The sequence below is a fragment of the Mycobacterium sp. 1165196.3 genome, from assembly GCF_001673415.1.
Lineage (GTDB): Bacteria > Actinomycetota > Actinomycetes > Mycobacteriales > Mycobacteriaceae > Mycobacterium > Mycobacterium europaeum_A.
This window is the reverse complement of sequence record NZ_LZLU01000251.1, coordinates 1-50453: the sequence shown is the minus strand read 5'-3', so window position 1 is coordinate 50453 and position 50453 is coordinate 1. Positions and strand designations below refer to the sequence as shown.

Here is a 50453-nt window from a genome sequence, read left to right as displayed (position 1 = left end):
GGATTGCGCCAACCAGGTCCCTATACAAAGGCTTTCGGTGAACATCGCGCCCTTGGGCGTGCCGGTGCTGCCCGACGTGTAGAAGACCCAGGCCAACGGGTCTTCGCCCGCCGCGGCGACGTGCAGGGGCGCGGGTGGCAGGACCGCGCCGTGGGTGGCGACGGCATCGATCGTCTCGATGGTCAGCGCACTGCCCGCCTCGGACAGCCGCGCGACCGCGGCCTCGAAGGCGGCGCGCTGGTCATCGTCGCGCAGCTCGTAGTCGAACACGATCAAGCGATCGGGCGCGGTGCCCGCCAAGGCCGCCTCGACGGCGGTCGCGAGGTTGTCGAGGCCCACGGCCAGAACGCGCGGCCGGGTCTCGGCGAGGATCGGCGCGTGCTGGGCGGCGGGTGCGCTGGTCTGCAAGGGCACCACCACGGCGCCGAGGTGGATGCAGGCGCATTCGATGGCCGTGTAGTCGATGCTGGCGAACCCCAGCACGCAGACGAAGTCCCCGGCGCGAACCGGGAACCGTCGGTGGTGATGCCAATCGGCGGCCGTGGCCTGCACCCGCGCCCACAGATCGGCATAGGTGATCGTCTCGAAGCGCGGCAGGAAGTTCAGCGCCGAACGGCCCGTTTGCGGATCGGTGACGACCTCGCGGGCGCGCTGCGCGAGCGCCGGCCGCCCGGCGTAGCCCTGCAGGACGGTGGCCATCACCTCGGCGATCCGCAGCCCCGGAGCGCGTGCGGCCGCGGCGATTTCGTCGTCGGGCTTGGTATTGCGGAACTGTTCGTCGTCGGCGTACAACCGCTCACGCCTGCGCGCCAGGCGTTCCCACTGGTCCTGCTGCGCACCCGGATCTTTGACGTCACTGCGACCGACGAACGCCATCTATCACCACTTTCTGAGGTCAATCCGGATAGCTGACACCGGTGAGCCGTTCGGAGAGCCCCCACAGCTCGCGCAGGTCGGCCTCGCTGCGCGCCAGCCGGGGGACATTCGCGAAAGTGACACCGCCCCGGACCGTTTCGTAGAAGCCACGCGGCCCGTAGTATGTGGCGCCCTGCGCATCCGGGGACACCGCGGCGTACAGCGTCGGCTTGATGCCCTCGTCGATGTCGAGCCACATGAACGGCAGCAGCCGCCACGTCAGCTGCGTCAACCGGGCCTGCAAGGTCGGTGTGGTGCGACCGTACGACGCGCCGCTGAGCAGGTTCGTCTTGGTCAGACCCGGGTGCGCGGCGTTGGACATCAATCCCCACCCCCCGCATCGACTGCGCCGATCCAATTCGACGGCGAACATCAATTGCGCCAGCTTGGCGACCCCGTACGAACGCATGGGTTTATAGCCGCGTTGCGCGTTGACGTCGCCGAAGTCGAGATTGCCCTGGGTCGCGGCGAGGCTGCTGATCGTCACCACCCGCGCGGACTCCGCCGCCCGCAGCAAGCCAAGCAACCGTCCGGTCAGCGCGAAATGCCCCAAATGATTTGTGCCGAACTGCAATTCGAATCCGTCACGGGTCTGCTGCCGGCGCGGCGGCGTCATGACGCCGGCATTGTTGATCAGGATGTCGATCGGGCGGCCTTCCGCGGTCAGCTCTTCGGCCAGCCCGGCCACGCTCGGTAGCGACGACAGGTCGAGTTGCCTGATGGTGAGCTTGGCCTGCGGCACCTCCCGGCGGATGTCGGCGACCGCCCGCTCGCCCTTGGCCCCGTCGCGGACGGCCAGCACCACCTCGGCACCCGCGGCGGACAGCCGCTTCGCCAGGCCGAACCCCAGACCGCTGTTGGCCCCCGTCACGACGGCGAATCTGCCCCGCAGGTCGGGAACGTCCAGCGCGAGATCGGGTTTCACCATGTCACGGGCAACTCGTAGAGACCGTAGGCCAGCGCGTCGTGTTTGAACGGGAGCTCATCCAGTGGCACGGCGAGCCGCAGGGTCGGGACGCGGCGCAGCAGGGTGGGCAGGACGATCTGCAACTCCATGCGCGCCAGCTGCTGACCCACGCACTGGTGGCGTCCGTAGCCGAACCCGACGTGCGGCCCGTCCTCGCGCAGCAGGTCCAGCCGGTCGGGATTGGGGAACTGGCGCTCATCCCAGTTCGCGGGGGCGACGTCGAGGATGATGCCGTCACCGGCGCGGATGGTTTCGCCGCCGATCTCGATGTCCTCGACGGCGATTCGGCGCTGCCCGGTCTGGATGATGCTCAGGTAGCGCATCAGCTCTTCGACCGCGGTGGCGATGACCTTGGGATCGTCGGTGTCGTGCAACAGCGCTCGTTGATCCGGGTGTTCGAGCAACGCCGCGATGCTGAGGCTGATCATGTTCGCCGTGGTCTCGTGGCCCGCGATCAGCACGCCGGTGGCCAACTGCGCGGCCTCGCGCACGCTGATCTCGTCGGCGTTGACCCGCTCGGCCAGGTCGGATACCAGATCCTCTGACGGGTCTTGCATTTTCGCCCGCACCAAATTGGCCAGATACTTGGCCAACGAGGCAGCACCCTGGGCGGTGTCCTCCTCGGTCGCGTAGCGGCCCATGCCCCGCTGGGCCTGAGCCTGGAAGAATTCCGCGTCCTCATAGGGCACGCCCAGCAGTTCGCTGATGACCAGCGAGGGGACCGGCAGCGACAGGGTGCTGACGATGTCACCGGGCTTCGGGCCGGCGAGCAGGGCATCGATGTGGTCGTCGGTGATCTTCTGGACCGCCGGCCGCAGCGCCTCAACCCGCTTGAACGTGAACGGTTTAGACAGCATCCGGCGGAACCGGGTGTGTTCTTCGGCGTCGGAGGTGAACACCGAGCGGGGGCGCTTGTGCACCGTGGCCAGCATGCCTTCGTTCCAGTGCGGATAGCCGGGCAACCGGTCGTCGACGCTGGTGCGCGAATCGGTGAACAGCGCGCGTATCGCGTCGTAGCCGTGGATGAGCCAGGGGGTGCTGCCATCCCAGATCCGCACCCTGCTCAGCTGCTTGTCGGCGTTGAGCGCCAACACCTTCGGGGGTGGGGCGAACGGGCAGCCGGGGGCCCGCGTCATCGGGAACTCCGGGAGATCGGTGGCGGTGGATCCTGCGGTCATCGTGCTCCTCTGTTGTCGGCCTGCGCGGTGGTGTGTCCCGGCTGGCCGCCGGCCGCACCCACATGGACGGGCGCGCGCCAGAGGCCGACGATCGCGTCGATCAGCCCTTCGCCGGCCACCGGCCACGCCGACCGCGACCGCGGTCCGTGTTCGGCCAGTGCGCCCTCGTGTTCGGCGCAGGTGTGCATGAGTAGGTTGCGCACCATCACCATCCGTTCGGCACGCACTCGCTTGGGTAGCTCCGGCAGGCAGCGGTTGATGCCGTCGAGCGTGCGGACCAGCAGCGGTGACGCCAGGGCGTCCTTGGTGACCACATGCCGGTATGTCGGGTCGGCCATCGCCTGCGCGGCGAACCGGGCGTACCAGGTCGGGGTGCCCAGCGCGGACAGATGATCGGTCAACGGGCGAACCAGCGCGCCGACCCAGTCCCGCAGCTCGCTCGATTCGCCGATGGCGCCCAGCATCTGGGCGCGCAGTTCCTCGATCGGCTCGCGGTGCTTGCTCTCGATCGCGCGGAGCAGGTCGACCCTGGTGCCGAAGTGGTAGCACGCCGCGGCGTTGTTGCCCTGCCCGGCCGCCTCGCTGATCTGCCGATTGGACACGGCGTACATCCCGCGTTCGGCGAACAGCACTTCGGCGGCCGACAAGATCGCCTCGCGAGTGCTTGTCGACCTATCGGAGCGGGCGACCCGCTCGGCGGTCATCGCCTCAGTGAACACGCCGCGCCGGATTAAATCAAGCAATTTATTTATCCGGCGGCGATCGGTCGCGGGCCGTCGCCGAAACCCCGGTTCGTCAGCGGTATTTCATCGACGCGTCGCCCCAGTCCGGCACCCGCGGCATACAGTCGTCGCATGAATCCGCTGCAGCGGTGGGCCCGCAACCCGACGGTCTACCGCGTGCTGATCCTGAACGGTCACCGGCTCGTGGAGTGGCTCGAAGCCGCGCTGCGTTTCCTGACCAACGGACGCCTCGGCGTTTTGGATGTGGCCGGCCTGCCCAACGTGCGGATCACCGTCTCTGGTCGCAAAACCGGCCTCGCCCGCAGCGCCACCGTGCAATACGTCCCCCTCGATGGGGCCCTGTTGCTGATCGGAGCAAACTGGGGGCGCGCATGCCACCCATCCTGGTCCGCGAATCTCAAAGCGGCGCAACGTGTCACCATGCGCCGGCGTGGGCACCGTTGCGTGGCGGCGGTGCGCCTGCTCGATGGCGCGGAACGCGATGAAGCGTGGGACAAGGCGCTGGCGTCCTGGCCGAATTATCGCCTCGCCCAGGAACGCGCCGGCCGGCGCCGATTCCGGTTGTTTCTACTCACGCCCGCCGGATGAATCGCGATCGGCCGTCCTGCTTTTGGCCGACAGGGGGCCCTCAGCCCGCGTGGTTCTTGGTCAGGCGCGCGATCTCGGTGCCCCAGACGGATTGAGCACCAGCGTCGCCCACCCGGTAGATCTGGACCATCGACGAGATCCCCACCGCCAGCGCGACTATCGCGACGAGTGTCCGGGTGGCGGCGCGGCCCTTGTCGGATCGGCGTTCAATCACCCGCACGACGACGAGCACGACCGCGGTCGCCAGCAACGCGCCGGCGAAATAGGCCATCAGGCTGCCCCGCTCGGCGTGCTCGCGCAAGATCGGGCTGGGGTTCGCCCTCAGGTCGTAGAGCCATCCGCCGGCGTTGATGGTGATGGGCGTCAACACCATGGTGACCACGGCAAGGATCAACGTCAGCCACAGCAGCTGTCCGCGCCGGGCCGCCGGCCATAACCCGCACACGATCACCAGCAGGGCGGTCAGCGGCACCAGCACCAGGACGAAGTGCAGCCATAGGGCGTGAGCCGGCATGCCGTTGATGACGTTCATGGCGTCCCTCGCGGTTTGAAGCGGCGCCTAGCCGCCGAGCCCCTTCTTGATGGCCGCGTCCTGCTTCTGGCCGACGTCGTTGACGAAGTCCGGGGGTGCCAGCGTGTCGGTCGGCCCGTCGAACTCCAGCGTCGCGAGCGCCTTGCCCTCGGTGAAGAGCAGGATCACCACGCCCTTGCTGCGGTCGGGGGTGTTGCCCATCAGCATCGTTCCACCGCTGCCGATGTTGGACGGCTGCGTGGTGGGATCTTTGATCGCCCCGCCCTGTTGACCCTTGGCGGTGTTCAGCGCGTTGGTGGCGGCGTCGGGGTCGTCGAACACGTTGATGGTGACCTTGATGGCGTGGCTGCCGTCGTCGTCTTTGAAGGTGGTCGCCACGCCCGGCTGGCCGTTGGGATTGTCGGTCGGGGGAGCGGCGGTGAAGGGGACCGGGGCGTTGATGTCACTGGCCTGGATCAGCAGCTTGGTGTACTCGTTGGGCTGCGCCGGTGACGCCGGCGCCGAGCTGCTGGGTGCGGAGGTTGCCGAGGTGGCCGATCCCGACTTCGACGGCGACGGCTGCGGTTTGTTGTTGCCGCAGCCGGCGACCGACACCGCAAGTGCCGTCGTCGCTGCGACACCCGCGAGCACCGTTCGTGACATCCTCATCGCATCGAGCTCCTTCCAGGTTTTCCTGGCGACACCGTCGGGTGATCCTTCGAATCGCACAGTACATTGCTGCGCGGCGGCGGATGCCGCGCAGCGTCCTGGGGAGCCGAGCGCTACTCGAGCTGATCGCGCAGGCAGCTCAGCGTGTTGGCCAGGATGCGGGACACCTGCATCTGGGACACGCCGATGCGCTCGGCGATCTGGCTCTGCGTCATGGATTCGAAGAACCGCATGCGCAACACCTCGCGTTCGCGCTCGGGGAGGGTGGCAACCAACACCCGCAGCGCTTCCCGGTTGGTGATGTGCTCGATCTGCGGATCGATGTCGCCGACCGAGTCGGCCACCGAGCGAGGAGTTCCCGAACTGTCGGCGCCGAGCGGCGCGTCGAGGGAGTCGAGCCGGTAGGCGTCGCCGGCGACGAGGCATTCCACGATCTCCTCGCGCGGAACCTCGAGCACCTGCGAAAGCTCACCCGCGGTGGGCGCACGGCCGAGTTGTTGCGACAAATCGGCGGTCGTCCTGCTGATCTGCACGTGCAACTCGCGCAGCCGCCGCGGGACGCGCATTCCCCAGCTGTAGTCGCGGAAGTAACGCCTGACCTCGCCCATCATCGTGGGGACCGCGAAGCCGATGAAGCTCGGACCCTTCGCGGGGTCGAACCGGTTGACGGCGTTCATCAGGCCCAGCCGAGCAACCTGAATGAGATCGTCGAGGCCCTCGCCCCGGCGGGCGAAGTGGCTGGCCACGTGGTCGGCCAGCGGCAGGCACCGGGACACGATGCGTTCGCGCTGATGGGCGTATTCGTACGATTCGGCCGGCAACTCCTGCAGTACCAGGAACATTTCGACGACATCGTCGTAGGAATCATCGGATTTGGTGGTCCGCGTGGTCGGGGCCGGACGGGTTGCAGAAATTACGTTGGTCATCGGCTGGCGCACCCCATGTTCACTCGAAGAATCGGGTAAACGGTTGCGCGAAAACAAGTTTGCATCGCTGACTCCTAGAGTCGTCCGCGGTGAAGGTTTGCAGCTATGCGCACTTCTCGCCCCCACAGCATCTCGATCCGCAGGACGGTCGGTGGGCCAACGCGCGACACGAAGCGAAAGGTGACTGGGGCTGATTCGCCGGAGCCATACCAAGCTCAGTAGCCATGCGGCTGACTGGACCGCTTTTAGCTAAACGGCGACACGTCCACAACGGACTTCATTGGAGACTATACGCCCCCTTGCACCATCCGGCGATCGCTCGGGGCGACGGATTCAGATAATTTCTGAACAGTTTCCACGGTGTAGCAGCGGGGGGTCGGCAACCCGCGGTTGCAGGGCTTCGACGCCCTCCCGAGCGCTGGCGCACGTCCCCCAGCTGCGGTGTTATCGAGGTGCTGCGGCCCGCGGGGAAGCGCCCGGCAAACTGATTCGGGCCGATTCGGGGCCACTTCTACCTGAGGTGATTGCTTTACCTGCCACCCCGGTGGACGGTACGCGGCTTTGCCCGGCGGGGCAGCGGGGCCGCACCCGGCGCCGCCGGGGGTGCGTTTGTGCAGCGCGATGGCGGCGACGAGGTGCCAAACCTGCCCGTGTTGGCGGGTTGCCGGCGGCGTGCAGCACCGCGTGCGAGGTAAACGTGGGTTTGCGTTCTCATTTCTGAGTCGGCTGGGTACTGTTCGCCTAATGTTCGTGACCACCGTCGAGCGCGTGCCCATCAACCGGCCGCGAGAGCAATTCGCGGGCAACGCTTTACGGTGCGCACCGGTTGGCGCACACCGGAGCTTGCGATGAGCCGAATCGGTCCCGAGGGCCCGCTGTCGGGGCACGGTGTGGTGGTTTCGGGCGGTAGTCGAGGTATCGGCCGCGCGGTCGCCGAGCTGCTGGGCAGCCTCGGTGCCGGCGTCGTCGTCAACGGGCGCGACGAACAGGCCGTGCACGAAACGGTCGCGGCGATCACGGCGGCCGGCGGGCGGGCCCACGCGGTGGTGGGAGCCGCGGACGACGAGCGCGTCGCCCGTCGGCTCGTCGACGCATGCGTGAGCACGTTCGGGCGGTTGGACACGCTGATCAATTGCGCCGGGATCGCCGAACCGCCCGGTTCGTCGATCCTGACCGTCTCCCCGGTCGAGTTCGACCGTCTGATCAGCGGTCACCTCGGCACGGTGTTCCACACCTGCCGGGTGGCCGCTCCGGTGCTCGCCGCCCAGGGGCACGGCGCCATCGTCAACACCAGCTCGGTGGCGTTCCTGGGTGACTACGGCGGCACCGGATATCCGGCGGGCAAGGGCGCCGTCAACGGCCTGACGATGGCGATCGCCGCCGAACTGAAGCCCTACCGCGTGCGGGCCAACGTGGTGTGCCCCGGGGCCAGGACCCGGCTGTCTACCGGCGCCGACTACGAGAAGCACATCGAAGACCTGCACCGCCGGGGGCTGCTCGACGAGATGACCATGCGGGCCTCGCTCGACAGCGCTCCGCCCGAATTCGTCGCACCGGTCTACGCGTATCTGGCCGGTGACCTCTCGCGCGACGTGACGGGTCAAATCCTTGTTGCCGCAGGCGGTTTCGTGGGCAGTTTCGATCGCCAAACGCCGCGGCTGCTGGGCTACCGCGACCACCACCAAGCCGGGCCGTGGTCGGTGCAGGACGTGCACGAGATGGTCGGCGGCACGCGCGCCGAAGAACCGGCCGGAAAGTCGGCGACCTAGCCACGCCTGAGGCGTCCGCGCGCCCGGCTTACGAGAGGCGCTTGGCGGCGAAATCGGCCGCCTGGTCGACCATGCCTGCCTCGACGTACTGCCGGTGCGCGGCGGGGTTGCCCGCGTCGGAACACACCGGATCGCCGGGCACGCACAACTCGAGGGTCTTCGCCGCGTACAGCGGCCCGATGGTCACCGGCGGCTCGTTGATGATGCTCATGAACTGGCTCGACGGCTTGCCGAACAGCGCCACCGCGGCCACGTGGTTGGCCACCTCGGCCGGCATCGGCTGCAGCGCCTGCACCAGGTGCACGCCGTCGGGTACGGCGCTTTCGGTGACGAAGCCCATCACCGCCGCGCCCTGCGAGTAGCCGCCCAGCACCATCTTGGTGCGCGGGCAATTCGCGGCCATCTGCTCGACGTGGTTGCCGGCGTCGCTGATGCCGTCGGCGGCGGTGGGAAAGTCGGTGGTGGCCGGATAGTTGACCGGATAAACCCCCACCGACTTCCCGCCGACGTGCGAACGCAGGGTGTCGACGAAGCTCTGGCCGATGCGGCCGATACCTGGGGGCTCAGTGGTGCCCCTGGCGAACACCACCTCGACGTCGGGGCATGGTTCTGCGGACGCCGGCTCGACCGGGCCGATCAGCAGAGCCGAAAACGGCGACAGCACAGCACAAGTCAACACGGCGAAAGGATGCGCCTTCACATCGCGATCCTGCCACAGGACGCCGCCGCGCGCGCGTCGTGCGGATCGTCCCCGCCCCGGATGTGACGAAGACCTCCACGTCGACTGGTCACGTCGACGAGCTGCGCTACCTGTGGGCGCGACCCTGCCGCTTCGCGCGGAACGCGGACTGGGCGGCGTGCAGCGCGCCGCGGAATGTGTACGCGGCAGCCACCACGCACAGCAGGATCAACACGACGAACATCGGCAGCCAGTTGTCCCTGCTGTGACTGACGTTCCACCAGATGATCGTGAAGAGCACGGCACAGAGCAGCAGGACCCCGTCCCGCCAGTTGCCGTGGTAGGACAGCGCGGCCCGGCGCAGCACGCGGCTGCGGTCCGCCGCATCGATCAGGTCGTCGACGCGACCCTCGATGCTGCGCCGCAATTCGGCGCGCCTGTCGACGTCTTCGGGCGGGAGTCGGTCGAGCAGGTCCATGTCCTGCTTGATCGCTTCGCGGTAATCAGGACCCCGGAATTGCCCGGCCGCCACCGCGAGCAGCGCGCCACCAAAGATGGGCGCGCTGTTCAGCGCGACCTGTGCCAAACCCACCACGTCGAGGCCTCCTTCGATCGTTGGACAGCGTCGGCCCATTGAGGATTAGCGCATCGCCCGCGCGCAGACTTCAAGACATAACGGCGAATGTGTATGGTCAAAATCGCCGCTCCCACCGCCCGGGATCAGGACGCTTTCGAGGACCGGCGGCGCGTTGGGGCCGGCTCGGGCGCGCCGAGGGCATCCATCGCGCGGACCAGCTGCGGGTAGGCGATCGCCGGCCCGATCCAGCGGCTGAGGTAGCGGCGCAGATCGTCGCCGGTGCGCGGTGGCCGTCCCGGGTCCGCCAGGAAGGAATGCAGAACCCGCAGCGAGAATTCGTTCAGCTCGTCCAGGCCCGCTTCGTCGAAACCGTAACGCTCCCAGTCGATGTCGTAGCGGTGCAACATCGAACGGCCGAACGCCAACGCGGTATCGGAGACGATCGACACCTTCTGGCCGCCGCGGTGGCGCTGGTTGAGCACGAATTCGACCTGGTTGTCCGAGGCGAGCTCTTCGACCGCGAAAGCCATGCCTTCGGTGATGGCCACCACCGGATCGGTGACACCTTCGAGATGGGCTGCCATGCGATCGAGGAAGCCGTCGGCCGACCGCATCGCCGACGCTACCAGCAAGGCCTGCGTGCCGGGAAAGTACCGATAGACGGTCTGGCGGGTGACCCCCAGCGCGCGTGCCACGTCGGCGATCCGCATCGCCGAGCCGCGTTCGTCGATGATCTTGTCTGCTGCGTCCAGGATGCGCTCGATCGCCTCCGCGTCCGACGCGGGGGTGTTTCCCGCCCAACCGTGACTGCGCATGATTAACGGACGGCAAACCCGTAGCCGATGAACCCCACCGCTGGATCATATCGTCTGCCGGGGCGTCATCGGTGCTGGCTAACCGCGCGGTCGGGCGCCGATTACGCGGCAAGACAAAACGGGCATTATGTATGATCACTGCGGATCTCCGAGGCAGCGGCCCGACGGTCTCCCCACGCGCCCGGCGCAACAGAAAGGCCGACCGATGCAGTACGACACCGTGATCGCCAACGGACGCTGGTTCGACGGGACGGGCGGGCCGTCGGCCTACCGGGACATCGGCGTGCGGGACGGGCGGGTCGTCACCATCGCCAAGGGCCCGCTGGACACCACCGGCGCCCGGGTCATCGACGCCACCGGTCAGTGGGTGATCCCCGGCATCATCGACATTCACACCCACTACGACATCGAAACCCTCTGTGAGCCGGCGCTTTCCGAATCGCTGCGACACGGCGTGACGACCGTGATGTTGGGGTCCTGCTCGCTGTCCACGGTGTACCTGGACAATGTCGACGCGGGCGACATCTTCGGCCGCGTGGAGGCGATTCCGCGGCGCTATGTCATCGAGCAGCTCAACGCGACCCGGTCGTGGAACAGCCCCAAGGAATATGTGGCCGCGCTCGAGCGGCTGAACCTGGGCCCCAACATCGCGGCGTTCATCGGGCACTCCGACATGCGCGCCGCCACGATGGGCCTGGACCGGGCGACCCGCAAGGACGTCCGCCCGTCGGCGGCCGAACTCGCGCGGATGGAGGCGATGCTGGAAGAGGCGCTCGACGAAGGCTTCGTCGGGTTGTCCTCGCAGCAACTGCTGTTCGACAAACTCGACGGCGAGGTCTGCCGGTCGCGCACCCTGCCGTCGACCTACGCCAAGCCCCGCGAGCTGCGGCGCCTGAACGCCATCCTGCGGCGGCGCAACAAGATCCTGCAGTCGGGCCCCGATATCAAGAACCCGCTATCGATCGTTTCCCAATTGGCCACCTCCCTCGGGGTGGGGCGCCGCCGGTTGAAGACCAGCCTGCTCTCGGCCGCCGACGTCAAGTCCCTGCCGCCCGTCATCTACCTGATGGACTGGCTGGCGCGGATGGTCAACGCGCTCGGCGCCGATTTCCGCTGGCAGCATCTGCCGGTCCCGTTCGAGGTCTACGCCGACGGGATTTCGCTGGTGATCTTCGAGGAGTTCGGCTCCGGCGCCGCGGCCCTGCACCTACAGGACGAGATCGCCCGCAACGAGCTGATGCGCGACGAGGACTACCGGCGGCAGTTCCGCAAGGACTACGACCAGAAGTACGGCCCCCGGGTGTGGCACCGCGACTTCTTCGATGCCGACATCGTGGCCTGCCCCGACGAATCGGTCGTCGGTAAATCGTTCGGGCAGGTGGGCCTGGACCGCGGCGGCCTGCACCCGGTCGACGCGTTCCTCGACCTGGTGCTCGAGCACGGCGAAAAGCTGCGCTGGCGCACCACGATCTCCAACCACCGGCCCGAACTGCTCAAGAAGCTGGCGCAAAGCCCGGGCGTGCAGATGGGGTTCTCGGACGCCGGCGCGCACCTGCGCAACATGGCCTTCTACAACTCCGGGCTGCGCCTGCTGCGCCACGTGCGCGACGCCGAGAAGCGGGGCACGCCGTTCATGTCGATCGAGCACGCCGTGCACCGGCTCACCGGCGAGCTCGGCGCCTGGTACGAGCTCGACGCCGGCACCCTGCGGGAAGGCGACCGCGCCGATATCGTCGTGATCGACCCCGAGAGGCTCGACGACTCCCTCGACGCCTATGCCGAACATCCCGTCGAGTCCTACGGCGGGCTGTCGCGGATGGTGAACCGCAACGACGCCACCGTCACGGCGGTTTTGGTGTCCGGCAACCTCGCGTTCGGCGCCGGCAAGGCGTCGCCGGAGCTGGGCGAGAAACGATTCGGTGAGTTTCTCCGGGCGGGCGCGTCGGCGCGAAAGCCTGCCTACGCCGGCTAGCCGCGCCGATTGCGCGGGGGTTTGTGCTGGGGCGCCGCAGTTTTCAGGCCACCGACGCACCCAGGATGAGGTTGACCGCCTCGTCGAGCTGCCCGGAGATCTCGGCGAAGCTGACGAACCGGGCGGTCATCAGCGCACCCGAAAAGGTCATCTGCAGCGTGGATCTCACGGCGCGGGGCCACCCCGGACCGAGCGCGGCCGCGATCCGCTTGGCCACTTCCTCGCCGATCTGTTCGCGAAGGGGGGTGACCGCCGGATCATCGGCCATCAGGGCCGCGCCGCAGGCGGCGGTCAGTTCCGGCTCGTCGGCGACGACGACCGCCATGTCCCGCAGGGTTGCGCTCACCCGGGTTTTGGTCGTCTCGTTGACGTCGGTGTGCAGCGGCAGGTCCCGCAGGAAGCGCAGATACACCGCCGCCACCAGCGCACTTTTCGACGGGAAGTAGGTGTAGGCGCTGGCCGGCGACACCCCGGCGCGCGTCGCCACCGCGCGCATCGTCAGATTCGCGTACGAGGATTCCCGCAGCTCCGCCAGCCCGGCGTCGAGCACCTTGCGGATGGTCTGCCCGGGCCGGCGGTCGGATCGGCGGGCCGCGCCGACCGTTTTCCCGGCGACCGCCGGGGACGACGCATCTCTAGACACCCGTCCAGTGTAGAAACGGGTCCTGCCACCAACAACTTCCATCGCGGGCGGTCGGCGCGAGCGCGGGATCCCGATAACGGACAAGTGTCCAGAAGAAGCCGGGTTCTAGAGTGGCGGCTATGGGCGAAGCGGACCGGCGTCGCTGGGACGATCGGTACGCGGCCAAGGGGCCGCCACCGTTGAGTTCGGTTGCGCCTCCGGGCGTTTTCGCGGGCCACGCGGATGTGTTTCCCGTCGCGGGGCGGGCCCTCGACCTGGCCTGCGGGCAGGGGACCGGCTCGGTCTGGCTGGCGGCACGCGGCCTGCAGGTGCTGGGGCTCGACGTCTCGCCGGTGGCCATCGCCCACGCGCGGGCACTGGCCCAGCGGGCCGGCGTGGGTGACCGCTGCCGCTTCGACGTCGTCGATTTCGACGCCGGCCTGCCGGCGGGGGCGCCGGTCGATGTGATCCTGTGCTGCAAGTTCCGCGACCCCCGCCTCGACCGGGCGATCGTCGATCGGCTCGCGCCGGGCGGCCTGCTGGCGATCGCCGCATTGAGTGAGGTCGGGGCGAGCCCGGGTCCCTTTCGCGCCGTGGCCGGCGAACTGCCCGCCGCGTTCGCCGGCCTGGAGCTGATCGGCGCCGGCGAAGGCGACGGTCAGGCGTGGCTGCTGGCCCGGCGCTGACCGCCGCGACCGCGGGCTAGCCGGTAGCGCCCTGCGCGCGGCTGGCGCGGCGGCGATCCGGCCGTCGTCGAGGCGCAGCGGTGCGGTGCGACATCGCCGATTCCGTGGGGGTGGGATTGGTCCTCGGCGACCTGCTGGTCCGGCGGCGCCGCTGCCCGCCGGAGTTGGCCCGATGCTGCACCGGCGCGTGCGAGGGCGCCCGGGCCGGCGCGGGGGCCTGGTAGGGCGCGACCTCGCCCACCAGCGCCTGCACCGCCTCGGACGCGGCGGTTACCTGCACCGGGGCGACCTGGATGCCGGCCTTGCGCATCAGCAACTGGGTGTCACGGCGCTGCTCGGGCAACACCACGGTGACCACGTCTCCGGCGCTGCCCGCCCGCGCCGTTCGCCCGGACCGGTGCAGATAGGACTTGTGCTCGGCGGGCGGGTCGATGTGCACGACGAGCTCGACCTCGTCGACGTGCACGCCGCGCGCGGCGATGTCGGTCGCCACCAGCACCCGGGCGCCGCCCGAGGCGAACATCGCCAGGTTGCGCTCGCGTGCCGGCTGAGACAGGTTGCCGTGCAGGTCGACTGACGGAACTCCCGATTCGGTGAGCTGCCTGGCGAGCTTGCGGGCCTGATGCTTGGTGCGCATGAACAGAATCCGCCGACCGGTGCCGGAGGCGAGCCGGTGCACCACCTCTTTCTTGGCCTCGGCGTTGGCGACGTGGAAGACGTGATGGGTCATTTCGGGCACCGGCGAGTTGGGCTCGTCGACCGAGTGCAGCACCTCGTTGCGCAGGAATCGCTGTACGAGCTTGTCGACGCCGTTGTCCAGGGTGGCCGAAAACAGCAGTCGCTGGCCGTCTTTCGACGTCGCGGCCAGGATCCGGGTGACGCCGGGCAGGAAGCCGAGATCGGCCATGTGGTCGGCCTCGTCGATGACGGTGATCTGCACGGATTCCAGGCTGATCAGCCGCTGCTTCATCAGGTCCTCGAGCCGGCCCGGGCAGGCCACCACGATGTCGACGCCGGACTTCAGCGCGGCCACCTGGCGGCTTTGCGAGACGCCGCCGAAGATCGTGGTGATCCGCAGGCCGGCGGCATTCGCCAGTGGCTCGAGCGTCGCTGTGATCTGCGTCGCCAGCTCCCGGGTGGGGGCCAGCACCAGGCCCGAGGGCCGCGAGGGGCGCCGGCTGCCCGACGCGAGGCGGCTGACGAGCGGGATGGAGAAGGCCAGGGTCTTGCCGCTGCCCGTCTTGCCGCGACCGAGCACGTCGCGACCGGCCAGGGTGTCGGGCAGGGTCTCGATTTGAATCGGGAAGGGATGGGTGAGGCCGCGCTTGGCGAGCGCATCGACCAGGTGGGTGCGCACGCCGAGATCGGCGAAAGTCTTACTGGTGGTCACTTTTCGGTGCCTTTCGGGCATCGGTGGTGCCGCGCCGGAGGCGAGAACGCCGCGCGGCATCGGCACGAGGTGGCGAGATTGCCGGATGGCAAAATCGATCGCCGCGAGACAAGCTAGTGCGCGATGCACGGATCATCTAGGTGACAAGCGCGATCTTTTCGCTGGCACCGGAGGGATGAGGAAGCGTTCCACGACGGTGTTGGCATGCAGTGTCATGAAGCCAACGTTGCTGCCAGCGTAGCGTATGCGACGCCGAACGGCTAAATGGCGTAGCTCACTCTTCGAGCCGCGCACGAACGGCCGCCAGCCGCGCCGCCAGCTCGTCTTCGTCGATGACGCCGCGCGCCACCAGCGAGTGCGCCAATGCCACCAACCGATTCTCCGGATAGGGCAGGCCCGCGTAGACGGTTGCCGACAGCGCGTCCTCGTCGCTGCGCCGCTCGGCGAAACTGAGTACCTGTGCCCCGCAATTACTTTGATCGAGGGCATCGCAGATGCCGTCCAGGCTCGTCTGCCACGGGGGCACCGGGTTGCCGACGCCGTGTTTGGCCGCCATGCGGCTCCAAATCTGGTTGCGTTCAACGATTTTCGTCAGCGGCGCGATGCTGGAGTGTTCGATGCTCATCGATGTGCCCCGGGTCAGTCGCCGACGGGGTGTACGGCCGGGCGCGTCTGGGTGACGGCGTTGGTGGTCACCCCCGGCTTGGGCAACGCGACGCCGATCAGGCAATCGCGCGTGATTATTTCGACGAGTTGGTCCTCGGTCCAGCCCTGCGTTCCGTCCGGCCGGACGGGCATCACCATGAACCGATGCTTCTGGTTGGAGTCTTCCACCCGGATCTCGACGTCCGCCGGGAGTATCAGGCCGAATTCCGCGAGCACCTGCCGCGGCCAGCGCACGATGCGGCGCCGATAGTTAGGGGTGCGGTACCACTCCGGCGAGTTGCCCAGAATCGGGCGCGGGTAGCACGAGCACAGCGTGCAGACGATCACGTGATGCCGCGTCGGGGTGTCTTCCAGCACGTGCAGGGCGGTGAAGTCACTCGGCGTTCCGAACCCGGTCGGTTCCAGCCAGTCGACCCCGACCTCCTTGCTGGCCGCCAGCGCATCGGTGCGCACCAACTCCTTGAAGTCGGGATCCAGCCACGCCCGGGCCACCAGGCGGGCGGCCGGCGTGGGGCCGATTTGTTCCGCGTACTCCGTCATCAGGCGGTGTTCCTCGGCGGTGAAAATGCCCTTCTCGATGCACAATTCGCGAAGCGCGATCTCGAGGACTTCGAAATCGGTGATCTCGTCCACCATCGGCGCGGCCGTACGGTCGTGGTCGTGGTCGTGGTCGGTCATGATGACGTTCCTTCAGAGGTCGCGGCCGCCTGCAGCCATCGCTCGGGAAGCTCAGTCTGCAGCGAGTCATGGAAGGGACCGGTGTAGCCGGGCCACAGTTCGGACATAGTGAACCGGACGATGTAGAACCACTCGGGTTGTTGGTCCGGCGCGTCCCACGTCTCGTCCTCAGCGGCGGGGCTTTCGTACGAGACGACCGCGATCTCGCCCGTCGCCCCACGCACGTACTCCTGCGTGCGGGTGTAGAGCAACACCGGCAGATCGCGGACCACGACCTTGTCGCCGACGTTGAACTTCGGTGCGCCGGCCTGTCCGGCGTACACCTGCGGGTCGCCTTTGCCGACGGCGTGGCGGTGGTGCCGGTTGCGTGAGACGGCGGCGGGATCGCCTTCGGACTTGGGCTTGGCCTGCAAGGGATTTCCGCGCAGGCCGTCGGCATAGCGGGCCCTGACCTCGGCCATGCGTTCGGCCAATTCGCTGAGGCCGATGTGGTGCTTTTCGACGAGGACGCGTGCGACGGCAAGCAGCCACCGCCCGTAGTAGGGCAGTCCGAGGTAGATGGTGCGGCCCAGGTCGACGTTGCCCATCCGGCGTCGTTCCTCGGACAACCAGATCCCGCGCCAGCCGAGCACCTCGCACAGCACATAGGTGTTGTGCTCCCAGATCTCGTACTGCTTGTTCTCGAACTCGATGGGAGCGTCCGGCTCGCCGCCGACGTCGTGGGGGGTCTTGACATAGGCGTTGAAGCGTTCGTGGTCAATGAGATCCGGCGTGGGAGCGTCGGGGAGCTCGGGGTAGGACGATTGCAGCCGGGCTATCAGGTCGAGCTGTGCGGCTCGGTCCGACGCAGTCGTCATCCCAGCTCCATTCGACTAGTCCAGCGCCTTCGTACACTTCACTCTTCCGGCGGACATTGCGCAACCGCAAAGCGAATGTCGCCGTCTCCGGTAACGTCACCGCAATGGAGCGGCGCGTCCTGGAAGCGGTCATTTATGAGCGTGAACCGCCGATTGCGCGGATCATTCTGAACCGGGTGGACAAGGCCAACACCAAGGACGCGGTGCTGGTCGGCGAGGTCGACAGTTGCCTGCACGAGGCCGACCGCGACAAGGACATCAAGGTCGTCATCCTCAAGGCCAACGGCAAGGGATTCTGCGGCGGCCACGTGGCGCGCTGGGGCCCGGACGAAAACCCGTATCCGGATTTCGGGGACACGTTCGAGGACCTCTACAAGGGCACCGCCGATCTGTTTTTGTGGCCCACGCTGTACCTGTGGGAGTTTCCCAAGCCGACCATCTCGCAAATCCACGGCTACTGCATGGGCGGTGGCATCTATCTCGGACTGCTGACCGACTTCTGCGTCGCCTCCGAGGACGCGTATTTCCAGATGCCGCTCGCCCAGAGCCTCGGCGAACCCGGCGGGCACACCATGATCGAGCCGTGGCTGCTGATGAACTGGCATCGCACCATGGACTGGCTGCTGCTGTCGCCGACCCTGACCGCGCAACAGGCGCTCGAGTGGGGCCTGCTCAACCGGGTAGTGCCGCGCGACGACCTCGAGGACACGGTTGAGGAGATGGCGCGCAAGATCGCCCAAATCCCGTTGACCACACTGATGGCGGTCAAGAACAACGTGAAGCGCGCGTGGGAACTGATGGGCATGCGGGTCCATCTTCAGGTCAGCCACATCCTGACCAACTTGGTCGGCGCCGCGTCCGACGTGCAGGCGCGGCGCGCCGAGCTGATGCAGTCCGGCATGAAGCCACGCGAATTCGTCGACAAACCCGAATCGCCCGCCTAGCGGCTCATCTCACCGGCGATCTTGCGTCCGGCGGCATGGCGCGCGGCGACGTACCCGAACACCATCGAGCTGGCGATGCTCGCGCCGGCGCCGGGATAGGTCCGGCCCATCACCGTCGCGGTCGTGTTGCCGGTGGCGTACAAACCCTCGATCACCCGGTCCTGTTGGTCGAGAACCTGCGCGTGTTCGTTGGTGATGACGCCGCCGCACGTGCCGACGTCGGCCGGCAGCACCCTGGTTGCGTAGTAGGGGGCGGTGTCGAGCGGGCCGATGGCGGCGTTCGGCCGATAGCCGGGGTCGCCGAGGCAGTCGTTGTAGGCGGACTGGCCGCGGCCGAAGTCGGGATCCAGCCCCTTGGCCGAGAATTGGTTGAATCGCCGAATCGTGCGCGCCAGTTCGTCGGCGGGAAGATCGATCTGGCGGGCGAGGTCGGGGATGCTCGCCGCCCGGGTGACGGCACCGGATTCGATCAGCTCGGCCGGCAGCGGCTGGTTTCGCTTCAGGGTTTTCAGGGGGCTTGCGCTCGTGACGTATCTGCGTACGTATCCCTCGTCGAAGATCATCCAGCACGGCACCGCCTTATTGGCGTACATCGCCTTGCCGACCTCGACGTAGGAGTTGGACTCGTTGCAGAACCGCCGCCCGGTCGAGTCGACGTAGATGGCACCGGGACGCTGGCGTCCCGAACCGAGCGAGGCGGCGACGGCGCCGCCGTTGGCGATGAAAACCGAAGGCAGCCACCAGGCCTCGTCCAGCAGGTCGGTCTTCGCGCCCAGTCGCATCGCCGCCTCGAGGACCTCGCCGGTGTCACCGGCGTTGGCGATCGACCACTTCCCCTCGTTGGGCTGGTTGCCGCTGTAGCGGCGGCGCATCTCCTCGTTGTGACCGAAACCGCCGGCGGCCAACAGGACTCCCTTGCGGGCCTCGACGGTCAGCGGCCGTCCGTCGCGGACGACGCGCACGCCGACCACCCGGCCGTCGTCGACGACCAGATCCGTCATCGCGGCTTGTGTCCACAGCGGGGGATCACCGTCGCTGAGATCGATCAGCGCCTTGAGCATCTGGGCGATCAGCGAGGCGCCGTTGGTGAGGAGCTGACGCCGCCGGGCCCGGGCGATCGCGGTGCGCAGGAATACCCGCGCCGCGACGGCGAAGGCGCGCGGTGCGCGGTTGAAATACTGGACCGACCGTAACTCGTTGGTCAGCACCACATATCCGTAGTTCTTGGCCAGCGGCGGCTGCACCTTGTCGCTCCAGTCGCCGAGCCGCGCGGCGTCGAACGGGATGCCCTCGACGGCGCGACCGGAGGCGTTGCCGCCCTTGTGGTTCGGGTAGTAGTCGCTCCAGCCCGCGCAGCGGATCAGCGCCACGCCCTTGCGGGTGAGGAAGTTGATCATTTCGAAGCCCGCGGTGAGGAACATTTCGCGTCGTTCGGGTGAGGAGGGCGCGCCGATGTCGCCGACCACGTCGGCCAGGTAGGCCAGGCCCTCCTCATGGGAGTCGGCGATGCCGTCGGCGCGCATCAACGGGTTGTTCGGCAGCCACACGATGCCGCCCGACAGCCCCGTCGAACCGCCGACCAGCGGCTGCTTTTCGATGATCAGCGGTTCGAGGCCGCAGTCCAGTGCGGCCAGCCCGGCGACCATGCCGCCCCCGCCGCTGCCCGCGATGACCAGGTCCACCGAGTGGTCCCACCGGCCGGTCATCGCGCCGCCGCGCCGAAGCCGAGGTCGACGATCGGTACGTCGATGGTGGTGTTGGTCTTTCCGATGGCGGGCAGCAGCGTGGTGTAGGGCAGCCCGGCCAGGAAGCCGTCGATGACGCGTTCGAAGTTCGAGATCAGCCCCTCGATCTGATCCGACAACCGCATGAAGTCAAACCCCCTGGAATGCAGGCCCTTCTGTTGTCGGGGCAGGTTGGAGAAATCCTGGGCCGGGATGGGCGGCCACCGCGGGTCGTCGGGTGCCATGGGTTCGGGAGGCGTGGGCTTGCCGGCCGAGGCGTCCGCGGGATACCGGGTCAGCGACCAGATCTCGAACAGCGTCTCCTCGGGACCCAGCGGGCGGATGCGGTACGAGGAGGCGCTGCTGTAGGTGGGCAGGATGAAGTGGTGCGGGAAGGCGAATCCGATCGCGTCGGTGATCCCGCGCCGAACCAGCTCGTTGAGGTCGGGCATGGTGCTGCCGCGGGCGCGATGCCAGTTGACGACGGCGTCGTTGAGCGCGTCGCGCCACCCCGCCATCGCCGCGGCCGGGTCGGCCGGCAACTCGATGTGCTGCAGTCCTTCGGCGATGCGAATGTCGTTCTCGTGCGTCATGCCACCCATGCCGGCGCCGAGCGTGCGCATGAAATACAGGCTGCTCGCGACGACGGGATGCACTGCCGCGCAGGGCTGTCCGGTCTGTGCCGACGGCAGCAGCTGCGGATGGGTCTGCGGGACGTGGTAGCCCTCCATGAACGCCGCGGTCGCGAGTTTCCAATTCACCGGCAGCCGGCACGATTGCCACCACTCCACCCGCAGCGACTCCACCCGCCACGCGTCGTAGATCGAGGCGAACGGTTCCATCCAGTCGCGCAGTGCCGGTGCGTCGTCGTCGAGGTTGATCCACGCGCAGCCACCCCAGAGCTCGCAGCGCACCGCGACGAGTTCCAGGTCGTCGGGACGCAGGTTCTCTTCGGCGAACGCTTCGGGGCGCAGCACGAAGGTGTTGCGCCCGTCGATGCCCCAACACCAGCCGTGGAAGGGGCAGACGAACGTGCGCCGGTTGCCGTTGCCTTCCACCAGCTTCACGCCGCGATGCCGGCAGGCGTTGTGGTAGGCGCGCACGGTGTCCTGGTCGACGCGCACCACGATGATCGAGTCATCGAGGATCTCGTACTCCACGTAGTCGCCGGGCTTCGGGATCTCCTCGAGCCGGCAGGCCATCTGCCACACCCGGGGCCAGAACAGCTGCGCCTCCAGCGCGTAGAACTCCGGATCGAAGTAGCGCTGCTTGGGGATTCGATCGGCGGCCTGGACCGCCCACGGCACCGGTAGCGGCGTCCAATTCACCGCCGACCCGCGGGGGGTGTGCGGGTCGGAAATCTCGTTGCCCATTCCTATAGCCATCTCGTCATCCCTTGTCACATCACAAGATCCGCGACACCCGCCCTTGCCAATAGCGGTCGCGGATGCGTCTCTTGTAGAGCTTGCCGTTGGGGTCGCGCGGCAGGGCGTCGAACTCGACGGTGCGGGGGCACTTGTACCCGGCCAGGCGGGTCCGGCAGTACTCGATGAGTTCTGCCTCCAGCTCCGGCCCGGGAAGGACACCGTCGGCCGGTTGCACGACGGCCTTGACCTCTTCGCCGAATTCGTCATTGGGGATCCCGAACACCGCCGCGTCCACCAGCTTCGGATGCATGACGAGCAAATTCTCGACCTCTTGCGGGTAGATGTTGACCCCGCCGGAGACGATCATGAACGTCGAGCGGTCGGTGAGGTACAGGTACCCGTCGGCGTCGACATAGCCCATGTCGCCGAGCGATCGCCAGCCGCGGTCGTTGGACACCGATGCGGTCTTGGCGGGGTCCTTGAAGTATTCGAAGTCCGGTCCACCCTCGAAATAGAGTTCACCGGATTGGCCGACGGGAAGCTCCCGCCCGTCCTCGCCGACCACGTGCACCGGGGCCATCGGAATGCCCACCGAACCGGGATGGTCGAGCCACTCCCGTGGCCCGATCGTCGTGCCCGCGAAACCCTCTGTGCCGCCGTAGTATTCGTGGATGATCGGGCCGAACCAGTCCATCATCCGGTGCTTCACATCGACCGGGCACGGTGCCGCCGCGTGGATGACGCACCGCAGGCTCGACACGTCGTAGCGCCGCCGGACGGCTTCGGGCAACTTGAGCATGCGCACGAACATGGTCGGGACGAACTGCGCGTGGGTCACCCGGTGGGTCTCGATCAGGCGCAACACCGCCTCGGCGTCGAATTTGGGCATGAGGACGGTCGCGGCGCCCACCCGGTTGGCCGCCATGGTGTAGTTGACGCCGGCCGCGTGATACAGCGGCGCGGGGGACAGGTACACGCTCGAGGAGTCCATTCCGTATTTGTGAATGAGCGCGAGCTCGAGCACCGACTGCGCCCAGGATCCGTTGCCGTCGGCGGGAAGCGGTCGCCGCACCGCCTTGGGCCGCCCGGTGGTCCCGGACGAATACAGCATCTCTGACCCGTCCGACACCGGTGGGGCCTCGCCGGCCGTCGCCAGCGCGTCGTCGTAGGACCGCCAGCCCGGCAGCGCGCCGCCGACCGAAAAGCGGGCGACCACCGCGGCGTGGGCGGCACCGATGTGCGCGGCCAGTTCGGGCATCGCGGCATCGACGAACACCGCCTTGGCGTCCGAATCGTCGATGACATAGCTGACCTCGTCGGGCAGGAAATGGGTGTTCACCGCGGTGTAGTAGAGGCCGGAAAGCTGAGCGCCCCAGGTGATCTCGAGAAACTCCGGCCGGTTGGGCAGCACCAGCGCCATGCCATCGCCGCGTCGCAACCCCGCCTCGTGCAACGCGGCGGCCACCCGCTTGCTGCGGGCATGCAGTTCGCCGAACGAGATCGTACCGCCGTCGCTGATCAGGGCCGGCGACGCTGCGGCGGCGATCGCGTGGTCGGCGATGTTCACCAGGGGCCTAAGTTGTTGCGGCGCCGTCGGTCTGGGCGGCGGCCGCGGCCTGGCGGCGGGCGTGCTCGGAGGGCAGCACCTTGTCCTTGAACACGGTCTGGATCAGCTGTTGCACGTCCTTGCTGATGGAGGCCAGCGCGACGAGGTCGTTGGAGCTCTGCCAGTGCACCCGCATGCCCATCAGTTCCCAGGCGCGTTTGAGGTTGGCCTTGGTGAGCATCAGGGTCGTCAACGGCGCCTGGGCGATGTGGCGGGCGATCGCGTCGACGCGGTCGTCGAGGTCCTCCCGCTTGACCACCTCGTTGACCAGGCCGACCTCCAGCGCCTTCCGGGCGTCGATCACCTCCGCGGTGAACAGGTAGTAGGCGGCGCGGCGCCAGTTCATGAACACCCAAGGCTCGATGGAACATTCACCCGACGGCATGCCGAAGCCCTGCAGCGGCGGGTAGGAGAAGTAGGCGTCCTCGGAGGCGATGACGATGTCGGTGGTCAGGCCCAGGTGCGTGCCGCCGCCCACGCAGTAGCCGTGCACCTGCGCGATGGTGGGCTTGGAGAACTCCCACAGGTTCAACGTCGGCTTGACGAACAGGTCCGACTGCGCCTTCCACGGGTGGCCGGTCACCATGGCGTTCTCGACGAACGACGGGTAGTCGACGGCGTTGTTGCCGATGGCGTGCCCGGAGCAGAAGCCCTTGCCGTTGGCCTTGAGCACCAGCACCTTGATGTCGTAGTCGCGGTCGGCGTCGGCCAGCGCGGCGTCGACCTCTTCGGCCAGCTTCTGGTCCTGCGCGTTGGCCTTCTCCGGCCAGTTCAACGTGACGCGGGCGATCGGGCCGTCCTTTTCGTAGATGATTCTCTCGCGGGTCTCGTTGAGATCCATCGGGCTCTACCTTTCCTCGTTAGGACGTGATGACGCCGATTTCGGCGCCGATGTCGTAGGTGGTCCCGACCTGACCCGTCCAGCGCACGGTGCCGGATGCCCCCGCTTCGATTTCCTGTTCCACCTTCTCGGTGGCGACCACATAGATCGGCGTGCCCTCCTCGACGTGTTCGCCGGCGTCGACCAGCAGGCCGGTGAGTTCGGCCTCGGACACCGCCACCGATACCCGGGGGATGCGAATGATGAAGTCAGCCATGCACCTTCGCCTTCTGGCAGGTGCGCTGCGCCGCTGCGACGATGCGCGCCGGCGACGGATACACCTGTGCCTCGAGCGCGGCGGCGGCCGGGTTGGGCACGAAGCGCGCGGCGACCCGCTCGATGGGTGCGGCGAGTTCGCCGAACAATTCGGTCGACAGGATCGCGGCGATTTCGGCTCCGGGACCGGCGAATTGGACGGCGTCGTGCACGATGACGGCTCGGCGGGTGCGCCGGACGGATTCGACGATGGTCCCGACGTCGAGCGGCACCAGGGTGCGCAGATCGACGACTTCGGCATCGACACCCCGCTCGGCCAGGGTGGCTGCCGCGGCAAGCGCGTCGTGCACGCAGCGTCCGTAGCCGATCAGGCTCACGTCGGTGCCGGGCCGCTTGATGTCGGCCTGGCCCAGCGGGATCGAGAAGCCGGGATCGACGGGCACGAACCCCTTCTTGCTCTGCAGTCGGATTGTTTCGACGAACAGGCAGGGGTCGGGGTCGAAGATCGCCGTCGTCAACAGGCCTTTGCCGTCGCGCGGGGTGGACGGCACGATCACCTTCATCCCGGGGACGTGCATGAACCAGGCCTCCAGGCTCTGCGAATGCGTCGCACCGGTGGCCAGTCCGGCGTATACCTGGGTGCGCACGGTGATGGGCGCCGACGTGCGCCCGGCGGTCATGAACCGCAGTTTGGCGGCGTTGTTGATCAGTTGGTCGGCGGCGATACCGATGAAGTCCATGATCATGATCTCGGCGACCGGCAGCAGCCCGTCGATGGCCGCGCCGATGGCCGCGCCCAGGATGGCGGCCTCCGAGATCGGTGTGTCCAGCACGCGTTCGTGACCGTATTTGGTCGACAACCCCGCGGTGGGACCGGACGCACCGGGATCGGCGATGTCTTCGCCGAGCAGGAACACCCGCTCGTCGGCCTCGAGCGCCTGATCCAGCGCGAGGTTGAGGGCCTCGCGCATCGTCATCTCCTGATCGGCCATGTCCTACACCGGAAACCCGATGGCCGCCGCATAGACGTCACGGTCGAGCTCGTCGATCGATGCCGCGTCCGCGGCCAGGACGGTGCGCAGCGCGGCTTCCACCGCCGCCACCGCCTCGCTGTCGATGCGGTCCAGCTCGTCGTCGCGGCAGGCGCCCGTCGCGGCGAGGTGGCAGCGGAACCGGGGCACCGGATCGGCGGCCATGGCCGCTTCGAGTTGCTCGGCGGGGATGTAGGGCATGCGGTCGCCGAAATAGTGGCCGCGGAAGCGGAACGTCACACATTCGATGAGGGTCGGCCCGCCGCCGCTGCGCGCCCGCTGCAGCGCGTCCTCGAGCGCGGCCTGCACCGCCAGCGGGTCGTTGCCGTCGACGCGCGCCCCCGGCATCCCGTATCCGGCGGCCCGATCGGCCACCCGCTCGAGCTTCATGGTGTCGCCGGTCGGGGTCATCTCGGCGTACTGGTTGTTCTGGCACACGAAGACCATGGGCAGGTCCCACAGCGCGGCCATGTTGGCGGCTTCGTGGAAGGAGCCGGTGTTGGTGGCGCCGTCGCCGAAGCTGACCACCGTGACACGGTCTAGTCCCTTGCGTTTGGCGGCCATCGCCAGTCCCACGGCCACCGGCGGCCCGGCGCCGACGATGCCGGTCGAAAGCATCACGCCCACCTCGGGTTTGGCGATGTGCATGGTGCCGCCCTTACCCCGGCTGGCGCCGACGGTGCGGCCCATCATCTCGCCGTAGATCTCCTCGAGCGGCACTCCCTTGCCGATGAGATCGTGCAACCCACGGTAGGTGGTCACCAGCTGATCGTCGGGCCGCAGCGCGACACCCATCGCGGCGGCGATCGCCTCCTGCCCACGGGAGGGCCAGTACACGCACATGAATTCGCCGGTGCCGATCCCCTTGGACAGCCGGTCGTCGGCCGCCTTCATCAGCACCATGAGTTCGTAGAGGCGTCGCTGGATCTCGGAGTTGTCGGTCATCGCCGAACCCCGTTGCGGTGCACGATGATCGGTGCCACCGCCGTCACGCGCCCGACCATGGCTTGACCTTGAGGAAGCCGCCGCCGTCCACGCGCAGTTGCTGTCCGGTGACATAGCGGGCGGCGTCGGACGCGAGGAACAGCACCGCCTCGCTGATGTCCTCGGGTTCGACGTAGGGGATGGGCATCGCCTGCACGAACGGGAAGATCGGTTCGGCGTCCTCGCGGGTCGGCTCCTTCAGGTCGGGGCGGAAGGCGCGGTACATCGGCGGGCTGTGCAACATGTCGGTGTTGACGTTGGTCGGGTGCACCGCGTTCATCCGGATGGAAAACGGCGCCAGCGCCAGGGCGAAGTCGTTGACATAGTGCGCGGCAGCCAGTTTCGCGAAGGCGTAGCCCGCTCCGCCTGGACCGCCGTCGATGCCGGTGGTGTTCAGGGACGACATGAAGGCCGCGTTGGAACCGATGACGACGATCGACGCGCCCGCCTGCAGGTGTTTGAGGCTGGCGTGCACCAGGTTGAGCACGCCGACCAGGTCCACGTCCACCGCGTCGGCGAACGCCTTCGGGGGCAGCCCCGCGGTCAGGGGGCAGATGCCGGCGTTGGCCACCACGACGTCGAGGTGCCCGAGTTCGGCGACGCCCGCGTCGATGGCCGCCGACAGCGCGACACGGTCGCGGACGTCGGCGACCGCGGTGTACGCGCGCTGCCCCTCCTTTTCCACCAGCCGCGCCGTCTCATCCAGGTCCTCGGGGCGCGCCAGGGGATACTCGTTGGTGTCGATGTCGGCGCAGATGTCCACGGCGATGACGTCCGCACCTTCGGCGGCCAGCATCCGCGCGTGTGAACGGCCCTGCCCGCGCGCGGCCCCGCTGATCACGGCCACCTTGCCCGTCATCCTGCCCATCGCCCGTCCTTCGTCCGTGTCTACACCACGACCCGCGTTGGCGCCCAACGCCGTTCGTCGACATCACTGGAGCTGAAGCGGGAACCTTGCGACCGCTCACCCGCCCGCGCCGCGGGGCGGCGCGCGGTCACCGCGGCGGGCGTCGCAACGAAACCTTCGGTCGGCTGCATCGCATCTCTTCCCCGAAAAACCGCGCTGACCTGCAGATGGGCTATCACTACGACCAAGACTAGCTAGAATATCTAAAATAGCAAGGAATGGCCGCGACGAGGGGGTTGGCGATGTCTGACGTGCACGGCGGGGTCCTGCGCGGGGTGCGGGTCGTCGAGCTGGCGTCCTGGACCTATGTGCCCTCGGCCGGGGCCGCGCTGGCGGACTGGGGTGCCGACGTCATCAAGGTCGAAGGCGTCGCCTCCGGTGACCCCGGACGGGCGCTGGTGGTCGGCGGGTTCACCCGGCAAGCGGCCCGTCCGGATGCCGACTTCATTCTCGAACTGGGCAACCGCGGCAAGCGCAGCATCGCCATCGACGTCAAATCGGAAACGGGTCGCGAGTTGTTCGGCCGGCTATTGGCCAGTGCCGATGTGTTCTTGACCAATTGGTTGCCCGGCGCGCTCGAACGGGCCCGGCTGACCGTCGAGGACGTCCGCTCGTTCAACCCGAACATCATCATCGCGCGCGGCACCGGCCTGGGCGTCCGCGGCCCCGATCGCGACCGCGGCGGCTTCGACGCCGCAACCTATCTGGCGCGCGGCGGGGTCGCCTACACGCTGACACCCTTCGGCAGCGAGACGCCGGCGGTCCAGGGGCCCGGCTTCGGTGACCTGCAGGGCGGGGCGACGCTGGCCGGCGGCGTCTGCGCCGCGCTGTTCCACCGGGAACGTACGGGCGAACCGACGATCGTCGACTCTTCGCTGCTGGCGCAGGCGATGTGGTCGATAGCGCCATCCATCTGCGCGGCCGATTTCTTCGACATCGACGGGATCCCCGGTGCGCCGCCCGGCCTGGCCATCAACCCGTTGGTCAACCGGTACAAGACGAAAGACGGCAGGTGGATCCAGCTGGTGTTCTTGCAGCCGGACAAATTCTGGGCGGGCTTCTGCCGGCGCATCGGGCTGGCGGAACTGGCCGACGATGACCGATTCGTGCCGTCGGCCAACCTGATCGCCAATGCGGCCGCCGCGACCGAGCTGCTGGCGAATACGTTTGCCGGCCATGACCTCGCGCACTGGCAGGCGGTGCTCGCGGACGAACCCGGCGTGTGGGGTGCGCTGGCGACTCCGCGGGAAACCCTCAACGACCCGCAGGTCGAACCCAACGGCTATGTGGTGACGAACGTCGACGACCACGGGGAGAAGTACCGAATCGTCGCGGCCCCAGTGCAATTCAACGAGACGCCACCGTCTCCGGCGCGTGCCCCCGAACACGGCCAGCACACCGAGGAGATTCTGCTGGAGCTCGACATCGGCTGGGACGACATCGCCAAGGCGAAGGAGTCCAAGGCGATTCTGTAGGTGGCCCGGTCGGTCGCTAATTGTGCTGTTTCACAGCCTGTTTCGATACCACGGGTCGCGAATTTCGCGATGAGCAACCGATCCCGAAACGGTCACAGCCGGGTATCAATGTCAGTGGTGGACTGGCACAACGCGACGGATCCGCAAATCATTGCACAGGGCGCCTTTTTGGGGATTTGCGGCCGCGACGACGCGCACGGATTCCTGCCGCTATGCGAGTAGCGGTTTCACCAGGGCGCAGCAGGAGGTATCAACAGCATGACGACGAACTGGGTTCCCGCCCAAACTTCGTGCGGCCCGAACTCCGGCCGCATTCTCGACACCGCGCGGGGCATCCTCATCGGTCTTCGCCGGTGTCCGTCCGACGCCGCACTGGACGAGTTGCACAGCGCGGCAATCCGGCACAAGGTACCGGTATTCGCGATGGCGTGGGCATTGGTCCACCTGGCGGGAGACGGCGAGAAGACCCCGAGCTTCGTCGACGCCCAGTCCGCGGCCCGCCGCGAATGGGGCGCGCTGTTCAAATCCCGCGCGCTTACCTGCTGAGCGCGCACCAAGACGTTGGGGCGGCCGAGCTTTCGAGGGGTAACCCGGCCGCCTCCAACCACAAAAACATCGGCCCGAAAGCGCGTTCGGATGGTGGCGCCCTCGGGCTGCGGCTGCAGTGGCCGACGCGGACGAGGGGGTTGCGGCGCCCACGGATGAACCGTGCCGCGATGCGGTCCGGCCCCGATCCGGGCTACGTGATCACCCTGCTCCGCTGAGCCGGCGTCGAGTGCGAGAATTCTCGTCGTGTCCGCAATCGAGCGTGGGCGGCCGATGGGTCCCGGGCCCAGGCTGCACCGTCCGCGCGGTCCGCTGGCCGACCACATCGAATTCTTCGGGCATTGGCTGCACCGCGGCAGCAGCTACCGGAGCCGGGCGCTGCCACGCGGCGCCGTGACGGTCGTCTTCGACGTCGGCCCCCGGCAGCGGCTGGACTTCTATGCCGCGGACGGCACGACCGAAGAGCGTGTTCCGCCCGCGTTCCTCACCGGACCGCAGAACGTGTCCTATGTGTCGGACATCGCGGCCGACGAGCCCGTCATGGCCATCCATTTCCGGCCCGGTGGCGCTTTTCCGTTTCTGGGCATGTCGCTGGGTGACTTGGCCGGCGCGCCCGTCGGCGTCGACGAGATCTGGGGTGGTGCGGGACGCGAATTGCACGAGCGCCTGATTGAGGCGCCGTCGATCCCGGCCAGGTTCGCCCTGCTCGAGCGATTCATGCTCTCGCGGATGGGCTCGTCGAGACAGCCGAGCCTGGGCGCCGCGTTGGCGGCCATCGAGGCCGATCCCTCGGTGCGGTTGGCCGAACTCCGCCGCCTGACGGGATTGTCGAGCAAGCGGCTCGTCGCGCTGTTTCGCGCCGAGGTGGGTTTGGCGCCAAAGGAGTTCGCCCGCGATCGCCGATTCCAGGCGGCGCTGAGGCGACTGGGCGAGGACGCCGGCGGCGGCGCCCGCATCGCGGCCGACCTGGGCTACTTCGACCAATCCCATCTGGTGCGGGAGTTTCGCGCGTTCAGTGGAATGACGCCGACGTCCTACCGGCGGCGGCGAATCCTGTTGCCGAGCCACGTTCCGTTCGAGCGGCGCAAAAATCCAAGACCGCCCGGTTCGGGGCGCAGATGATGACCACATGGAGGAAACCAGACAAGCCGTAGCGGACACCGGATTTCTGGTCGCTGCGATGCGCGCCGAGGAATCCAAGCGCCCGGACCGGCTCTTCACCGACCCGTTCGCCGACCGCCTGGCCGGCGCGGAAGGTCGCGCGTTGCTCGCCCGGGCCGCGGCGAAGACGGGCGCGTCCTCGCCGCAGATCGCCATCCGCACGCGGTTCTGGGACGAGGCATTGCAGAGGGCGGAGTCGGACGGCATTGCGCAGGTGGTGATCCTCGGGGCGGGCATGGATGCGCGTGCTTACCGGCTGCCGTGGCGCCCCGCCACCACCGTCTACGAAGTCGACCAGCCGCAGGTGATCAGAATCAAGGATCAACGGCTCGCCGGTGAGCGTCCCCGCTGCCGTCGCGTCCCGGTGGGCGTCGACCTGGCTGACGACTGGCCGAAAGCCCTGATCTCTGAAGGGTTTTCCTCGGACGCCCCGGCCGCCTGGCTGGTCGAAGGCCTGCTGCAGTACCTCGACGCCGCCGACGTCGACGTCTTGTTCGCCCGAATAGATGCGTTGTCCGCGCCGGGTTCGCGTGTCTGCTACGACCTGGTCGGCACGGCGCTGCTGGAGGCGGACTTCATGCAGCCCACCCTCGAGTACATGCGGCGCAGCGGCGCGCCGTGGACGTTCGGCACCGACGCGCCGGCCACCCTGATCGAGCGGCACGGCTGGATGGCGGAGGTCACCGACGTCGCCGAGCCCGGCGTGAGGTGGAATCGCTGGGATCATCCGGCCGTCCCGCTGAAAGTGCCCGGCGTACCGCGCGGCTACTTCGTCGAGGCGACGAAGTCCTAGCGCGACAGCGGCGGGCTATTTGGGCGGCGGCAGCTCACGCGGACCGTCGGGCGGGCCCAATTCCGGCGGACCGTCTCGCTTCGTCAGCGCCCGCCGCCGGTCGCGATCCGCGGGCGGGACGGACAGGCGCTCGGCGTCAGGGGCGGCCCGTCCCGGCAGGGACGCGCCCGACCCGCGCCCGGACACCCGGCGCTGCGCCCGCTCGGCGGGGTGGTGTCGCGATGAGGTGACGAATTCCGCCTGGCCCGAGGGTGTTTCGGTGTCGGCGGGGTGATCGGACAGCCGGGTGTCGGAGGCCTCGGAGCTGATCGCCACCTTGCGGGTGCGCTTGAGGGTGAACGTGATCTCTTCGGTTTCCTCGAGGACGCCTTCGAACACCTGGCGCGCGGTGCGTAGCGGCTGGGTGGTGGTGTCGATCACCTTGGCCACGAACGGCGGCACCAGCGGGCGGATCCAGCGGGCGGCGGCCTTGGTGGCGTCCGGAATCGACGGGATCAACGGCGCATGGCGTTCTTGGTGTTGCTCGACCTCGCCGCCCCACGGCTCCGGTGCGGGCAGGTGCTCCGGAAGGTCGGTCTCGGGACCGGCCAAGCCGGCGGCGGGCTCCGGCGCGGGCAGTCGGGTGATGGCCCGGCTGGCCGCCTCGGCTTCGGCGGCGATCGGCAGGTACACGTCGTCGTCGCCCGGCTCGAACTCGCGCTGCGACGGCGCGTGCACCGGAGCATCCAGGGCTTCGGAAACCCGCCGGCGTTGCTGCTCACGGTCGATCTGGGTCTGCGCCTCGACGGCAAGCCGGGCCTGTGTCAATTGGTGCTCGGCCCACAGGATTTCGGCCTCCCGCCGCACCTCGGCCCGTTTGATCGCGATGGCGGTGTCCGCGTCGAGTTCGGCGCGTTCGCGCTCGGCCCGCGAGGTGGTGCGGCGATCGTGCGTGGTCTCACCGCGCCAGCACCCCAGGATCAGCGGCGCCAGGTAGAGCAACACGCAGGCCCCGATCGTCAACAGCCGCAGGCTCATCGCCCCGGCGTCGGCCGCGGTGAGGTCGTTCATCGCCACCCAGCGCGCGCCCAGGCCGCGGTCGGCGTCCGCCACGACACCGTCCCGCGCGTCACGCAGCGCCTGCTCCTGTCGCGAGATCGTGGCGTCCAGCGCCGGCGCCCGGCCGTCGCGCGCGGCGAGGGCGGTGTCCAATTCGTGCTGGGCATCGCCGAGAAGCTCGTTGGCCGTGCGTGTTTCGGGCCCGGCTCCGGGATCGCCGGTGATCCGGGTCTGCGGGCAGCCGGGGGTGGGGTGGTATTCGCAGCGGGCGACGACCAAGGCCTTGTCCTGACGGTCGCGGGCCGCCGCGACGGTGTTGTCGAGTGCCGTGCGGGCGTCCCTGGTCTGCTGCAGGGCCGCCGCTGCCCGCGCCACGGCCGGGGCCGATTCGGCGTGGCGCAACGCCCGTTCGTCGAGCCGGTGGGCGATCGAGCTGGACAGCAGAACGAGCGCCGCGAGTTCACCGACCACGACGCCGACCGCCGCCGCCACCGCGACGCGTCCAATGACACCAGCGCGACTCCGGCCGGGCCCCGGAATGGTGGCGCGGCCGATGGCGCCGACCAGCACACCGAAGACCAAGGTGGCGGGCACCACCGCCGGCAGCGGCCAGGGGGTCGAGCCGGTGACCGCGAGCGTCGCGACCAACCAGGCCAGCATCGCACCGGACAGCGTGACGGCGCCGGCGACCGCGTGAGCGGACCGTTCGTGACGCTCGCCCAGCTCGCGCCGGTGCCCGCCGCCGAGCCAGATGAGCATCCCCGCCGCCCGGGCCAGGCCCGATGGCTGCTCGATCACTTCCTGGGGCATAAGACCGAAAACACCTCCACCATCAAGCCTCGCAGGCCACCGCCCGACACTTCGAATCGAAGCGCCCCGCCTGTGGCGCGCTTCACAGATCCGCGGAACCGACGCGGATCGCCGGCCGCGCATCGCTCGCACCCGCCGGTCCAACGAGGGGGCACCTGACGCGGAATTCCTGCGACGCGAGCAGATCAGCGACCGTTCTGGCAGGTGACATGAGACGGTATAAGCCTATGACGAATCACGATTATGTCACCTACGAGGAGTTCGGCCGCAGGTTCTTCGAGGTCGCCGTCACTCCCGAGCGTGTCGCCGCGGCGTTCGCCGACATCGCCGGCAGCGAGTTCGCCATGGAGCCGATCGCGCAGGGGCCGGGCGGGATCGCCAAGGTCAGTGCCAACGTCAAGATTCAGGAGCCCCGGGTCACGCGCCGGCTGGGCGACACCATCACCTTCGTCATCCACATCCCGCTGTCCATCGATCTGCTGATCGATTTATGGCTCGACAAGCCGCGTTTCGTGGTTTCCGGAGACATTCAGTTGCGGGCGACGGCGCGCGCGGCAGAACCGCTGCTGCTGATCGTCGACGTGGCCAAACCGCGGCCGTCCGACATCACCGTCAATGTCTCGTCGAACTCGATCCGCGGCGAGGTGCTGCGCATCCTGGCGGGCGTGGACGGTGAGATTCGGCGTTTCATCGCCCAGTACGTCGCCGCCGAGATCGACGCGCCCCAGTCGCAGGCGGCGCAAATCATCGACGTGGCCCAGCAGCTGGAGCAGGCCTGGCCCTGACCGGCCGAGCCCACGAATACGCCCGAGGCCGTCGGGGTACCCAGTCAGGGTTGTGCGTCGGTCGCCGGTGGGCGACGGCGCTGCCGATCGCCAGGGGAGGAAGACGTTGGCTCGCGTAGATGTGTCGGTGTCGTCGCAGGTGGAACCGGAAGCGGCGTGGAAGCTGGCGTCCGACCTGGACCGATTCGACGAGTGGATGACGATTTTCGCCGGGTGGCGCGGGCCGGTGCCCGACACCATCGAGAAGGGCACCTGCGTCTCGTCGTGTGTCAAGGTCAAGGGTTTCCGCAACGTGATCCACTGGGAGGTCACCCGCTACGACGAGCCGAAAGCGATTGAGCTGCAGGGCCGCGGCCGCGGCGGTATCCGCCTCACGGTGGCGATGACCGTCACCGACAATCATCCCGGATCGACGTTCCACCTCACCGCCGACCTCGGTGGCGGTCTGCTCAGCGGGCCGGTCGGGGGACTGGTCGCCCGGGTGCTGCGGTCCGACGTGCAGAAATCCGTCAACAACCTGGCTACCCTGCAATAACCGCCCCCGCGGGGTCCGGCGCTAGCGCGCCGGGTGGCTGATCATCCAATGGCGCTCGGCGTCGCGAATTCGCCTGCGGTCCATGGCAAGCCACGACAAACCGGCGCCGAAGGCGAGCATCGCGACGATCGCGGCGGCAACCCCGGCGCCGGCCTGCCCCAGAGCGAAGTTGGCCACACATGCGACGAACGCCAACGCGGCCGCCGCGACCACGAGCAGCCCGGGCGTTTGCCGCGACCCACCCTTGTGCGGGTCAGCGGTCCGACCATGGTCGACAGGGTGGTGCCTCATGGCGTCTCCTCTGCTGTCACTTGGAGTTTCGGCCCGATCTCTTGGAGCTACCCAGCTGGCTATCGGGACAAACGACTTGGCGGAGGTGACGCGCGATACGCCTAGAGCGTCTGGTGGCGGCCGAAGTACTTGTGGTCTTCGCTGTAGCCGCCATAACCGCTACCGATGTCGTGGTAGTCGGCGACGAACTCGATGCCCTTGATCCACTTCACCAGCTTGAAGCCGTGCTGCAATTCGTTGCGCAGCCGCAGCGGCCTACCGTGCATGTAAGGCAGCTGCTGGTCGTTCATGTTGTAGGCCAGCATCGTCATGTGGTGGTCCATCTGGCCGATGTGATGGGCGTTGTAATAGATGCCGCCCGTGGCGCCCAGACCCATCGAATAAAAGACCGCCCACTTCGCTTCCGGGAGCGGTTTGACGATGTCCATGATCGTCTTCATCTGCACGCCACCCCATTTGGCGACGCCCGACCACGCCTGAATGCAGAAGTGCTGGCTGATCTGCTCGTGATAGGGCAGCGCCATCAAGTCCTCGAGGGAGAACTCCATCGGGTGCTCGACCAGTCCGTAGACCTTGAGACGCCAGTCCTTGAAGTCGTCTCGCTCCAGTTCCTTGTACTCGACGGTCTCGGGCAGGCGCCCGTTACGCCAGTGGTGCGGCGAGATGTCCTTCTCGGTGAAGGCACCGGGCTTGGGGTCCAACTGCTCGAGCATCCGCTGGAAGGGACCCACCAGCGCGTAGCCGACCCGCTGCACCACGCGCGGGTGGCGAATGGTGAAGGGAGTGGCCCAAACCCACGCGATCGCGGTCAGCACCATGGCCGCGGCGAAGATGCCGAAGCCGACCCAGCTGTTGTCGTCGCGCGAAGCGAACATGTGGTTGAGGTTTCGCAGTGCCTCGGTGGTCAGAACCATGGTGACGTGCACCAGGATGAAGAACAGGAAATAGACCAGCACCACGAAATGCAGGGACCGCGCGTGCTGAATGCTCAGCCGCTTGCTGAGCCAGTGGACCCGCTGGGACAGCGCGGGCGACATTCCCAGACCGGTGATCAGCGCGGCCGGGGCGGCGATGAACACGGTGGTGAAGTACGACAGCAGCTGCAGGCCGTTGTAGGCGACCCAGCCGTTATCGGTGGGCCAGTCCAGCGACAGGTACTGAATGGCCACCGACGCCGCGTTGGGGAAGACGTCCCAGCTGGTCGGCACGATGTGGCGCCACTGTCCGGTGGCGAACAGCAGCACGTAGAAGACGGCCCCGTTGACCAGCCACAGGACGTCGACGCCCAGATGCCACCAGCGGGCCAGGCCGATGGAGTGCCGGAACCCGGGCAGCCCCAATTGCGGTGGCAACGCGACGGTGTCGGCGTTGGCGGTCCACAGCTCGTCGTCCGGAACGGGCGGACCCACCCGCAGCCACTCGTCCTTGCCCGGGGTGGCGTTGCGGCTGAAGTAGAGCCGGGGATGATCGCAGAGGATCTGGATCCCCGTCCTGATGATGAACATCATCATGAAGAGGTTGAAGAAGTGCGTCCAGCCGATCCAGGCGGGCAGTCCCGGGGGGATGCCGGCGCTGTCCGAGCCGGGGTAGCGGTGGATGAACGACTGCACCGCCGGCATGTTGTGCAAGCCTTTGCCGACCGCGATCCCGGCGATCAGCACGGCAAAGCCGATGGGGATCAACCAGAGCAGGTTGAACCATCGGTCGCGGCCGACGCGCAGTTTGGGGGCGGTGGCCCGCCTGGTGAGATCGAAGCCGCCACCGTAATGCTCCACATCGATGACGTCTTCGGCGGTGTGTATCTCGTTGCGGTAGTCCGGGATGGACGTCAGCGGCGTGCCCACTGCCAGGGTCGATACCGAGCCGCCCTGCGCTGCCCGCCCTCCACCGGTCCCCGCGGAATCAACGGTGTTGGTCACGCGGCCGAAATTACACGAACGCACCTGGATTAATTGGAGTCAATCGGGAACGAAGGCTCTGGTCGCGGTCCGGATCAGGGCGGCGGAACTCCGATGCACGCGTCGAGCGCGCAAAATTCGGCCGGGCCTCGACGGCGTTAGCCGCATCTACCCACGAAACTGCCGATTTTGAGCCGCAGATACGAACCGATGAGTTTTGCTGTGAGTGTGCGCATAATGTGCTGCCAACACGCTAAGCGGGGTCGCGCGGCAGCAGCCGGCGCACCGGGCGGGTCTCGATGGCGTTGACCGTCAACGCCCGGCGGGCGATCCGCCAACCCGCCTGCGTCAACGCGTATTCGTCGTCGTAGCGCAGGTGCCATGCCACGTCCACCAGCTCGTCGTCGCGCTGGTTCCAGTGGTGCGCGACGCACGCGATGCGCCCGCGGGCGGTGCCGGGTCGCCCGGCCGCGTCGTATACCTCACCGACGATCGCGTGCTGGGTGCGCACGACCGCCCCGACGGCCGCGACCGCCGTGCCGATGGCATCCCGGCCGCGATGCGTTTTGTTCGGCCGCAGATCGGCGGGTGGTGCCGGCACCAGCAGCTCGGCGTCGACAGTGAAAAGTTCTGCCACGGCGGCGAATTCGCGGTCGTCGACGTGCGCCGCGTACCGGTGCACCAGATCGCTCAGGGCAGCCCGGTGATCGGCGGAAAGCGTCATGAGCTCAATGACAACCGTTGCGCGCAGGCCGACAACTGATCCTTGGCCTGCTCGATGTCGGTGGTCGGCGGCATGGCCAGCACCAGCCGGTCGGCCCCCTGGTCGGCGAGGGCGGCCGCGCGCTCGGCATCGACCTTGGTGACCGAATGGCCCAGCGACACTTCGAGTGCCGCCGGGTCGCGGCCCGCCGACGACGCCTCGTCGCGCATCAGCGCAAGCAACGACGCGAGTTGCGGACCGGTCACCCCGAGCGGCTGGAAGCCGTCGCCGAGGCGTCCGGCGCGGCGCGCGGCCGCTCGGCTGTGCCCACCGATGTGAATTGGGAGACGTTCGCCCGCAACGGGTTTCGGGTAGCTCATGACGTTCTCGAAGTTGAAGAACTCGCCCGCGAAAGATACCCCCTCGGGCCGCTGCGCCCACAACGCGCGCAGGACGGCCAGCTGCTCGTCGGCCCGCCGGCCCCGGCTGTCGAACTCCACGCCGCAGGCGGCCAGCTCTTCGGAGAGCCAGCCCACCCCGACGCACAGGTGCAGCCGGCCGCCCGACAGGGCGTCGACGGTGGCGGCCCGCTTGGCCAGCACCACCGGGTGGTGATTGGGCAGCACCAACACGCCGGTGGCCAGCCCCAGGCTGCTGGTGTGGCCGGCCAGAAAGGCAAGCAGGTCAAGGGGATCCGGGATGGGGCAGTCTGCCGCCAGGCCGACGCGTCCCGAACTGTCGTAGGGATAGACGCTGTCGTAGCGGGTGAGCAGGACGGTGTGCTCGACAACGACGATCGATTCGAACCCGCAGGCCTCCAGATGGCGCGCGAAGGCCACCATCCAGTCGGGGTCCGCAGTGACACCGTCGGCGACCGGGGCCACCACCGAGACCTTCATGGTTTTCGAAGCTAACGAAGGCATCCCGCCGGTCGATTAGCGGGTCGCGCTTTCGGCCACGGCGGGCGCTATCGCGGCGCGCACGGCTTCGGCGAGCGTGGCGGCCCGGCGGTCGGTGAACACGTCCTCGAGCATCACCGCGCGCCCGTCGGGCCCCGTCAGCGGCACCCTCCAGTTGGGGTATTCGTCGGTGGTGCCGGGCTGATTCTGGGTCCGGCGGTCACCGACGGCGTCCGTCAGCGCCACGCCCAGCAGCCGCGACGGCGTCCTGCCCAGATAGCGGTACAGCGCCACGACGACGCGCTCCGGGTCGTCGTCGCCGTCCTCGAGCAACCCGACCCGGCGCAGCTCGGCCAGCCACGCCGCCAGCTCCGTTCGGTCGGCCTCCTGCTCCTCGTCGACGGGGCGGGTCAGCAGCCCTAACGAATCACGCAGCCGCACATGGTCGCCCGCCAGATAGCCGGCGGTCGGTGGCAGATCGTGCGTGGTGACCGAGGACAGGCAGTACTCGCGCCAGCGCTCCGCCGGCAGCGGGCCACCGGTCCCGTCGCGGTCCAACTCGAACCAGAGGATCGAGGTGCCCAGCAAGCCCCGCAACAAGAGGTAGTCGCGCACCCACGGCTCGACCGTGCCGAGATCCTCACCGACGACGACCGCGCCCGCGCGGTGCGCCTCCAAGGCGACGATGCCGATCATCGCTTCGTGGTCGTACCGCACGTAGGTGCCTTCGGTGGGCGAGGCGCCCCGCGGGATCCACCAGAGCCGGAACAACCCGATGATGTGGTCGATGCGCACCCCGCCGGCGTGCCGCAGCACCGCACGGATCAGCGCGCGAAAGGGCCGATACTCGTGCTCATCCAACCGATCCGGTCGCCACGGCGGCTGCGACCAGTCCTGGCCGAGCTGGTTGAACTCGTCCGGCGGCGCGCCCGCGGTCACGCCCAGCGCCAACACATCCTGCAGCGCCCAGGCGTCGGCACCATTGGGGTGCACCCCGACGGCCAGGTCGTGCATGATGCCCAACGACATGCCGGCCCGGATCGCCTGTGACTGCGCCGCGGCCAGCTGCTCGTCGAGCTGCCACTGCAACCACCGATGGAAATCGATTGTGTCGGAATGCTTTTGGACGAAGGCCGCCACCCCTGACGCGTCCGGGTGCTGCAACGCCTCGGGCCAGGAATGCCAGTCGTCGCCGTGCTTCTCGGCCAGCGCGCACCAGGTGGCGAAGTCGTCCAGCGCGCGGCCCTCCCGGTCGCGGTATGCCGCATAGGACAACTCGCGACCCGCCGACTGCGGTTCTTGGTGCAGTAGCCGCAGCGCCGCCCGCTTGGCCGCCCACGACGCGTCGCGGTCGATGGCGTCGACGTCGCCGGCGCGCTGCTGGACCTCGGAGCGCAGCCGCCGGACCCGGCTGCGCTTGGTCAGGCCGGCGAACTCGGGAATCGCCTCGACATGAAGATAAATCGGATTGACGAAGCGTCGCGATGTCGGCAAATACGGCGACGGCTCCATCGGCTTGGTCGGGGCCGCGGCGTGCAGCGGATTGACCAGCAGGTAGTCGGCGCCGTGCCGGGAGGCCGACCACACCGCGAGGTCGGTCAGATCGGTCAGGTCGCCGACGCCCCACGACTGCCGCGACCGCACGCTGTACAGCTGCGCGGCCAGGCCCCACGCGCGCCGGGCGCCGAGCCGCTCGGGCAACCCCAGCCAATCCGGCGTCACGATCAGCGCGGTGCTGGTCTCGGCGTCACCGGAACGCAGATGCACCCGGTGATAGCCCAGCGGCAGGTCGGCGGGCAGCAGGAAGCTGGCCTCACCCACCCAGCGACCGTCCAGGTCGAACGGCGGGGTGAAGTTGTCGACCTGTGCCACACCGCCGCGCACGGTGCCGTCTTCGAGCTGCAACCACACCTCGGCGGGATCCCCATGGGTGACATGCGCCCAGAACCGGATCTGCTCGCCGGTACGCCCCACGATGGTCGGCGGCAGTTGGCGCGCCCAGTGCGACCGCAGCTTCGCGGTCAGCGCGACGTTGCGCTCTTGCTCGTCGTCGGCCGCCACACCGAGGGCACCCAGCACCGCCTTCAACGTCGCCTCGGCCACCCGCACCCGTCGGCCCGACCAATCCTCGTACTCGGTCGCGACGCCATATCTGCGGGCGAGTTCGATCAGCGACGGAGCGAGTTCAGTCATGACGTCATCTTGCTGCCCGGATTCGGCGGGCGGCGACTCGGACCCGGGGCGAGTTGGCGCATTCTTTGCTGGGCGGTCGCCCGCCATTCATTTGAGGCCACTGCCGGCAATGGCTTCGCGCGCTCGACAGGACGAGCGGGCCCGCGGCGATTACGATGCCTTGAGGAGATCACCAGGCTCCGCTCGGCTCATCCATGGGGGAACGAAACTGCCAGTTCAGTGGCGCGCGTCGGGACCGCCTCTCCTGGCGGCCCGCAGCGGTGGACGGGGCCGGATTCGGGTGCATAAACAGATGTAGAAATGAATGCGCTCCGGCGCCGCGTGGCGAGGTCCGCGCAGGTGCCTTAACGTTGTCATGTAATTCGCGCTGGATCGGTCAAAGGACGATATCCAGGCGCTTCAGCAGACCGGATGGTGAATAAGTGGCGGAAGAGAGTCGCGGGCAACGCGGGTCGGGGTACGGCCTGGGGTTGTCGACCCGGACCCAGGTGACCGGCTACCAGTTCCTTGCGCGCCGCACCGCGATGGCGCTGACCCGGTGGCGCGTCCGCATGGAGGTCGAGCCGGGACGGCGGCAGAACCTGGCCGTGGTGGCATCGATCTCCGCCGCGCTCGTCATCTGCCTGGGCGCGCTGCTCTACTCCTTCATCAGCCCGGCCGGACAGATCAACGAGTCACCGATCATCGCCGACCGCGACTCCGGAGCGCTGTACGTCCGCGTCGGCGAGAAGTTGTACCCCGCGCTGAACCTGGCCTCGGCGCGCCTGATCACCGGTCGGCCGGACAACCCGCACCTGGTCAAATCCAACCAGATCGCCAGCCTGCCGCGCGGCCCGATGGTGGGCATCCCGGGCGCGCCGTCGAGCTTCCACCCGACCAGCCCGGCCGCGTCGTCGTGGTTGGTCTGCGACACCGTGGCGAACTCGACCGGTGCCGGCGCCCCGTCCGGTGTGACGGTGACCGTCATCGACGGCAACCCGGATCTGAGCAACCACCGGCGGGTGCTGACCGGCTCGGACGCGGTGGTGCTGAACTACAGCGGGGACGCGTGGGTGATCCGGGACGGGCGCCGCTCACGCATCGACGGGTCCAACCGGTCGGTGCTGCTGCCGCTGGGACTGACCCCCGAACAGGTCAGCATGGCCAAGCCGATGAGCCGCGCCCTCTACGACGCGCTGCCGGTCGGGCCGGAACTGACCGTGCCGCAGATTCAGAACGCGGGCGCGGGGGCGTCGTTCCCGAACGCGCCCGGCCCGATCGGCACGGTGATCGTCACCCCGCAAATCAGTGGGCCGCAACAGTATTCGTTGGTGTTGGCCGACGGCGTGCAGACCCTGCCGCCGTTGGTGGCCCAGATCCTGCAGAACGCCGGACCGGGCAACACCAAACCGGTGACCGTGGAGCCGTCCGCGCTGGCGAAGATGCCGGTGGTCAACAAGCTCGACCTGTCGTCGTACCCGGACGCGCCGCTGAACGTGATGGACATCCGGGAGAACCCGGCGACCTGCTGGTGGTGGCAGAAGACCTCCGGTGAGAACCGGGCCCGCGTGCAGGTCATCTCCGGCGCGACCATTCCGGTCGAGCAGAAGGACGTCAACCGGGTGGTGTCGCTGGTCAAGGCGGACACCACCGGGCGCGAAGCCGACCAGGTCTTCTTCGGGCCCGACTACGCGAACTTCGTGGCCGTCACCGGAAACGACCCGGGAGCCAAGACCACCGAATCGCTGTGGTGGCTCACGGACGCGGGCGCCCGCTTCGGGGTCGACGACACCCGCGAGGTGCGAGAAGCGTTGGGCCTCAAGACGAAACCGGGCCTGGCGCCGTGGGTGGCGCTGCGGCTGCTCCCGCAAGGGCCGACGTTGTCGCGGGCGGATGCGCTGGTGGAGCACGACACGCTACCGATGGATATGTCCCCAGGAGAGTTGGCGGTACCGAAGTGAAACGTGGATTTGCGCGGCCGACGCCGGAGAAGCCTCCGGTAATCAAGCCGGAGAACATCGTCCTCCCGACGCCGCTGAGCATCCCGCCGCCGGAGGGCAAGCCATGGTGGATCGTGGTGGTCGGCGTCGTGGTGGTCGGTCTGCTGATCGGCATGGTCGCCATGACCTTCGCCAGCGGCTCGCACGTGTTCGGCGGCGCCGGCTCGATCTTCCCGATCTTCATGATCGGTGGCGTCGCGATGATGATGTTCGGCGGCCGGTTCGGCGGCCAGCAGCAGATGAGCCGCCCCAAGCTGGACTCGATGCGCGCCCAGTTCATGCTGATGTTGGACATGCTGCGCGAGACCGCCCACGAGTCGGCCGACAGCATGGACGCCAACTACCGGTGGTTCCACCCGGCGCCCACCACGCTGGCCGCCGCCGTCGGGTCGTCGCGGATGTGGGAACGCAAGCCCGACGGCAAGGACCTGAACTTCGGCGTGGTCCGCGTCGGCGTCGGCATGACCCGCCCCGAGGTGACCTGGGGTGAGCCCCAGAACATGCCCACCGACATCGAGCTGGAGCCGGTGACCGGCAAGGCGCTGCAGGAATTCGGTCGCTATCAAAGCGTCGTCTACAACCTGCCCAAGATGATCTCGGTGCTCGTCGAGCCCTGGTACTCGCTGGTCGGAGACCGCGAGCAGGTGGCGGGGCTGATGCGGGCGATCATCTGCCAGCTGGCCTTCTCGCACGGGCCCGACCACATGCGGATGATCGTGGTCAGTTCCAACGTGGACGAATGGGACTGGGTGAAATGGCTGCCGCACTTCGGTGACCCGCGCCGCCAGGACGCCGCGGGCAACGCCCGGATGGTGTACAGCTCGGTGCGCGAGTTCGCCGCCGAGCAGGCCGAATTGTTCGCCGGCCGTGGTTCTTTCACGCCCCGGCACGCCAGCTCGTCTGCCCAGACCCCGACGCCGCACACCGTGATCATCGCCGATGCCGTTGACCCGCAATGGGAGTACGTGATCAGCGGCGAAGGTGTCGACGGGGTGACGTTCTTCGACCTCACCGGCTCGGCGATGTGGAGTGCGGTCCCGGAGCGCACCCTGCGCTTCGACGAGAAGGGTGTGATCGAGACCCTGCCCCGCGACCGCGACACCTGGATGGTGATCGACGAGAAGCCCTGGTTCTTCGCGCTCACCGACCACATCAGCACCGCCGAGGCCGAGGAGTTCGCGCAAAAGCTGGCGCGCTGGCGGCTCGCCGAGGCGTACGAGGAGATCGGCCAGCGGGTGGCGCACATCGGCGCCCGAGACATCCTGTCCTACTACGGAATCGACGATCCCGGCCGCATCGACTTCGAGGCGCTGTGGGGCAGCCGCAACGACACGATGGGCCGGTCGCGGTTGCGGGCGCCGTTCGGTGTTCGCTCCGACAACGGCGAGCTGCTGTTCCTGGACATGAAATCGCTGGACGAAGGTGGCGACGGCCCCCACGGTGTCATGTCCGGTACGACCGGTTCGGGTAAATCCACCCTGGTGCGTACCGTGATCGAGTCGCTGATGCTCAGCCACCCGCCGGAGGAGCTGCAGTTCGTGCTGGCCGACCTCAAGGGTGGGTCGGCGGTCAAGCCGTTCGCCGGCGTGCCGCACGTGTCCCGGATCATCACCGACCTGGAAGAAGACCAGGCGCTGATGGAGCGCTTCCTGGACGCACTGTGGGGTGAGATCGCCCGCCGCAAGGCGATCTGCGACAGCGCCGGCGTCGACGACGCCAAGGAATACAACTCGGTGCGCAGCCGGATGCGGGCGCGTGGCCAGGACATGGCCCCGCTGCCGATGCTCGTGGTCGTCATCGACGAGTTCTACGAATGGTTCCGCATCATGCCGACGGCGGTCGACGTCCTCGACTCGATCGGCCGGCAGGGCCGCGCGTACTGGATCCACCTGATGATGGCGTCGCAGACCATCGAGAGCCGTGCCGAAAAGCTCATGGAGAACATGGGTTACCGGTTGGTGCTGAAGGCGCGTACCGCCGGTGCGGCGCAGGCCGCCGGCGTGCCGAACGCGGTCAACCTGCCCGCCCAGGCCGGTCTGGGCTACTTCCGCCGCAGCCTGGAGGACATCACCCGGTTCCAGGCCGAATTCCTGTGGCGGGACTACTTCCCGCGCGGGCTGACCGACGACGGAGAAGAGGCGCCGGCGCTGGTGCACAGCATCGATTACGTCCGTCCGCAGCTGTTCACCAACTCGTTCACCCCGCTGGAAGTCAGCGTCGGGGGACCCGAGGTCATCGCGCCCGCCATCCCCGCCGACGGCTTGCCGGTCGAGGTCGAGGGCGGCGATGACGACGACGCCGAAGGGATCAGGACGCCCAAGGTCGGTACCGTCATCATCGACCAGCTGCGCAAGATCGACTTCCAGCCCTACCGGCTGTGGCAGCCGCCGCTGAACCAGCCCGTCGCCATCGACGAACTGGTGAACCGGTTCCTCGGCCGCCCTTGGCAGCAGGACTACGGCACCGCTCAGGACCTGGTGTTCCCGATCGGGATCATCGACCGCCCCTTCAAGCACGACCAGCCGCCGTGGACGGTCGACACGTCGGGCCCGGGCGCCAACGTGCTGATCCTGGGCGCCGGTGGTTCGGGCAAGACGACGGCGCTGCAGACGCTGATCTGCTCGGCGGCGCTGACCCACACGCCCGAGCAGATCCAGTTCTACTGCCTGGCCTACAGCAGCACCGCGCTGACGACGGTCGCCCGCCTGCCGCACGTCGGTGAGGTGGCCGGCCCGACCGACCCGTACGGCGTTCGCCGCACGGTGGCCGAACTGCTGGCCCTGGTGCGGGAGCGCAAGCGCAGCTTCCTCGAGTACGGGATCGCCTCGATGGAGGTGTTCCGGCGGCGCAAGTTCGGCAACGAGCCCGGCCCGGTCCCCAACGACGGGTTCGGCGACGTCTACCTGGTGGTCGACAACTACCGGGCGCTGGCCGAGGAAAACGAGGTGCTGATCGAGCAGGTCAACGTGATCATCAACCAGGGCCCCTCGTTCGGGGTGCACGTGGTGGTCACCGCCGACCGCGAATCGGAGCTGCGGCCGCCGGTGCGCAGCGGTTTCGGGTCCCGGGTCGAGCTGCGGCTGGCCGCCGTGGAAGACGCCAAGCTGGTGCGTTCGCGGTTCGCCAAGGACGTTCCGGTCAAGCCGGGTCGCGGCATGGTCGCGGTCAACTACGTGCGCCTCGACGCCGACCCGCAGTCCGGTCTGCACACCCTGGTGGCGCGGCCGGCGCTGGCCAGCACGCCGGACAATCGGTTCGAGTCCGACAGCATCGTCGAAGCCGTCAGCCGGATCGCCAGCGGCCAGGCGCCGCCGGTGCGCCGACTGCCGGCCACCTTCGGCGTGGAACAGCTTCGGGAGCTGGCCGCACACGACACCCGTCAGGGCGTCGGTGCGGGCGGAATCGCTTGGGCCATCTCGGAATTGGACCTGTCGCCGGTGTATCTCAACTTCGCCGAGAACGCGCACCTGATGGTGACCGGCCGGCGCGAGTGTGGGCGCACCACGACGCTGGCCACCATCATGTCCGAGATCGGGCGGCTGTACGCGCCGGGAGCGACCAGCGCCCCGCCGCCGCCGGCGGGCCAGCCCTCGGCCCAGGTGTGGCTGGTCGACCCGCGCCGTCAGCTGCTGACCACGCTCGGCGCCGACTACGTGGAGAAATTCGCCTACAACCTCGATGGCGTGCAGGCGATGATGGGTGAACTGGCCGCGGTCCTGGCCGGCCGCGAGCCGCCGCCGGGGTTGTCGGCCGAAGAGTTGTTGTCGCGCAACTGGTGGAGCGGACCGGAGATCTTCTTGATCGTCGACGACATCCAGCAGCTGCCCGCGGGCTTCGATTCGCCGCTGCACAAGGCCGCCCCCTGGGTGACCCGGGCCGCCGACGTCGGCCTGCACGTGATCGTCACGCGCACGTTCGGTGGTTGGTCGTCGGCCGGCAGCGACCCGATGTTGCGGGCCCTGGCCCAGGCCAACGCCCCGCTGCTGGTGATGGACGCCGACCCGGACGAGGGATTCATCCGCGGCAAGATGAAGGGTGGCCCGCTGCCCCGTGGTCGAGGCCTGCTGATGGCCGAGGACACCGGTGTGTTCGTCCAGGTCGCCGCGACCGAGCTGCGCAAGTAGGGCCCGAGTAGGTACCGGCCGCTGCGCCGGGGCTGACCGGTCACACCGGGAGTCAGCCCCAGCGCAGCGGCAATTCCTTGAGCGCGAAGCTCTTCGACGGGTAATTGATGACGGGGGAGTAGCCCTCGGGCAGCTCGAAATCCGGAATCTGGGTGAGCCATTCCGCGACGATCACCGTCAGCTCGATGCGCGCCAGGTGAGAGCCCAGGCAGCGATGCGGTCCGCCGCCAAAGCCCCAGTGGCGGTGGACTTTTCCGTCCATGTTGAGCTCGTTGGTGGACATCGCGTCGCTGTCGTCGCGGTTGACCGCGGCCATACACAGCCGCACCGACGTGCCCGGCGGCAGCGTCATGCCGCCGACCTCGACGAACTCGGTGGTGACCCGCGGTGCCACGGGCGCCGACGGCTCGAGGCGGACGATCTCCTCGATGAAGACCCGGATCTGCTTGGGGTTGTCGCGCAGCTCCTTGCGCAACTGCGGTCTGCGGGCCAATTCGAACAGCGAGAACCCGATCGCCGCGGTCACGGTGTCCAGACCGGCCAGGATCAGCAGATGGGTCATGCCGAGCAGTTCGAGGTCGGTGAAGTTGCCCTTGCCGGTGATCACCTGCGACAGCATGTCCGACTGCGGGTTTTGCCGGCGCTGGGCGATGACGTCGGCCAGGTACGCCAGCAACTGCTCGGATTTCTCTATGTCGCTCTGGGTGACGAAGGGCTTGTCGCTGACGACGGCGTCCTTCCAATCGATGAGCCGGTCACGATCCTCGACCGGCAGACCGTAGAGGTCCAGGAACACCTGAAACGGGTAGAGGTTGGCGAAGTCTGCCATCGCCTCGCACTCGCCCCGCCCGGCCAGCGCCGCGATCATCTCGCTGGCGTGGCGCTGCAGCACCGGGCGTGATTTGCCCAACGCGTGCGGGCTGAAGTACGGCTGCAGGATCTGGCGGTAGCGGGTGTGTTGCGGCGGATCGTAAGCCAACGGCAGCACCGGCAAGGGGTGGCCGGGCGGCTGCAGGATCGTCGACGAAAACACCTTGGTGTTGCGCAGGGCGGCCAGCACATCCTCGCGGCGGGTGATGTAGTAGTGGCCGTTCATGAACACGACGGGTCCGGCGTCGCGCAGCGTCTTCCAACCCAGACCCCGGTCCTCGGTCATCGGCAACGTGGCGAAATCAAGGCGGGGCAGGTAGAACGACCCTTGCTGGCCCTCGCTCATGCGCTTCGATCTCCGGTTGTCTGTCTTGGGTGAAATAGCTCCGACGCGAGTGCGTCAATGTCGGAATTCGTCGATACCAACACCTGGCGGCACATCAATATTGCATCGGTTCGTCAATATCGCATGCGGGGCAACGGAACACGGATCCGCCCGCCCGGGCTGAACCGGGTTTGGGCGCGAAAGCGATCGGCGAACACCTCCGACACTGTACCGACCGACTAATCTGGGGACCGCACCGTGAAGTGCGAGCTCGCCTGCTTGCGAAGACGTTTACGGCCGCGCCGTGCCGGCTAGGGAGGAAGCCTCGTGAGGGTTCGTCTGGACCAGTCGAAATGTGTTGGCCACGCCCAGTGCTACGCCGTCGACCCAGACCTGTTCCCGATCGACGAGTCCGGCTATTCGATCCTCGAGGAGCACGAAGTCAGGCCCGAGGACGAGCAATCGACACGCGACGGCGTCGCATCGTGCCCCGAGATGGCGCTGATCCTCGAAGAGGACTGACGCCTCGACCGCCCGAGAAGACCGGGCGGTGCCGCCGTGGGCGTTAAGCAAACGGCGAGTGAACAATCCATTGCCGTGTATGAACTCCCGCCGACCGGGAATGAACAGTGGCTGGCCATTGATGAACAGGTGCCTTTGCGTGTCGGTGTTTGCTTCATAACGAACTAATCTCAGTGCCGGGCGGCAGTTCGGGCACACGCGAGCTGTCGCTCGGTTGCTGATAGCGGGAGATTAGCCGAGGCAGAAGGTGCATGTCTTTCCTGACCAGACATCCGAGAAGCGCGGTGGCAGACCAGCTTTGCGGACGCGGTCCACTGGTCAGCATGCGCCGGCCCGCCCGGCTGATGGGGTTGCGGGGCGAAGGGGCTCCGTTGGTGACTCCCGTGGGTGCAGCGGCCAACCGGTGGCGTCGTCTACAGAGCCGTGACCACGGCCACCACTGATTCCTACGTGACAGCCGAGATCGCCTGCGGTCCCGGCCGACTGAGGAGGACACGGTGTTTGACTTCGCGGCGTTACCGCCCGAAATCAATTCCGGTCGCATGTATGCGGGTCCGGGGTCGGGGCCGATGATGGCCGCCGCCGCTGCCTGGGACGAGATTGCGGCGGAATTGGGTGTAGCGGCCAGCGGCTACAACTCGGTGGTTACCGAGCTCACCAGCGGGCCATGGGTGGGACCGGCGTCGATGTCGATGGTCGCGGCGATCACCCCGTTCGTGAGCTGGCTCACCGCCATGGCCGCGCAGGCCGAGGAGACGGCGGGGCAGGGCCGGGCCGCCGCGGCGGCCTTCGAGGCGGCGTTCGCGATGACGGTGCCGCCGCCGGTGATCGCCGCCAACCGGGTGCTGCTGGCGACCCTGGTCGCGACGAACTTCTTCGGGCAGAACACCCCGGCGATCGCGGCCACCGAGGCGCAGTACATGGAGATGTGGGCGCAAGACGCCGGGGCCATGATGGCTTATGCCGCTGCGTCGGCGACCGCGTCGGTGCTGACCCCGTTCGCGACGCCGCCCAACACCACCACGCCCGAGGCCGACTCCAACCAGGCCGCCGCGGTCGCCAAGGCGGTTGCGGAGCCGGCGGGCAACACCGCGCAGACGACCTCCCAGCTGGCTTCCCCACAAGCGTTGTCCGCCAGCACAACTCAAGCGGCGACCCAAACGAGCGCGGCCACCTCGAATCCGGGACTGCTGTCGAGCACCCTTCAGGACCTCTTGAATTCGGGGCTACCCACCCCGGACAACAACTACCTGGGGCTGAATCCCACGCTCTACACCGTGCTGCTCAAGCAGAACACCGGTCTTGCCTACTTCTCGAACGGCATCGTGGCCTTCTGGTCGCAGCTCGCCCAGCAGTTGGTCTCCGGTCCCGGTGGTAGCACGGCCGGTGCCGGTGGTGCCTGGTATCCCACGCCGCAGTTCGCGAGCCTGGGGCTGGGCAACCTGGGCGGGGTGGGCCACGTGAGCGCGATCTCCGCCGGGACGGGGCAGGCCGCGCGGGTCGGGATGCTCTCGGTTCCCCAGCACTGGGCGACGCTGACCTCGTCGGTGACCCCGGCGGCGATGTCCGAGGAGGTCACTCCCATCGAGGCCGCGGTGGCGAACGGTGGAGCGAATTCACCGGCCAACGGCCTGCTGCGCGGCATGCCGGTCGGGTCGGTCGGGCGGCGCGGCGCGGCGGCCGGGTACGTCAACAAATACGGGTTCCGCTACAGCGTGCTGACCCGGCCACCCTCGGCCGGATAACCACCAGCCCAGATGAGTCCCACGGAAGGGGAAGGAAGCTAGATGTCTTTCGTGACCACGCAGCCCGAGGCGTTGGCAGCCGCAGCGGGCAACCTGCAAACCATCGGCTCAACGCTGAGCGCCCAGAACGCCGCCGCCGCGGCCCCGACGACGGGGGTGGTGCCGGCCGCTGCCGACGAGGTGTCGGCACTCACGGCGGCGCAGTTCGCGGCGCACGCCCAGATGTACCAGGCCGTCAGCGCGCAAGCGGCGGCGATCCACGAAATGTTCGTCAACACCCTGAGCACCAGCTCCGGGTCCTACGCGGTGACTGAGGCGGCCAACGCGGCCGCGACTGGTTAAGGAGTCGATGATGTTGGATTTCGGAGCACTTCCGCCGGAGATCAATTCGGCGCGGATCTATGCCGGTCCGGGTTCGGAGTCGTTTACCACCGCGGCGTCGGCGTGGAATGCGATTGCCGCGGAGTTGCAGTCGGCCGCGTTGAGTTACCAGAACGTGGTGACTCAGCTGTCGAGCGAGGAGTGGACGGGGACCGCCTCGGCGGCGATGGTGCAGGCGGCGACTCCGTATGCGGAGTGGTTGAGCATCACCGCGGCCCAGGCCGAGGAGGCGGCCACGCAGGCCAATGCCGCCGCGGCGGCGTTTGAGACGGCGTTCTCCTCGGTGGTGCCCCCGCCCGTGATCGCGAGCAACCGCGCCCTGGTTCAGCAGTTGATCCAGACCAACGTGCTGGGGCAGAACACGGGCACGATCGCGCAGCTGGAGGCGCAGTACGGCGAGTACTGGGCGCAGGACGCGGCCGCGATGTACAGCTATGCGGGCCAGTCGGCCTCGGCGACGAAGGTGGCGCAGTTCCAGAAGGCGCCGGAGGTCACCAACCCGTCGGGTCAGGC

General features: G+C 68.1%; 47 protein-coding genes. 17 read left to right on the top strand and 30 right to left on the bottom strand.

What is annotated here, in order from left to right:
* From A5659_RS24480 to A5659_RS24465, 4 genes are all read right to left on the bottom strand, one after another.
* A partial coding sequence (locus tag A5659_RS24480) for an AMP-binding protein (RefSeq protein ID WP_156749351.1) occupies window positions 1–876 on the bottom strand: 876 nt, incomplete at its 3' end.
* 19 nt (window positions 877–895) lie between these two features.
* A complete protein-coding gene (locus tag A5659_RS24475; RefSeq protein ID WP_067021362.1) occupies window positions 896–1843 on the bottom strand; it encodes an SDR family oxidoreductase in 948 nt (315 codons plus the stop codon).
* On the bottom strand, window positions 1837–3060 hold the full coding sequence (locus A5659_RS24470; protein WP_066861314.1) for a cytochrome P450: 1224 nt from the start codon (window positions 3058–3060) through the stop codon (window positions 1837–1839). The genes A5659_RS24475 and A5659_RS24470 overlap by 7 nt, the downstream gene beginning before the upstream one ends.
* Window positions 3057–3779 carry a TetR/AcrR family transcriptional regulator gene (locus A5659_RS24465; RefSeq protein ID WP_066861317.1) on the bottom strand — a complete coding sequence of 241 codons (723 nt, stop codon included), beginning with the start codon at window positions 3777–3779 and terminating at the stop codon, window positions 3057–3059. Before A5659_RS24465 ends, A5659_RS24470 begins: the two co-directional genes overlap by 4 nt.
* 135 nt (window positions 3780–3914) lie before the next feature.
* On the opposite strand from A5659_RS24465, the gene A5659_RS24460 reads away from it, so the two are divergent.
* Window positions 3915–4391: a nitroreductase family deazaflavin-dependent oxidoreductase gene (locus A5659_RS24460; RefSeq protein WP_066880667.1), complete on the top strand. Its 477-nt coding sequence runs from the start codon at window positions 3915–3917 to the stop codon at window positions 4389–4391.
* Between the two features lie 40 nt (window positions 4392–4431).
* Here the strand turns inward: A5659_RS24460 and A5659_RS24455 are convergent, their stop codons facing one another.
* The 3 genes from A5659_RS24455 to A5659_RS24445 form a co-directional block, all read right to left on the bottom strand.
* Window positions 4432–4923: a DUF2231 domain-containing protein gene (locus A5659_RS24455; RefSeq protein ID WP_066880669.1), complete on the bottom strand. Its 492-nt coding sequence runs from the start codon at window positions 4921–4923 to the stop codon at window positions 4432–4434.
* A gap of 27 nt (window positions 4924–4950) precedes the next feature.
* Window positions 4951–5571, bottom strand: coding sequence for a hypothetical protein (locus A5659_RS24450; protein ID WP_067021360.1), 621 nt, complete (start codon window positions 5569–5571; stop codon window positions 4951–4953).
* A 113-nt stretch (window positions 5572–5684) separates the two neighbouring features.
* Window positions 5685–6497, bottom strand: a complete 813-nt coding sequence (locus tag A5659_RS24445) for a SigB/SigF/SigG family RNA polymerase sigma factor (RefSeq protein WP_066861329.1) — start codon at window positions 6495–6497, stop codon at window positions 5685–5687.
* A gap of 848 nt (window positions 6498–7345) precedes the next feature.
* Between A5659_RS24445 and A5659_RS24440 the strand changes: the two genes are divergently transcribed.
* Complete coding sequence (locus A5659_RS24440; RefSeq protein WP_067021358.1) at window positions 7346–8266, top strand: SDR family NAD(P)-dependent oxidoreductase; 921 nt, start codon at window positions 7346–7348, stop codon at window positions 8264–8266.
* A 28-nt stretch (window positions 8267–8294) separates the two neighbouring features.
* On the opposite strand, the gene A5659_RS24435 is transcribed toward A5659_RS24440, so the two are convergent.
* The 3 genes from A5659_RS24435 to A5659_RS24425 all read right to left on the bottom strand — a co-directional run bounded on the left by A5659_RS24435 (window position 8295) and on the right by A5659_RS24425 (window position 10337).
* On the bottom strand, window positions 8295–8930 hold the full coding sequence (locus tag A5659_RS24435) for a cutinase family protein (protein ID WP_066880675.1): 636 nt from the start codon (window positions 8928–8930) through the stop codon (window positions 8295–8297).
* Between the two features lie 142 nt (window positions 8931–9072).
* Window positions 9073–9579, bottom strand: coding sequence for a hypothetical protein (locus A5659_RS24430; RefSeq protein WP_067021356.1), 507 nt, complete (start codon window positions 9577–9579; stop codon window positions 9073–9075).
* Between the two features lie 86 nt (window positions 9580–9665).
* Window positions 9666–10337, bottom strand: coding sequence for a TetR/AcrR family transcriptional regulator (locus A5659_RS24425; protein ID WP_066861341.1), 672 nt, complete (start codon window positions 10335–10337; stop codon window positions 9666–9668).
* A gap of 205 nt (window positions 10338–10542) precedes the next feature.
* Here A5659_RS24425 and A5659_RS24420 point away from each other — a divergent pair, with 205 nt between their 5' ends.
* The gene (locus tag A5659_RS24420; protein ID WP_067021354.1) at window positions 10543–12309 is read left to right on the top strand and encodes an amidohydrolase family protein; all 1767 of its coding nucleotides are present in this window, start codon (window positions 10543–10545) and stop codon (window positions 12307–12309) included.
* Between the two features lie 43 nt (window positions 12310–12352).
* Here the strand turns inward: A5659_RS24420 and A5659_RS24415 are convergent, their stop codons facing one another.
* Window positions 12353–12952, bottom strand: coding sequence for a TetR/AcrR family transcriptional regulator (locus A5659_RS24415; RefSeq protein ID WP_066861346.1), 600 nt, complete (start codon window positions 12950–12952; stop codon window positions 12353–12355).
* Between the two features lie 119 nt (window positions 12953–13071).
* Here A5659_RS24415 and A5659_RS24410 point away from each other — a divergent pair, with 119 nt between their 5' ends.
* Complete coding sequence (locus A5659_RS24410) at window positions 13072–13617, top strand: cyclopropane-fatty-acyl-phospholipid synthase family protein (RefSeq protein ID WP_067021352.1); 546 nt, start codon at window positions 13072–13074, stop codon at window positions 13615–13617.
* 16 nt (window positions 13618–13633) lie between these two features.
* Here A5659_RS24410 and A5659_RS24405 read toward each other — a convergent pair whose 3' ends face one another.
* From A5659_RS24405 to A5659_RS24390, 4 genes are all read right to left on the bottom strand, one after another.
* A complete protein-coding gene (locus tag A5659_RS24405) occupies window positions 13634–15007 on the bottom strand; it encodes a DEAD/DEAH box helicase (RefSeq protein ID WP_066861450.1) in 1374 nt (457 codons plus the stop codon).
* Between the two features lie 274 nt (window positions 15008–15281).
* A complete protein-coding gene (locus tag A5659_RS24400) occupies window positions 15282–15632 on the bottom strand; it encodes an SH3-like domain-containing protein (RefSeq protein WP_066861350.1) in 351 nt (116 codons plus the stop codon).
* A gap of 14 nt (window positions 15633–15646) precedes the next feature.
* Window positions 15647–16351: a thiocyanate hydrolase subunit gamma gene (scnC, locus tag A5659_RS24395; RefSeq protein WP_067184844.1), complete on the bottom strand. Its 705-nt coding sequence runs from the start codon at window positions 16349–16351 to the stop codon at window positions 15647–15649.
* A complete protein-coding gene (locus A5659_RS24390) occupies window positions 16348–17208 on the bottom strand; it encodes an SH3-like domain-containing protein (protein WP_066861356.1) in 861 nt (286 codons plus the stop codon). Before A5659_RS24390 ends, scnC begins: the two co-directional genes overlap by 4 nt.
* A gap of 104 nt (window positions 17209–17312) precedes the next feature.
* Here A5659_RS24390 and A5659_RS24385 point away from each other — a divergent pair, with 104 nt between their 5' ends.
* On the top strand, window positions 17313–18152 hold the full coding sequence (locus A5659_RS24385; protein ID WP_067184847.1) for an enoyl-CoA hydratase-related protein: 840 nt from the start codon (window positions 17313–17315) through the stop codon (window positions 18150–18152).
* Here A5659_RS24385 and A5659_RS24380 read toward each other — a convergent pair.
* The 8 genes from A5659_RS24380 to A5659_RS24345 all read right to left on the bottom strand — a co-directional run bounded on the left by A5659_RS24380 (window position 18149) and on the right by A5659_RS24345 (window position 26828).
* Window positions 18149–19858 (bottom strand): FAD-binding protein, encoded by a 1710-nt coding sequence (locus tag A5659_RS24380; protein ID WP_066861362.1) that lies wholly within the window; start codon window positions 19856–19858, stop codon window positions 18149–18151. The genes A5659_RS24385 and A5659_RS24380 overlap by 4 nt on opposite strands.
* On the bottom strand, window positions 19855–21204 hold the full coding sequence (locus A5659_RS24375; protein ID WP_231998007.1) for an aromatic ring-hydroxylating dioxygenase subunit alpha: 1350 nt from the start codon (window positions 21202–21204) through the stop codon (window positions 19855–19857). Before A5659_RS24375 ends, A5659_RS24380 begins: the two co-directional genes overlap by 4 nt.
* A 76-nt stretch (window positions 21205–21280) precedes the next feature.
* Window positions 21281–22810: an acyl-CoA synthetase gene (locus A5659_RS24370; RefSeq protein WP_066861368.1), complete on the bottom strand. Its 1530-nt coding sequence runs from the start codon at window positions 22808–22810 to the stop codon at window positions 21281–21283.
* A gap of 7 nt (window positions 22811–22817) precedes the next feature.
* Entirely contained in the window at window positions 22818–23690 is an 873-nt protein-coding gene (locus tag A5659_RS24365; protein WP_066861372.1) for an enoyl-CoA hydratase-related protein, read from the bottom strand.
* A 19-nt stretch (window positions 23691–23709) separates the two neighbouring features.
* On the bottom strand, window positions 23710–23946 hold the full coding sequence (locus A5659_RS24360) for a biotin/lipoyl-containing protein (protein WP_066880693.1): 237 nt from the start codon (window positions 23944–23946) through the stop codon (window positions 23710–23712).
* Window positions 23939–24937 (bottom strand): alpha-ketoacid dehydrogenase subunit beta, encoded by a 999-nt coding sequence (locus A5659_RS24355; RefSeq protein WP_066861377.1) that lies wholly within the window; start codon window positions 24935–24937, stop codon window positions 23939–23941. Before A5659_RS24355 ends, A5659_RS24360 begins: the two co-directional genes overlap by 8 nt.
* A gap of 3 nt (window positions 24938–24940) precedes the next feature.
* Entirely contained in the window at window positions 24941–25921 is a 981-nt protein-coding gene (locus tag A5659_RS24350) for a thiamine pyrophosphate-dependent dehydrogenase E1 component subunit alpha (RefSeq protein ID WP_067184841.1), read from the bottom strand.
* A gap of 43 nt (window positions 25922–25964) precedes the next feature.
* On the bottom strand, window positions 25965–26828 hold the full coding sequence (locus A5659_RS24345; protein ID WP_067184838.1) for a mycofactocin-coupled SDR family oxidoreductase: 864 nt from the start codon (window positions 26826–26828) through the stop codon (window positions 25965–25967).
* A gap of 257 nt (window positions 26829–27085) precedes the next feature.
* On the opposite strand from A5659_RS24345, the gene A5659_RS24340 reads away from it, so the two are divergent.
* From A5659_RS24340 to A5659_RS24325, 4 genes are all read left to right on the top strand, one after another.
* The gene (locus tag A5659_RS24340) at window positions 27086–28342 is read left to right on the top strand and encodes a CaiB/BaiF CoA transferase family protein (protein WP_369827432.1); all 1257 of its coding nucleotides are present in this window, start codon (window positions 27086–27088) and stop codon (window positions 28340–28342) included.
* A gap of 258 nt (window positions 28343–28600) precedes the next feature.
* Window positions 28601–28888, top strand: a complete 288-nt coding sequence (locus tag A5659_RS24335; RefSeq protein WP_066861389.1) for an ANTAR domain-containing protein — start codon at window positions 28601–28603, stop codon at window positions 28886–28888.
* Between the two features lie 273 nt (window positions 28889–29161).
* A complete protein-coding gene (locus A5659_RS24330; RefSeq protein ID WP_067184836.1) occupies window positions 29162–30010 on the top strand; it encodes an AraC family transcriptional regulator in 849 nt (282 codons plus the stop codon).
* 7 nt (window positions 30011–30017) lie between these two features.
* The gene (locus A5659_RS24325; RefSeq protein ID WP_067137980.1) at window positions 30018–30842 is read left to right on the top strand and encodes an SAM-dependent methyltransferase; all 825 of its coding nucleotides are present in this window, start codon (window positions 30018–30020) and stop codon (window positions 30840–30842) included.
* Between the two features lie 15 nt (window positions 30843–30857).
* On the opposite strand, the gene A5659_RS24320 is transcribed toward A5659_RS24325, so the two are convergent.
* The gene (locus tag A5659_RS24320; RefSeq protein WP_067184831.1) at window positions 30858–32690 is read right to left on the bottom strand and encodes a DUF4407 domain-containing protein; all 1833 of its coding nucleotides are present in this window, start codon (window positions 32688–32690) and stop codon (window positions 30858–30860) included.
* A gap of 227 nt (window positions 32691–32917) precedes the next feature.
* Between A5659_RS24320 and A5659_RS24315 the strand changes: the two genes are divergently transcribed.
* On the top strand, window positions 32918–33475 hold the full coding sequence (locus tag A5659_RS24315) for a hypothetical protein (protein ID WP_066880707.1): 558 nt from the start codon (window positions 32918–32920) through the stop codon (window positions 33473–33475).
* A 106-nt stretch (window positions 33476–33581) separates the two neighbouring features.
* Complete coding sequence (locus tag A5659_RS24310; protein WP_197498191.1) at window positions 33582–34010, top strand: SRPBCC family protein; 429 nt, start codon at window positions 33582–33584, stop codon at window positions 34008–34010.
* Between the two features lie 21 nt (window positions 34011–34031).
* Here A5659_RS24310 and A5659_RS24305 read toward each other — a convergent pair whose 3' ends face one another.
* The 5 genes from A5659_RS24305 to malQ all read right to left on the bottom strand — a co-directional run bounded on the left by A5659_RS24305 (window position 34032) and on the right by malQ (window position 39994).
* Window positions 34032–34301, bottom strand: coding sequence for a hypothetical protein (locus A5659_RS24305; RefSeq protein WP_067184828.1), 270 nt, complete (start codon window positions 34299–34301; stop codon window positions 34032–34034).
* Window positions 34302–34402: 101 nt separating this feature from the next.
* The gene (locus A5659_RS24300; RefSeq protein WP_066861404.1) at window positions 34403–36145 is read right to left on the bottom strand and encodes a molybdopterin-dependent oxidoreductase; all 1743 of its coding nucleotides are present in this window, start codon (window positions 36143–36145) and stop codon (window positions 34403–34405) included.
* A 307-nt stretch (window positions 36146–36452) separates the two neighbouring features.
* A complete protein-coding gene (locus tag A5659_RS24295; RefSeq protein ID WP_067184824.1) occupies window positions 36453–36923 on the bottom strand; it encodes a nuclear transport factor 2 family protein in 471 nt (156 codons plus the stop codon).
* A complete protein-coding gene (locus A5659_RS24290; RefSeq protein WP_067184821.1) occupies window positions 36920–37801 on the bottom strand; it encodes an LLM class F420-dependent oxidoreductase in 882 nt (293 codons plus the stop codon). The genes A5659_RS24295 and A5659_RS24290 overlap by 4 nt, the downstream gene beginning before the upstream one ends.
* Window positions 37802–37837: 36 nt before the next feature.
* The gene (gene malQ, locus A5659_RS24285; protein WP_067184818.1) at window positions 37838–39994 is read right to left on the bottom strand and encodes a 4-alpha-glucanotransferase; all 2157 of its coding nucleotides are present in this window, start codon (window positions 39992–39994) and stop codon (window positions 37838–37840) included.
* 422 nt (window positions 39995–40416) lie between these two features.
* Between malQ and eccB the strand changes: the two genes are divergently transcribed.
* A complete protein-coding gene (gene eccB, locus A5659_RS24280) occupies window positions 40417–41934 on the top strand; it encodes a type VII secretion protein EccB (protein WP_066861415.1) in 1518 nt (505 codons plus the stop codon).
* Window positions 41931–46097, top strand: coding sequence for a type VII secretion protein EccCa (eccCa, locus tag A5659_RS24275; protein ID WP_066861418.1), 4167 nt, complete (start codon window positions 41931–41933; stop codon window positions 46095–46097). The genes eccB and eccCa overlap by 4 nt, the downstream gene beginning before the upstream one ends.
* A 52-nt stretch (window positions 46098–46149) precedes the next feature.
* Here the strand turns inward: eccCa and A5659_RS24270 are convergent, their stop codons facing one another.
* Window positions 46150–47313, bottom strand: a complete 1164-nt coding sequence (locus A5659_RS24270) for a cytochrome P450 (RefSeq protein WP_066861421.1) — start codon at window positions 47311–47313, stop codon at window positions 46150–46152.
* Window positions 47314–47619: 306 nt separating this feature from the next.
* Between A5659_RS24270 and A5659_RS24265 the strand changes: the two genes are divergently transcribed.
* The 4 genes from A5659_RS24265 to A5659_RS24250 all read left to right on the top strand — a co-directional run.
* A complete protein-coding gene (locus A5659_RS24265) occupies window positions 47620–47814 on the top strand; it encodes a ferredoxin (protein ID WP_066861425.1) in 195 nt (64 codons plus the stop codon).
* Window positions 47815–48311: 497 nt separating this feature from the next.
* A complete protein-coding gene (locus A5659_RS24260) occupies window positions 48312–49559 on the top strand; it encodes a PPE family protein (RefSeq protein ID WP_067019981.1) in 1248 nt (415 codons plus the stop codon).
* A gap of 42 nt (window positions 49560–49601) precedes the next feature.
* On the top strand, window positions 49602–49901 hold the full coding sequence (locus A5659_RS24255) for a PE family protein (RefSeq protein WP_067019979.1): 300 nt from the start codon (window positions 49602–49604) through the stop codon (window positions 49899–49901).
* Between the two features lie 7 nt (window positions 49902–49908).
* Window positions 49909–50453: PPE family protein (locus A5659_RS24250; RefSeq protein ID WP_304441598.1), on the top strand; the 545-nt coding region annotated here is incomplete at its 3' end.

Excerpts from the sequence above, each read along its gene's own strand:
- A5659_RS24475 (WP_067021362.1), bottom strand. The coding sequence starts at position 1,843 with ATGGTGAAACCCGATCTCGCGCTGGACGTTCCCGACCTGCGGGGCAGA.
- A5659_RS24470 (WP_066861314.1), bottom strand. The coding sequence starts at position 3,060 with ATGACCGCAGGATCCACCGCCACCGATCTCCCGGAGTTCCCGATGACG.
- A5659_RS24460 (WP_066880667.1), top strand. The coding sequence starts at position 3,915 with ATGAATCCGCTGCAGCGGTGGGCCCGCAACCCGACGGTCTACCGCGTG.
- A5659_RS24455 (WP_066880669.1), bottom strand. The coding sequence starts at position 4,923 with ATGAACGTCATCAACGGCATGCCGGCTCACGCCCTATGGCTGCACTTC.
- A5659_RS24450 (WP_067021360.1), bottom strand. The coding sequence starts at position 5,571 with ATGAGGATGTCACGAACGGTGCTCGCGGGTGTCGCAGCGACGACGGCA.
- A5659_RS24445 (WP_066861329.1), bottom strand. The coding sequence starts at position 6,497 with ATGACCAACGTAATTTCTGCAACCCGTCCGGCCCCGACCACGCGGACC.
- A5659_RS24440 (WP_067021358.1), top strand. The coding sequence starts at position 7,346 with ATGAGCCGAATCGGTCCCGAGGGCCCGCTGTCGGGGCACGGTGTGGTG.
- A5659_RS24430 (WP_067021356.1), bottom strand. The coding sequence starts at position 9,579 with ATGGGCCGACGCTGTCCAACGATCGAAGGAGGCCTCGACGTGGTGGGT.
- A5659_RS24425 (WP_066861341.1), bottom strand. The coding sequence starts at position 10,337 with ATGCGCAGTCACGGTTGGGCGGGAAACACCCCCGCGTCGGACGCGGAG.
- A5659_RS24420 (WP_067021354.1), top strand. The coding sequence starts at position 10,543 with ATGCAGTACGACACCGTGATCGCCAACGGACGCTGGTTCGACGGGACG.
- A5659_RS24410 (WP_067021352.1), top strand. The coding sequence starts at position 13,072 with ATGGGCGAAGCGGACCGGCGTCGCTGGGACGATCGGTACGCGGCCAAG.
- A5659_RS24400 (WP_066861350.1), bottom strand. The coding sequence starts at position 15,632 with ATGAGCATCGAACACTCCAGCATCGCGCCGCTGACGAAAATCGTTGAA.
- scnC (WP_067184844.1), bottom strand. The coding sequence starts at position 16,351 with ATGACCGACCACGACCACGACCACGACCGTACGGCCGCGCCGATGGTG.
- A5659_RS24390 (WP_066861356.1), bottom strand. The coding sequence starts at position 17,208 with ATGACGACTGCGTCGGACCGAGCCGCACAGCTCGACCTGATAGCCCGG.
- A5659_RS24385 (WP_067184847.1), top strand. The coding sequence starts at position 17,313 with ATGGAGCGGCGCGTCCTGGAAGCGGTCATTTATGAGCGTGAACCGCCG.
- A5659_RS24380 (WP_066861362.1), bottom strand. The coding sequence starts at position 19,858 with ATGACCGGCCGGTGGGACCACTCGGTGGACCTGGTCATCGCGGGCAGC.
- A5659_RS24365 (WP_066861372.1), bottom strand. The coding sequence starts at position 23,690 with ATGGATCTCAACGAGACCCGCGAGAGAATCATCTACGAAAAGGACGGC.
- A5659_RS24360 (WP_066880693.1), bottom strand. The coding sequence starts at position 23,946 with ATGGCTGACTTCATCATTCGCATCCCCCGGGTATCGGTGGCGGTGTCC.
- A5659_RS24355 (WP_066861377.1), bottom strand. The coding sequence starts at position 24,937 with ATGGCCGATCAGGAGATGACGATGCGCGAGGCCCTCAACCTCGCGCTG.
- A5659_RS24350 (WP_067184841.1), bottom strand. The coding sequence starts at position 25,921 with ATGACCGACAACTCCGAGATCCAGCGACGCCTCTACGAACTCATGGTG.
- A5659_RS24345 (WP_067184838.1), bottom strand. The coding sequence starts at position 26,828 with ATGGGCAGGATGACGGGCAAGGTGGCCGTGATCAGCGGGGCCGCGCGC.
- A5659_RS24340 (WP_369827432.1), top strand. The coding sequence starts at position 27,086 with ATGGCCGCGACGAGGGGGTTGGCGATGTCTGACGTGCACGGCGGGGTC.
- A5659_RS24335 (WP_066861389.1), top strand. The coding sequence starts at position 28,601 with ATGACGACGAACTGGGTTCCCGCCCAAACTTCGTGCGGCCCGAACTCC.
- A5659_RS24330 (WP_067184836.1), top strand. The coding sequence starts at position 29,162 with ATGGGTCCCGGGCCCAGGCTGCACCGTCCGCGCGGTCCGCTGGCCGAC.
- A5659_RS24325 (WP_067137980.1), top strand. The coding sequence starts at position 30,018 with ATGGAGGAAACCAGACAAGCCGTAGCGGACACCGGATTTCTGGTCGCT.
- A5659_RS24320 (WP_067184831.1), bottom strand. The coding sequence starts at position 32,690 with ATGCCCCAGGAAGTGATCGAGCAGCCATCGGGCCTGGCCCGGGCGGCG.
- A5659_RS24315 (WP_066880707.1), top strand. The coding sequence starts at position 32,918 with ATGACGAATCACGATTATGTCACCTACGAGGAGTTCGGCCGCAGGTTC.
- A5659_RS24305 (WP_067184828.1), bottom strand. The coding sequence starts at position 34,301 with ATGAGGCACCACCCTGTCGACCATGGTCGGACCGCTGACCCGCACAAG.
- A5659_RS24295 (WP_067184824.1), bottom strand. The coding sequence starts at position 36,923 with ATGACGCTTTCCGCCGATCACCGGGCTGCCCTGAGCGATCTGGTGCAC.
- A5659_RS24290 (WP_067184821.1), bottom strand. The coding sequence starts at position 37,801 with ATGAAGGTCTCGGTGGTGGCCCCGGTCGCCGACGGTGTCACTGCGGAC.
- malQ (WP_067184818.1), bottom strand. The coding sequence starts at position 39,994 with ATGACTGAACTCGCTCCGTCGCTGATCGAACTCGCCCGCAGATATGGC.
- A5659_RS24270 (WP_066861421.1), bottom strand. The coding sequence starts at position 47,313 with ATGAGCGAGGGCCAGCAAGGGTCGTTCTACCTGCCCCGCCTTGATTTC.
- A5659_RS24255 (WP_067019979.1), top strand. The coding sequence starts at position 49,602 with ATGTCTTTCGTGACCACGCAGCCCGAGGCGTTGGCAGCCGCAGCGGGC.